We start from the raw sequence: 56,893 nt of genomic DNA on the forward strand, positions 1-56,893 counted from the left end.
AGACGGGCCGCGAACGGGTTGCTCGTAAGACTCGCTTCGTCGTGGTTGCGTCGGCGAGGGGAGCTCGCGTCTGCGGCGCATGCGCTTCGACGGCTCGGACGCGAGACACCAGGGGGCCGCGAACACGCAGCGCCGAAGGCGCTGCCATTAAACACAGTTCCAGCGGGCGAGGGTTTCGGTCTTGTACTCATCGAAATAGCCGCCCTCGATGCTCTCGCGAATCCGGTCGACGAGCCGAATCGTGAAGCGCTCGTTGTGAATTGTGCACAGCGTGGAGGCGAGCATCTCCTTGGCCTTGAACAGGTGGTGGATATAGGCCCGGGTGTAGTTCGCGCAGGTGTAGCAGTCGCAGGTGTCGTCGATCGGGGTGAAGTCGCGACGGAATCGGGCGGTATTGATATTGAATCTGCCCTCGGCGACATAGATCGCCGCATTGCGCGCGACCCGGGATGGGTTCACACAGTCGAAGGTGTCCGCGCCGTTCTCCACCGCGACGAAGATGTCCTCCGGTTCGCTGATGCCGAGCATATGCCGCGGCTTGTCCTCGGGCAGTTCATCGCAGCACCAGCCGACAATGGTGCCGAGATTGTGCTTCTCCAGCGCACCGCCGATGCCGTAGCCGTCGAAACCCGTTCCGGCACTGCCGCGCAGCGATTCCAGTTCCCGGCAGGCCTTGCGGCGCAGGTCTTCGTATTGCGCGCCCTGGATCACCGCGAACAGCGCCTGATATGGGCGATGTGTGCGCGCGGCGGTCAGTCGTTCGTGCTCGTCGATGCAGCGCTGCGCCCATTCGTGTGTTCGCTGCAGCGACTTCTCCTGGTAGGCACGGGTATTCAGCAGGGTGGTCAGCTCGTCGAAGGCGAACATGATGTCCGCGCCGAGCTGATGCTGGATGCCCATCGAAACCTCGGGTGTGAAGCGGTGTTTCGAACCGTCGAGGTGTGAGCGGAAGGTGACGCCGTCATCGTCGACGGTGGCCAGGCGCTCCTTGCCCGCGGCGATCACGTCATCGCTTCGGACGTCGACCGCCTCCATGGCCAGTACCTTCTTGAAGCCGACACCCAGTGACATCACTTGGAACCCGCCGCTATCGGTGAAGGTCGGGCCGGGCCAGTTCATGAATTTGTGCAGCCCACCCGCCTCGTCCACGATGTCCGGTCCGGGCTGCAGGTACAGGTGGTAGGCATTCGCCAGCAGCGCCTGCGCACCGAGTTCCCGCATGGTCTCCGGCAGCACCGCCTTCACTGTCGCCTTGGTGCCGACCGGAATGAATGCGGGCGTCGCGATATCACCGTGCGGTGTACTGATCACGCCCGATCGTCCGTGCCGCCCAGCCAAGCGGGCGCCGACGGTGAACGAGAAGGATTCGGGCTCAGACACCCCGCCATCTTCCCAGCCCGACATCCGCGGCAACGTCGGCCCCCGGTTTGACCAAGCCGCACTGACGGCAGTCGAATGGTTGCTCGGAAGCAGTTCGGGAGCGACCTTTCGACTACCCTCGGCGGCCTTACTTGCCTAGGCGTCGGCGGCCGCGGCGGCGAACTGGGCGTTGTAGAGGCGGTAGTAGGCGCCACGTTCTTCTAGGAGACGCTCGTGGGTGCCGTGTTCGACGATGCGGCCCGCTTCCATGACGACGATCAGGTCGGCGTCGCGGATGGTGGACAGGCGATGGGCGATGACGAAGCTGGTGCGGTCGCGGCGCAGGGCCGCGGTCGCGTGCTGGACCAGCGCCTCGGTGCGGGTGTCGACCGAACTGGTCGCCTCGTCCAGGACCAGGATGGACGGTTTGGCCAGGAAGGCACGGGCAATGGTGATCAGCTGCTTCTCACCGGCGCTGACGCCCGCACCCTCCTCATCGATGACCGTGTCGTAACCGTGCGGCAGCGCGTGTACGAAGCGGTCGACATAGGCTGCGCGGGCGGCCTCGAGGATATCCGTCTCGCTCGCATTCGGATTGCCGTAGGCGATGTTCTCCCGAATGGTGCCCTTGAACAGCCATGTGTCCTGCAGCACCATGCCGATCCTGGAGCGCAGGTGATCGCGGGTGATCTCGGTGATATCGACGCCGTCGATGGTGATGGTGCCCGCATCGAGTTCGTAGAACCGCAGCAGCAGATTCACCAGGGTGGTCTTGCCCGCACCGGTCGGGCCGACGATGGCGACTACATGTCCCGGCTCGGCTACCAGCGACAGCCGTTCGATGACCGGCGTCTCGGGTTCGTAGCGGAACGACACCGCCTCGAACTCGACCCGGCCGCGATCGACCGGCCGGGTGTTCTCCATGACCGGATCCGGCGACTGCTCCTCGGCATCGAGGATTTCGAAGATCCGCTCGGCCGATGCGACACCGGATTGCAGCAGGTTGGCCATCGCACCGATCTGGGTCAGCGGCTGGCTGAACTGCCGGGAGTACTGGATGAAGGCCTGCACCTCACCGAGCGACAGATTGCCGGTCGCTACCCGCAGGCCGCCGACCAGCGCCACCAATACGAAGTTCACATTCCCGAGGAACATGATCGAGGGCATGATCAGCCCGGAGATGAACTGCGCCTTGAAACTCGACTCGTAGAGATCGTTATTGCGCTTATCGAATTCCTGTCCGACTTCGCGGCTGCGCCCGAATGCGGTGACCACCTCATGCCCGGTGAAGGCCTCCTCGACCTGGGCGTTCACCATGCCGGTGTACTTCCACTGATTCACGAAGTGCGGTTTGGAGCGTTTGGCGATCTGCGTGGTGACCACGATCGCGGCGGGCACGGTGAGCAGGGCGATCAACGCGAGCAGCGGCGAAATCCAGAACATCATGATCAGGATGCCGATCACCGAGAACAGCGAAAGGATCAACTGGCTCATGGTTTGCTGCAGGGTCTGCGACACATTGTCGACGTCATTGGTGACCCGGCTGAGCAGGTCGCCGCGCGGTGTGGAATCGAAGTAGCGCAATGGAAGTCGATGGATCTTGTCCTCGACATCGCTGCGCAGCCGTTTCACCGTGCGGTTGATGACGATATTGAGCAGGTAGGACTGCAGCCAGCTGAAGACCGCGGCGCCGATGTAGAGCAGCAGCACCAGCATCAGCACCCGGCCGACCGCGCCGAAATCCACACCGACGCCCGGGGTGACATCCATCGCGCCGAGCATGTCGGCGAGGGTGTTGTTGCCCGAGGCCCGCAGGCGCTGGATCGCCTCTTCTTTGGTGATGCCACTGGGCAATTGGCGACCGACCACACCGTCGAAGACCACATTGGTGGCCTTGCCGAGGATGTAGGGGCCCAGCGTATTCAGCACTACCGAGATGATCGCGAGCGCGACGATCGCGCCGACATAGACGCGCTCGGGCACCAGCCTGCGCAACAGCCGCTGCAGCGATGGACCGAACGATTTCGCCTTCGCATCCGGCGCACCGGGATTCACCGCTCCGGGTCTCATCGGATCTCCTCTCGCCGGGTCCGATGCCCGTCACCGGTGGGATCGGGCGGCGCTCCGTTGCGTTTGGCGAGCACGACGGTCTCATCGGCGCCGAGCTGCGAGGCGACGATCTCCTGGTATTCCGCGCAATCACGCATCAACTGCTCATGGGTGCCGATCCCGGCCATGACGCCGTCCTCGAGCACCACGATCTGATCGGCATCGCGGATGGTGGTAACCCGTTGCGCCACAATGATTACCGAGGCGTCTCTGGTCTCCGGCCGCAATGCTTCGCGCAGTCGGGCATCGGTGGCGACATCCAGTGCGGAGAACGAATCGTCGAACAGGTAGACCCGCGGCTTCTTCACCAGCGCCCGCGCGATCGCCAACCGCTGACGCTGCCCACCCGAGACGGTGGTGCCGCCCTGCGCGACCGGCGTCGCCAAACCCTGCGGCATATCGCGCACGAAGTCGGCGGCCTGCGCGATCTCCAGACATCGCCACAGTTCCTCGTCGGTGGCGTCCGGATTGCCGTAGCGCAGATTGCTTGCGATGGTGCCGGAGAATAGATATGCCTTCTGCGGCACCAGTCCGATCTGTTCGCGCAGCACTTCGAGGTCGATATGACGGACATCGGTGCCGCCGATGTAGACCGCGCCATCGGTCACATCGATGAGCCTGGGAATCAGATTGAGCAGTGTCGTCTTGCCCGCACCGGTGGAGCCGACGATGGCCGTTGTCGTTCCCGGCTCGACCTGGAACCGGATCGCCGAGAGCACCGGTTTCTCCGCGCCGGGAAAGGCGAATTCGGCGAATTGCAGATCTACCTGCGCCGGGTCACCTTTGAACGGCTGCGGCAGCCGCGGCGGCAGCACCGAGGTCTCGGTCTCGAGCACCTCCCCGATCCGGTCGGCCGAGACGGCCGCGCGCGGCGCCATCATGGCCAGGAAGGAGGCCATCATGACGGCCATCAGGATCTGCATGATGTAGGACAGCATCGCGGTGAGCGAGCCGATCTGCATTTTGTCTTCGTTGATCAGATGTCCGCCGAACCAGATCACCGCGACGGCGGTGATATTGCTGATCAGCATCACCAGCGGAAACATCAGCGCCATCAGCCGTCCGACCCGCAGCGAGGATTCGGTGAGTTCGGTATTGGCCACCCCGAAGCGCCAGGTCTCCTGCCGTTCGCGCACGAACGCGCGCACCACGCGGATACCGGTGATCTGCTCGCGCAGTACCCGATTGACCTCGTCGATGCGGTGCTGCATATCACGGAAGCCGGGCACCATCTTCGCCACGATGACGCCCATCGAAATGGCAAGTGCGGGCACCGCGATGAGCAACAGCCAGGACAGCCCGAGATCCTCGCGCAGCGCCATGAAGATGCCGCCGATGCACATGATCGGCGCCATCACCAGAATGGTCGCCGACATCACGATCAGCAGCTGAACCTGCTGAATATCGTTGGTATTGCGGGTGATAAGCGAGGGCGCGCCGAAGATGCCGACCTCGCGCGCGGAGAAGGTGCCGACCCGATGCAGCACCGCGCCGCGCAGATCCCGCCCCGCACCCATCGCGGCCTGCGCACCGAGATAGACCGAGCAGGCCGATGCGATGATCTGGACACCGGTGACCGCGAGCATCCACAGACCGGTGGTCCAGATGTAGCCGATATCACCCTTGGTGACACCGTTATCGATCAGGTCGGCGTTCAAGGTCGGCAGGTACAGCATCGCGATGACCGAGATGAGTTGTAGGCCGACGACGCCCGCCAATTGGGCCCGGTAGGGGGCCAGATGAGTGCGAAGCAGTCTGATCAGCATGATGAAAAGGAGGCTACCGTCATTCCGTGTGGTCCGTCGCGAACATTCCTGACCAGCAGCGATGTTCGCGCGCGAGGCTTTCGGCCCGCATGATTCGATCCGAATTATCGCCGCGCCCAGGCAACGGGATCCTCGGTGAGCGTGCCGATGAATCCGGGCAGCCGATCCTGCGCGATGTCGTCGATGGAGACGTTCTCCAGTACCGCACGGATATTCACCCGCAGCGCGATCCATACCCGCTGCAACGGTTCGGCCGCACCCGGATAGCGCACATCCTCGGGACGCTCACCGCGCACCGAGGCCAGCGGGCCCTCGATCGCGCGGATCACATCGGCAATGGAGATCTGCGCGGCCGGGCGGGCCAGCCAATAGCCGCCGTCCGGGCCGCGCCTACTGGTCACCAGATCAGCTCTGCGCAATTCAGCGAGCACCGTCTCGAGCACCTTGGGCGGGATATGCTGCGCGGTCGAAATCGCCTCGGCCTTCACCACCGGCGCGACCTGCACGGCGACCCGATCCGAAGCACGGTGGGTCTGCGGTGCGCGGGCGATCTCCAATAGGGTCCGCACCGCGTAATCGACCCTCGCGGTGATGTGCACGGCGGCTACTCCCTGGCCTCTTCGGTGTTCGAACGAATCTACGCGGTATGGCAGCCGGTAAGAACACAAGTGGCCGCGTCCAGCAATGTGCGTTCCACCACGGAATCCTCCACGCCGGGCACGAGTTCGGTGGACAGCAGCGCAACCCCGAGCACTTCCAGTGCCGCACTGGCCCGCAGTTTGGTCACATCGTCGGCACCGGGTCCGGCAAGCCAGTCACGCAGCACCCGAGTCGAATCCATCATGTCCGGATACCGGTCGGCCATGACATTGATGATGGCGACGGTATCGCGCACACACAGCGCACCCGCGTCGCGATGGCGGATCATGCCGCGCAAATAGGCGCGCAAAACGGCTCGCACGCCCTCCTCGTCGTGCGGGACCGCATCGATATCCTCGATCACCGAGCGCATGTGATCCACGATCGGATCGACGATCGCCAGTAACAGATCTAACTTCGAGGCGTAGTGATAGTAGAGCGAAGCCTTTGTGATTCCTACCGCATCCGCGACCTCGCGCAGGCTCGTCTGCTCGAATCCCTTGGCTCCGAACAGCTTTACCGCGGCGTCGCGAATTGCCATTTTTGTGCCGCCACCTGCGACAACAGCGTCGCGTGCGTCACGAACGGTCATGGGATGATCCTCTCATCACTTATGCGCTGAGCTAACGTTGCCACCAGAATTGAGGTTGTACCTCCGCTTAGCCCCTGGGTAGTCTACCTACCGCACGGTAGGCAGAAAGCGTCAATTGGAGGCGGGGGTCGGCAGGGCAATCCCCGCGAGTGCTGTCTACGCGCCACGAACCAGCACGTAACCAGCCATCGCCATCGCTAGGAGAACCCTTCGTGTCCGTTTATCTGTATAGATGGGGAAAGTTCGCTTTCCGCAGGAAATGGATAGTGCTTCCGGTCTGGATCGTCCTGTTCCTACTGCTCGGCGGCCTCGGCGCGCAGCTCAAGGAGCCGATGACCAATGACTTCAGCATGCCGGCGCTGCCGTCCGCCCGTGCCAACGACATTCTCGACAAGCACTTTCCCGGCGCCTCCGACGCCTTCAAATTCGACGCCGTCACCGGCACCTATGTCATTGCCGCACCCGACGGTCAGAAGCTGACCGATCCGGCGAACCGGGCGGCGCTGGAGGCCTTCATCGCCAAACTCGGCACGCTCGACATCGTCGACCACAGCAAGCCGGTGATGAATCCGGTCGAGGCCGCCGAGAAGTCGGGCTGCATCACCGACCCGGATCCGTCCAAGTGCAGTGGCACACCACTGAACGTGCTCAGCAAGACCGATCCCGATTCGGTCGCCTTCTTCAGCGTCCCGTTCACCATCAAGAAGTTCACCGACGTCACCGACGCGCAGCGCGAGGCCGCCTACAACGTCGCCAGCGATGCCCGCAATGCCGGGCTGCAGGTGGAGATGAGCGGCTCGATCGCGCAGAAGAACGAGGGCCCCAGCGGTAAGTCCGAGCAGATCGGCATGGGCATCGCGCTGGTCGTCATGATCATCGCCTTCGGCGCCATCGTCGCCGCCTTCGTGCCGATCATCACCGCGATCGTCGGTCTCGGCGCGGCCACCTCGCTGATCTTCCTCGGTACCTCGATCATCGAGGTGCCCAGCTTCACCACGTTCCTCGCGTCCATGATCGGCATCGCCCTGTCGATCGACTACGCGCTATTCATTGTGTCGCGCTACAAACACGAACTGGCAGTGCAGGATTCACCGGAGGAAGCGGCCGGTACCGCACTCGGTACGGCGGGTTCGGCGGTGGTGTTCGCCGGTCTGACCGTCATCATCGCGCTCGGCGGACTCAGCATCGTCGGCGTGCAGTTCATGACGTTCATGGGTCTGGGTGGTGCGATCGCCGCGGCGTTCGCGGTGCTAACAGCCATCACGCTGATGCCAGCGCTGCTCGGTGCGTTCGGCCGGTTCCTGTTCAAGCCGAAGCTGCCGATCGTGGCCCAGCATGATCCCGAGGACGACAAGTCGGTCACCAATGGCATGCGTGTCGGCCGTCTGATCGGCAAGGCGCCCGCGGTCGCACTGCTGCTCAGCGTGGTCGTGCTCGGCTTGCTCGCCGCACCCGCCGCCGGTCTGAACCTCGGCTTGCCCGGCGATGACAGCCAGCCCAAGACCTCCACCATCCGCAAGGCCTACGAACTGCGCACCGAGGGCTTCGGTGAGGGCAGCAACGGCGTGCTGAATGTCGCGGTCGACCTCACCAATGTGCCCGCCGACCGGCGCGAGGCCGCGGTAACCGCCCTGCGATCCAAGCTCGCGTCCTACTCGGGCATGGATTACGTGACCGAGCCCAAGTGGAGTGGTGAGGACAAGGCGGGCGCGCTGCTCGACGGCGTGCCGAAGTCGGGTCCGAACAACCAGGCCACCAAGGATCTGGTCAGTGATGCCCGCGATGCCGAGGCGCAGATGCAGTCCGAGTACGGCATCGAATACGGCATCACCGGCACCACGGCGATCTTCGCCGATGTCGACCATGTGCTGCTGAGCAAGATCGTGCCGTATCTGGCGATCGTGGCCGGTGCCGCATTCCTGCTGCTGATCCTGGTATTCCGCTCGATCCTGGTACCGCTGACCGCGGCGCTCGGCTTCCTGCTCTCCATGGCGGCCACTTTCGGTGCGACGGTGCTGGTCTTCCAGGAGGGCAAGCTCGGGCTGATCGAGGATCCGCATCCGCTGGTCAGCTTCCTGCCGATCATGCTGATCGGCCTGGTGTTCGGCCTGGCCATGGATTACCAGGTGTTCCTGGTGACCCGGATGCGCGAGGAGTTCGTCAACGGCAAGTCGCCGAAGGACGCGATGGTCGCCGGTTATCACCACGGCGCCCGGGTCGTCACCTCGGCCGCGATCATCATGATCGCCGTATTCGGTTCCTTCTTGCTGGAAACCGATATCACCGCGAAATCCATGGGCTTCGCGCTGGCGGCGGGCGTATTGATCGACGCGTTCATCGTCCGGATGGTCGTGATCCCATCGCTGCTGGTGCTGATGGGCAAGTGGTCCTGGTGGATTCCGAAGTGGCTGGATCGGATCCTGCCGGATATCGACGTCGAGGGCGCGAAGCTGCGTGAGCTGCAGCAGCGGTCCGCGGAGACGGTCAAGGTGCCGGTCGGCGTGAGCTGATCGGAGCTGCTGGCTCGGCCCCGCACCCGAATTCGGATTCGGGTGCGGGGCCGAGTGCGTTTCGGGGGGCAACTGCGTTTTCGTGACGGTCGCGTGCCGAAGGCCGGGCCGAACGATCAGTCGACCCGAGCATCTGGTCCGTGACGCGCGCAATGCCGAGGCGCAGTTTGAATTCCGCATACGGGATGGGATACGGAATCACTGGCACCGCAGCGATTTCGAATTCGGAATGCTCCCACTGAATTTCGCCGATTATCGCTCGAATTCCACTGGGAGACAGGGGATTATAGACTGGGCTGCGGGAGGTTACATTCCTCGACTTTCGGGTTCACACCCATGTAGTTGAGCGGACCGGCCAGCGCCGTCACGGCAATGGTGCCGAACCCAGCACAGTTGATCGGGGCGCTGTCGAAGTAGTGGCGCTGACCCGCGGCGAGAATGCCGACGGCCAGCCAGATCAGCAGAAGCATGCCTAACAGTCGCGCACCAGCGGAAGGCGCTGGTCTGGGGTGGGTCACACGCTCGCGCATCGTCATCGCTTCCTTTCGCACTCGCGTACCAACTCGGATACCCGCACGCGAGACGATCACTCTCCGGCCGGATGAGCACTTGTGTCGACCACCACAGATCGGGCATCGATCGGCGAGGTAAGCACCGTTTTCGAGAAACCGACCGGTCCATTGTCTTTGCTTAGGGCACCTAGCTTCGGGCTGTGCAGGTTCAGCCACGTACGGCTCGCGCGGTGCCCCCGCCCACCCTTATCCTCGCCGCTATGGTCAGCAATCCAACTGGTTGCGGGCCAGGCCGAGTACCTGTTCGAGATCATCGGCGCCAGCACGAAGCCCGGCACTGTTCGATCCCCTGGTGCTCGCGGCGCTCGCCGGTGCTCTAGTCGCTGGTGCCGCACGCCAGCGAGCTCGAAGCGGCCGCCAGATTTCAGCGGCCACCTTCGGTGTGTGATGAGTCTGGAACCGGCGGCCGCAGGGGACTGCTTTTGCTCGGCGAAGATCTCGCGCTCGTTCAGTGCGTCGGTATCGGCCTCGTCATCATCGCCTCAGTGGGCGCGTCCGGCAGCGGCTCGACGAAAGCTACTGAACCACAGCGGGTTCTGGAGCCGGTGCCGATCTAAGGACTCGGTTGCGGGACATTGCAGTCGGCGATCTTCGGGTTCACGCCCATATAGTTGAGCGGGCCCGCGAGGACGGTCAGGGCGATCGTGCCGAAGCCCGCACAGTTGATCGGACCGCTGTCGAAATAGTGCCGCTGCCCCGACGCGACAACGCCGATAACCAGCCAGATCACGATCAGCACACTGCCAAGTTTCATTTCGCCCATATTCTCTCCCGCGAATCGCGCGCACGGGTTTCAGCGAATTATCGCATCGTGCCGCGGGCGGGCGGGCGCGCCCGACCGCACGGCATGTCGCCGCCCGGCAGAGCACGCCCTGAACCCCGAGGGTGGCCGAACCCTCGAAGCCCAGCCCTCAGGCGTTACTGACTGGGTTGGGGCACATTGCAATCGGCGACCTTCGGATTCACGCCCATGTAGTTGAGCGGACCGGCGATCACCGTCACCGCAATCGTGCCGAATCCGGCGCAATTGACCGGACCACTGTCGAAATAGTGCCGCTGCCCCGCGGCGACGACGCCGATCACCAACCAGATCAGCACCAGCACACTGCCGAATCGAAAATAGGGCTCTCTCATCAAACTCTCGCGAATCATTCATGCGCGGCTGGACTGCACCGCATCGTCGCAGCGCACCCTCCCCACGCTTACCTAATCGCCGTATACCCGCCCGCCGCCCACTTACCCAGGAACTCCGCAACCGGTGGATTCGTTGGTGCGACATGGCGGATTTGCTGGGCTGGTCCATCCCCGGGTGGGTCCTACTCCTGCTGGCCGTAGCCCTCTACGAAGCCCTGACCCGTAAACGCCGCAAACGCCGCACCCCCGTCTCCGGCACCTTCACCGACGAGTTCACCGCCATGTTCTACGCAACCAAGCGCATGGAACTGGACCACCGGGATTCGGTGTCAATGCTGCGCGACGAAGAAGCGCAAGGCGCACCGCCTGGGTTCGGCGTCGACCTGGATCGACAGACCGCCTTCCTGCGGCGGCAGGATCCACCCGCATCGTGAATCGGTGCGGACCGAAATCGGTTGCGCGATCAGTGAGTATCTCTCTGGAGGCAGGCGGATTACCATCGAAGTATGGGTGGTATGAGGATCCAAATTGCCGTCCGACGTCCAGAAGTGGTCACGTTCATCGATGCGCACAGCGACAATCGGACCGCGAGCGTCGTTGAGGCGCTCGAGCGCGCACAACGCCGCCGATTGCCCGAAGCCGAAGCGATCACCATCGGTGTGCGCCAGGCTTTCCCGGGCGCGGACTAGAAGCAACCGATCCACGGGACCCGGCCGAAAGCTGCGCCGGGCCCACGCGAAAACTTGTGCGCCACCGCTGCTGTCACCAAGGCCATCGCAAGATCTGTCACGAACAGCCCCCTTTCGTAGTCGCCGTCGCCACAGGCGAACTCGACACATCGAAGAGATAGCTGCGCGACTGGCGAAGCCCGGTAGTCACCGGCATGACGACGGGCGAGCCGGACCCGGTCATTGCCGGGTAGCCGGGAATTGAACCCGCGACTTTCGGCTTCCAGATCGAAAGCCGCCGAAATGCCTCCAGAATCGGCGAGCCGTACACCCCCGCCAATAGAAAAGGGCCTCGACCTGAGGAATCAGGTCGAGGCCCGCAGCGGTGGCGGAGGGATTTGAACCCTCGGAGGGGGGTTACCCCTCACACGCTTTCGAGGCGTGCTCCTTAGGCCGCTCGGACACGCCACCGCCGACAACCATACCGGACGGGGGTCGGATCGCTAAATCGGCTGTGGAGGAGGTGGGAGGGGTCAACGTTGGGGGCGGAAGAAAGCGTCGAGGAGGGCTGCGCATTCGGCTTCGAGGATGCCACCGCGGACTTGTGGGCGGTGATTGAGACGGCGGTCACGGACTACGTCCCAAAGGGAGCCGACGGCACCGGTTTTCGGTTCCCAGGCGCCGAAGACCAGGCGACCGACCCGAGCGAGCACCAGGGCGCCCGCGCACATGGTGCACGGCTCCAGGGTTACCGCGAGTGTGCAGTGTTCCAGCCGCCAACCGTCGCGGAGGACCGCGGCCGCGCGGCGCAGGGCGAGGATCTCGGCGTGCGCGGTCGGGTCGCCGAGGGCCTCCCTGGCATTGGCCGCGCGCGCGAGTTCACGCCCGTCGGCATCGAAGACGACGGCACCGACCGGCACGTCGCGATCGCCCGCATCGGCTGCGGCGGCGATCGCGGCCCGGACCATATCGGTGTCGTCGGTGAGCAAGCCCACGTCAGCGGGGCAGCTTGTCCAGCACCGCCGTGAGTTCGTTGGCGAAGCCGAGCCGCTGGGCGATCATGCCGAGCTGTTCATCCGGATAGAGATCGGTCTCGGCGAGGATCACGCTGAGCACAGGTTCCGGCAGGCCGAGGTCGGCGAGAACGCCGAGGTCGCCCTCCTCCCATGGCTCGATATCGTCGAGTTCGTCCGGATCAATGTCCGGAATTTCGATATTGAGGGCCTCGAGGACGTCGGCGGCGATGTCGTAGTCGATCGCGGCCGTCGCATCCGAAACCAGCATCCGGGTGCCGCTCGGCGCGGGCCGGAGCACGATGAAGAACTCGTCATCGATATCCAGCAATCCGAATACCGCGCCGGAACTGCGCAATGCCTTGAGTTCTGTTTCCGCTGCGGACAAATCGGTGAGCGCCGCCTGACTCAGCGGACTGCACCGCCATTTTCCTTCTTCGCGGACAACCGCCACTGCGAACCCTTCCACGTCGTCGTAATCATCCGACGCAGCCTTGTTCGTGCCCGAGCGCTGTGCTGCCATGGGCGCAACGGTAGTCGGCTCGAGCCGAAATGTTGAAGTCGTATGCGAATCTGTTCCAATGACTCCTGACCAGAAAGCACCGGTGTGTGTCCTCGGGGCAGGCTTGATCGGCGGTTCGCTGCTACGCGCCGCCGTCGGCGCGGGGTATGACGCGTGGGGTTACAACAGGTCAGAGCCGGGTGCGCAGGCCGCGCGGGCGGATGGATTCGATGTCACGGGGGATCTGCTCGGTGTGCTGACCCGGGCCGCCGATAGCGATGCGCTGATCGTGGTCGCGGTGCCGATGCCCGCGGTGGACCACATCCTCGCCGAAGTAGCGACCTTCGCGCCGCGCTGCTCGCTCACCGATGTGGTGAGCGTCAAGGCACCGGTGGCCGAGGCGGTACGGCGGCACGGACTCGCGGCTCGCTATGTCGGCGGGCATCCGATGGCCGGTACCTCCGAATCCGGTTGGGCGGCCACCGATCCCGGCCTATTCCGTGATGCGGTGTGGGCGGTCGGCGTCGATGAGGGCACCCGTCCCGAACCCTGGCTTCGGGTGGTGCGGCTGGCGCTGGCCTGCGGTGCGGTGGTCACCCCGGTGATCGCGGACGAGCACGACCGGGCGGTGGCCCGGATCTCCCATCTGCCGCATGTCTTGGCCGAGGCGCTGGCGGTGGCCGGTGCGGCGGGCGGCGACCTGGCGCTCGGCCTGGCCGCGGGTTCGTTCCGCGACGGCACCCGAGTCGCCGCCACCGCCCCCGACCTGGTCCGTGCCATCTGCGAACCGAACACGATGGCCCTGCTGGACGTACTCGAGGAGACGCTCACCGTGCTGAGCGCCGCCCGCGATAGTCTCCGCGACGAAGGCACCCTGGTCGACCTCGTCGAAGCCGGGCACGACGGCCGCGAACGCTACGAAACCACGCAGCGCTGGGAGATCACCGATATCCGCCCCGGCGACCACAACTGGCTCGAGGCACTGCGCGAGGCTGGCCAGCGCGGTGGGGTGATCACCAAGCTGGGCTGATCGCAGCGCGAGGGGCCGAACACCGATGAGACAGCCTCATCGCCGCGCTCGCGAGCGCGGCGCTGGGAATCGCTGCCTGCCCCCGACCAGAGCGTTTGCGGCAGGCAAGCCGACGGCGCCAGGTGCCGACGAAGCTGGGGTGACCCGCGCGCACCACAGCCCGGTGAATTCATGTGCAGCGCGTGGAAATGTGCGCGGCGCCACATGGCAATCCGCCTGGTGAATCCATGCGCGGGCACGTGAAGGTGCACGGCGCGGTCAAATGCGCTCGGCGAGACCCGAGGAGGAAGCCGTCGCCGTCCACGGTGACGCTGTGCGCGGCACCACAGCCGCAATTTCGCCTGGCGAATCCACGCGCGGGCACGGTGCGCGGCGCGGTCAGATGCGCTCGGCGAGACCTGGGTAGTCGAGGAGGAAACCGTCGCCGTCGACGGTGACGGTGGCGCTGGAGACCGGGGACAGCACGCTGATGCCGGTGGCGCCGCTGCTGTAGGTGAGGCTGGCTTCCTGGACCAGGAGGTCGGGGATGCGGACGTAGACGACCGGGACCTGGATGTTCTCGACGGCGTTCTGCAAGCCGAAGCGGCGGATGGGCAGGGTGTTGAAGAACGGGCTGAGCACGACGTCGACATCCAGGGCACCCGCGAAGGTGGAGCGGACGTGCCCGCCACCGGCGTCGACGAGCCAGTAGTTCTCCTCGTCCCTGGCGATCGAGGCCTGGCGTTCCCCGGCGGCGGTGGTGCTGCGCAGGGATAGCCGCTTGGTGACCCCGTTCTCGTCGGTGACCAAGTCATAGGACGCACTGAACGCGGGATGGTCCGCGCATGCGCCGCCGATCATGCGACCGGCGGCGCGGATGCGGTTGCCGTTGAGCGTCACGCGGACGGACTCCATCCGCGACGCGTTGTGCGCGCGCCACGTGAGGATCGCCGGCCACCGCGATGTCGCCGGTTGGCTGTCGGGGCCGAGGTCTGGATTCGTCACGTATCTACCGTAAGCGACGCACGCACCGGCATCACACCAGCGACTCACGCCAGGCCGCGTGCAGGCTGGCGAACCGGCCGGTGCCGGCGATGAGCTCGCTCGGCGTGCCATCCTCGACGATCCGGCCCGATTCCAGCACCAGCACGCGGTCTGCGATGGCGACCGTGGAGAGCCGATGCGCGATGATCACGGCCGTGCGATCGCGCAGCACCGTTTCCAGCGCCCGCTGGATCAGCCGTTCGCTCGGAATGTCCAGGCTCGAGGTGGCCTCGTCCAGCACGATCACCGCGGGCTCCGCGAGGAACACCCGAGCGAACGCGACCAGCTGACGCTGCCCCGCCGACAATCGCCCACCGCGTTTGCGCACGTCGGTGTCGAAGCCATCCGGCAGTTGGGTCACGAAGTCGTACAGCCCGACCGCACGCGCCGCCGCGAACACCTCCGCATCACTGGCCTGCGGCCGACCGAGCCGAATATTGTCGGCCACCGATCCGGAGAACAGATACGACTCCTGGGTGACCATCACGACATTGCGCCGCAGATCCGCATCCGACAACCGCCGCAGGTCGATACCGTCCAAGGTCACCGTGCCGCCCGACGGGTCATAGAACCGCGTCAGCAACTTGGCCAACGTCGACTTGCCCGCACCCGTCGCACCGACGAGCGCGATCACCTGCCCGGCCGGAATCTCCAATGAGAACTCCGGTAACACCGGACGCGCTCGCCCGCGCTGCTCGGTTGGCGGCGTAAGCGCAGTGTCCGACGACTCGGAAGGCGCCGGGGCTGGAGATCCATAGCCGAACCACACTCGGTCCATTCGCACCGCACCGGTCGCCTTCGCCAACGCAATCGGCTCCTGCGGCTCGCGCACCGAGGGCTCCTCCTCGAGCACACCGGAGATCTTCTCCAGAGCCGCCGCGGCGGACTGGTAGGCGTTGAATACCTGGGCGAGTTCATCGAGGGGACCGTAGAACTCGTTGAGGTACAACAGGTATGCCGCGAGAACACCTACGGCGAGGTTGCCTTCGATCACCTGCCGGGCGCCGACCACGATGACGATCACGGTGGTCAGATTGCCGAGCAGCTTGGTGAGACCGGCGTAGTCGCCCATACCGCGCATCGCGGCGGTGGTCGCCTGCAGATATTCGGCGTCCTCGGCGGCCAGCACCGCTTCGTTGCGCGCCTCGCGACGGAACGTCTGCACCGCGCGTATACCACCCATCGACTCCACGAACTGCACGACAACTTTCGCGATGGCACTGCGGGTGCGCCGGTAACCCGTCCGCTGCCTGCGCTGCGCCCAGCGAGTGACCAGCGCCAATGGCACGAATCCGAGCAACACGATCGCGGCGAGGGTCTGATCGAGGTAGATCAGCAGGACCGCGATCGTCAGCACCGAAAGGATCGCGCTCAACGCTTGATTCAGGGCACTCTCCAGCAACTGCTGCAGCGTCTCGATATCACCGGTCAGTCGCGCGACGACCTTGCCGGAGGTGTACTGCTCGTGGAAGGCCACGCTGAGCCGCTGCATATGCGCGAACAGCCGGACCCGCAGATCGAAAAGCACACTCTGGCTGAGCCTTCCCGAGATCCGCAGGAAGACGAAGGTGGTGCAGACACCGACCCCGACGGCACCCAGGTAACCCGCGACGGTGCGCGCCAAGGGCGCCCAATTCCCCGCGACGCCCTCGGCAATACCAGTGTCGAGTCCGTGCGCGACGAACAGCGGCGCCGACACCATCGCGGCGTTGTCGAGCACGATCAGCAGCAGGGCGAAGACCGCGAGCTTGCGATAGGGCCGTGCCAGGCTCAGCAGCAAGCGCCGAGATCGACCGGCCAGCACCAGATTTCCGGTCTCGGTTACCGTCTTGTCCTCATTGGCGATGCCACGCCAGTCTGCGACCTCGTCGCGGTCGGTCGAATCGTCTGCGGAGACGGTAGTTTTGGTTGCGGTCATGATTCACCTCCCATCAGTTCGCGATAGCGACCGCTGGTTTTGAGTAGTTGATCGTGCGCGCCCTCCGCGACGATCCGGCCATCGGCAAGCAGGGCCACCCGGTCGGCCATTGCTGCGGTCGAAGGTCGGTGCGCCACAAGCAGTGTGGTCGCACCGGCGAGTACAGTGCGTAGCCGTTCCTGTACGCGCTCCTCGGTCTCCACATCGAGTGCGGACAGCGGATCGTCGAGCACCATGATTCGAGTCCGCTCCCCTGCACTCGCGCGCGCGAGCACCGCGCGGGCCAAGGCGAGCCGCTGGCGCTGACCACCGGACAGGCTCAGCCCCTGCTCGCCGATTCGGGTATCGAGTCCCCACGGCAGATCGTTCACGAAATCGGTGGCCTGCGCGACATCCAGCGCGCGCCGCACATCGTCATCGGTGGCCTCGGGATCGCCGAGCGCGACGTTCTCCCGCACACTCGCCGAGAACAGCACCGGTTCCTCGAACGACACCGAGACCAGCGAACGCAGATCGGACACCCGCATCGATGCGATATCGATGCCGTCGATGGTGATGGCGCCGTCGGTCACGTCGTAGAGCCGCGGAATCAGGTTGAGCAGTGCCGTCTTTCCACTGCCGGTCGCACCGACCAACGCGACCGTCTCACCGGGACGCACCTTCAGCGAAATATCGTGCAGTACTTCGTCATTCGCGTCCGGAAAGGCGAAACGCACACCGTGCATCGTCAGTTCGCCGACGATCCGCTCCGGCAGTGCCACCGGATTCGCGGGATCGGTGATTTCGACCGGGGTGTCGATGATCTCCCAGAATCGGTCCGCCGCCGTACGCGCATCGTTCCACTCGGCGAGCAGGAACCCGGTCCAGATGATCGGCCACTGCAGGAAGGTCGCCAATGTGATGCTCGCGACCAAGGTGCCGAGCGTCATCATCTCGTGTGCGACGGCGTAACCGCCGTAGCCGAGCGCGAAGGCAATGGCCAGCTGCGGCAGACACACCATCGCCGACCAGAGTGTGGCGTCCAACCGCACCTTGAGCAGTTCGGTCTGCTGCAATTCCCGCGCCTGCGCGGTGAACCGCCCGCCGAAGAACGCACCGCGACCAAATGCCTTCAGCACCCGGATGCCCTGTGCGGACTCCTCGGCGGTGGTGGCCAGATCACCGGCCTGATCTTGCGAGCGCCGCGAGGCAACGCCGTAGCGCCGCTCGAACCGCAGGCACACATAGGACAGCGGGATCGCGATGACCGCGAAGGTCAGCCCGATCTGCCAGCTCAGCGCGAACAGCACCACCAGACCGATCGGGATCACGATGAAGTGGATGATCAGGAACGGCCCCGCGAATGCGACGAACCGCTTCATGGTGCCCATATCGTCGACCGCGCGCGAGAGCAACTGACCGGACTCCCAGGCATCGTGCCGTCCGATCGAGAGCGTCTGCAGCTTGCGGAAGATCTTGGCGCGCATATCGATCTCGAACTGGGCGGCGGGCTTCGCGATCAGCCACCGCCGCCCCCATACGCCGCACGCCTCCAGCAGACCGAGCGCCAGCACCAGCAGCACCGGAAGTACGACGCCGCCGAAATCGCGCCGCTGGATCGGGCCGTCGATTATTCGCGCGATGACCAGCGGAAGCACGATGGCCGTCAGGGTGGCGAGCACCGCAAGCGTGGTGGCGCCGAGCAGCGTGAACCGATGCGGCCGCAGATACGGCCAGAATCGACGTAACGAATACAGGCGGCCCGGCACCGCAGCGGCGGGCCGCTCCGGTCTGTCGACCTCCGTGTCGGCCAATGGCGAATCGAGCGTGACGGACAAAGCTCCCCCTCGTGATCGTCTTGGATTGGCTGTGTCGCGAACGGAACCCCGGTGATGTTCGCATCGGGGTCCGACATTTCAGCGTGGCATCAGTCCAGGGATCGGCCAACCGATTTTCCGCCACGTCCACAGCCAACAACCTCGAGTCACCTCGAGGTCAAGAACCCCCGCACTACCCCCGAACGCACCGCACACGACATCGGCGCCCACATGCACGGGCGCCGATGGCCGTTACTTCGATTGTACCGTCGAATAATCCGAGCTCAGACGGTCGAATCCTGCTGGTCCACCGGCACGTCCGGGAAGTCGTGCTGCTGATAACCGCCGCGCAATGTGCCCTCCAAATACGCCGCGCGACAGGCCCGTCGGGCGATCTTGCCGCTGGACGTGCGCGGAATCGAACCGGCCGGAACCAGCAGCAGATCACGCACCGTGACCCCGTGACGCTGTGCGATCGCGCCGCGCACGGTATCGGCGATCGGCCCCGGATCAAGCTTCGCCGCACCGTTGCCGCGCTCGGCCACGATGACCAACTGCTCGGAGGTGTCATCGGCATCGAAGGCGAGTCCGGAATGGCTGCCCTGTTCGAATACCAGTGCGGGTAATTGATTCGCGGGCACCGAGAATGCCGCGATGAATCCGGGCCGCAGTGCGGTGCTGGATTCCTGCGCCGAGAATTCCAGATCCTGCGGATAGTGGTTTCGTCCGTCGACGATCACCAGATCCTTCACCCGACCGGTGATATACAATTCGCCGTCCAGGTAGACACCGAAATCGCCGGTGCGCATCCACTTCGCGTCCGGATCGGTGCCCTGTGCGTGGCTGCCCTCCGGTAGTCGCCGCGCCAAGGTGTTGTGGAAGGTCGCGGCGGTTTCATCCGGCCGACCCCAGTACCCGATGCCCATATTGTCGCCGTGTAGCCAGATTTCGCCGACCTCACCGTTACCGCGTTCGATGCCGGTTTCCGGATCGACGATCACCGCCCACTGCGATAGCGCCACATAGCCGCAGGACACCTGCGCGATCGAATTCGGCGTGCCCTTCGGCACTTCCACCATCCGACCCGCATTGAGCTCATTGCGATCGACGTAGACGACCTTCGCCTCGTCCTCGGCCCTGGTCGCGGAAACGAACAGCGTCGCCTCGGCCATGCCGTAGCAGGGCTTGAGTGCGGTCTTGGGCAGACCGTACGGCGCGAACGCTTCATTGAATTTCTGCATCGACGACACCGAAACCGGCTCGCTGCCGTTGATCAACCCGATTACTTTCGAAAGATCCAGTTCCTCAGCGGCTTTCGGCTTACCGCGCGCGGCCGCATGTTCGTATGCGAAATTCGGTGCGGCCGCGAAGGTTCCGGCGCCGTCGGAGGCTGCCGCCAGTTCCTTGATCCAGCGATACGGCCGCCGCACGAAAGCGCTCGGCGACATGATCGTGATGAATCCGCCGCCGATGGTCGGCAGGATCACAGACAGCAGACCCATATCGTGGAATAGCGGCAGCCAGGTTACGCCGCGCGAATTCTCCTGCACCCCAATGGCATCGATCATCTGCAGCAGATTGGTGCCGACCGCCCGGTGGGTGATCTCGACACCGGCCGGGGTTCTGGTGGAACCCGAGGTGTACTGCAGATAGGCAACGCTGTCGATATTGATTTCCGGTCGCACCCAGGTCGAGCCGACACTGTCCGGAATCGCGTCCACCGCGATAATGCGCGGACGCTGCGCTGCCGGGAGGTGCCGGAAAAAGTTCCGCACACCCGCCGCGGCCGAGCCGACGGTGAGAATCGCCGATGGTTTGCAGTCATTGAGCACCGCGTGCAGGCGATCGGTGTGGCCCTGCTCTTCCGGATCGAACAGCGGCACCGCGATACTGCCCGCGTAAACCGCCGCGAAGATCGAGACGACATAGTCCAAACCCTGTGGGGCCAGGATCGCCACCCGATCACCCGGCTGAGTCACCTGCTGCAGCCGGGCCGCGACGGCGCGCAGCCGTACGCCGAATTCGCGCCAGGTCAATTCGATGTACTCGCCGTCGCGCTCGCGCGAGTAGTCGATGTAGCGGTAGGCGAGCTCGTCGCCGTTCTCCGCGCTGTGCTTGTCGACGAAGTCGATCAGGGTCTTATTCTCACGGATTTTGATATTGCCCTGGTCGTCCAAATAGTCGTCGAATGTCTCGTCGATCATCGCCTTATCCTTTTGCCAACGCAGGCACTCAGGCCGTGCGATTACACCGAACACAGGTCGATAACGAAGCGTCGGGAAGGCTAGCAGGTGCGCCTTCCCGACTTACTCAGTACCGCCCGAAGGCGATCGCGACGTTGTGCCCGCCGAAACCGAACGAGTTGTTCACGGCGTAGTCGATTCGTCCGGGACGGGCCTGTCCCTTGACCACATCGAGCTCGATTTCCGGATCCTGATTGTCCAGATTCAACGTCGGCGGAACGATTTCGTCACGCACCGAGAGCACCGTCAGCACCGATTCGAGCGCGCCGACCGCGCCGATCGAATGGCCAAGTGCGGATTTCGGCGCATAAACCGAAACATGGTTGCCCACAGCGGCATTGATGGCCTGCGCCTCGGCGGTATCGCCGATCGGGGTCGCGGTCGCGTGCGCATTGACGTGGCCTACATCGTTTTTGGTGATACCGGCCTTCTGCATCGCCCTGGTCATCGCGCGCGCGGCGCCCTTGCCATCGAGATCGGGTGCGACCAAATGGAAGGCGTCGGAAGTGATCCCGGCACCCATCAGCCGCGCGTGAATCGTCGCGCCGCGCGCCTTGGCGTGCTCCTCGGTTTCGATGACCATCATCGCGCCCGCCTCACCGAAGACGAATCCGTCGCGATCCTTGTCGAACGGTCGCGAGGCAGCCCTCGGGTCCTCGTTGCGGGTACTCATGGCGCGCATCATGGTGAATGCCGCGATCGGCACGGCCTGGATGGACCCCTCGACACCGCCGGCGACCACCATGTCGGCATCGCCCATCACGATCATCTGCCAGGCGTTCGCGATCGCTTCCGAACCCGACGAACAGGCCGAGACCGGCGTCACCACACCCGCTTTCGCGCCCAGTTCCAGGCCGACGCAGGCGGCCGAGCCATTGGGCATGATGCGCTGCACGGTCAGCGGCGACACCTTGCGGTAGCCGCCGTTCTGCAGCCGGTCGCGGGCGGCCGTGATGTATTCGCCGCCGCCGAGACCGGTGCCGATGGCGACGGCGAGGCGGTTCTTGTCCACCTCCGGACTGCCCGCATTGCGCCACACCTCACGGGCCAACACCACGGCCATCTGCTCCACATACGACAGGTGTCGGGTCTCCTGCCTGGTGAGGCAATCCGACGGCTTGACCTTCAGATGTCCGCCGATGCGCACGGGTAGCTCGAACTGCTCTACGAAACTGTCCTCCAGGACATCGATGCCGCTCTCACCGTTGAGCAGGCCCTTCCAGGTCGAGTCGATATCACCGGCGATCGAAGTGGTCGCCGCCAGACTGGTCACGACAACGTTGGGATAGTTCCCGTTCTTGGTGGACGGAATCTGCATTTCGCTCACTTTCCTGGCATCACTCTTGGGGTAAACCGGGAACTGCGCGTGGAAGGTCATCGAACGACCGAGCAAACCGTGATTCGACCGTGAGCATTGTCGCGCATCCGGCCGGATCAGGTGCTCGACACACTACCGTGGCCGTCGCTGGTCGTCGCATCTACTGCTCGAGTAACCTGCTGAGCGGATACGCAGTGCTGGTGAGGTCCGAGCGATCCGCGAGCAACCGCGAGAAGGGATGACTGTGACGGGCGGGCGGATGGTCGGGCTGTTCGCCGGTATCGGCGGGCTGGAGCTCGGCCTTGGCGACCACGGCTGGCACACCGAGCTGCTGTGCGAGATCGATCCCGGTGCGCAGGCGGTGCTCGCCGCGCGCTTTCCCGGAGTTCCGTTGCAGGCCGACATCACTCGGCTGCGTGCCCTACCCGCCGGTACCGAGCTGGTCGCCGCCGGATTTCCCTGCCAGGACCTGTCGCAGGCCGGACGCACCGCGGGCATCACCGGTAAGCGCTCAGGTCTTGTGGACGAGGTGTTCCGGCTGGTGCGCCGTCAGCGTGGGCCGCGCTGGCTGCTGATCGAGAATGTGCCGTTCATGCTGCAGCTGGGCCGCGGGGCGGCCATGCGACACATCACGAACGCGCTGGAGGAGCTCGGCTACACCTGGGCATACCGGGTGGTGGATGCGCGCGCGTTCGGGCTGCCACAACGCCGTCAGCGGGTGCTGATGCTGGCCTCGCGCACCGAGGATCCGCGCCGGGTGCTGTTCGCCGACGATGCCGGACAGCTCGATCTCGGTGACCCGGAACAGGATCCGTGCGGCTTCTACTGGACCGAGGGTGTGCGGGGGCTCGGCTGGGCGGTGAATGCGATCCCGACGCTCAAAGGCGGTTCGGCGCTGGGCATCGCGAGTCCGCCCGCGGTTCGGTTGCCATCGGGCGAGATCGTGACGCCGGGCATCATCGACGGTGAGCGGCTGCAGGGCTTCGACGCCGACTGGACCGAACCGGCGACCACGGTGCCCGGAATTCGGCACGGGCACCGGTGGAAGCTGATCGGGAATGCGGTGAGTGTGCGGATGGCCTCCTGGGTCGGCGCCCGGCTGGCCGAACCGCTGGACCCGATTCCGGGTGATGAGCCGTTGCCGGCGGGACGGCCGTGGCCGGTTGCCGCGTGGGGTCGCGCGGGCAGCGCCTATCGGGTGCCGGTTTCGACTTGGCCGGTGCACGAGCCATACGAGGACTTGCACCATTTCCTCACCGATTCGCGGCTGCTCTCGGCGCGGGCGACTGCCGGGTTCCTACGCCGCACCGGAATGGGCAATCTACGGTTCCCGCCCGGATTTCTGGCCGATGTGGAGAGTCATCTCGACCGGATGGGCGGCTGGGCGGCATGAGGTTACCGACGTCATGAACCCGGCTCGGCGTCCGCTCACCGATGCCGCAACCAGTGCGCGGATGGCCCGCCAGCGGCGCAGCGGTACCCGGCCCGAACTCGCGCTGCGCCGGGAATTACATCGGCGCGGATTGCGCTATTTCGTCGATCGTGCGCCCGTACGCGGGCAGCGTCGGCGGGCGGATCTGGTGTTTCCCCGGCTGCGCGTTGCGGTGTATGTGGACGGATGTTTCTGGCACCGGTGCCCGCAGCACGCGACCGATCCGAAGAACAACGCACAGTGGTGGGCAGACAAATTGACTGGAAATGTGGCCCGTGACCGGGCCACCGATGCGGCGATGGCGGCCGCGGGCTGGCTGGTGATCCGAGTGTGGGAACACGAGGACGCCACTGTGGCGGCCGACCGGATCCAGGCCGTATTGGCCGCGCGGCGCTAGCTGACCCTTTCGAGCGACCTGCAAGCAGTCGCTAGCGGCGCTCTCGCACCCGAACCAGCGTGCGAGGCGCGTGTGCGGCCAGATAGCCCGACACCGCCATTACCGTCAGCACCAGCATTCCGGCGATGGCCGTTGTGATTCCGATCATGGGGACCTCCTCAGTTCTACCAACCATCGCCGACGGACCTGACAGAAGCCTGTGTTCGAGTTGGTAATGAGGTGTGTGGAAGACCTGTCGGTGCGGACACCCGCACCTACTGTTGAACACCGGACCAACCAGGAGGCGGAGAATGATCCAGTGACTGATAGCCGGACGCTCGCCGAACGCCACGTCCGGGTGGCCTGCGGGCTCATCGCGGTCGCGATCGCGATCGCCGGACTCTGCTATTCGTCGTGGTTGCTGGAGTTCGTACTGAAGATCGACGTCGATCCGGTCAACTCGTTCCTCAGTGAGCTCGATGCCGAGGGCAAACCACATCGCGAGTTGTTCGCGACCGCCGACAAGATCGTCGGAGTATTGCTGATGCCCGCCGCGATCGCCGGGCTGCTGTTATTTCCGCGTCGCAGATTCACCACCATCGGCTGGATCGCGCTGTTCTGCTTCGGCGCCGCGACCATCGGCGATGTGCTGCTCCCACTGCATGATTGCACCCCGCAGGACAAAGCCGAATGCGGCGGCGGTGGCAGCGAACTGTTCCCGCAATTGCATCAGCCGCACGCGCTGACCAGCACCATCGCGGTCACCGCTATCGCCGTCGCGACCTTCGCGTTCAGCGTGGCCGCCTTCCGGTATCACCGCTGGCGGATTCTGCGCGAGGCCGGTGTGGTGGTGCTGGTGATCGGGTCGGCGGCGACCGTGTGGATGTTGGTCGCCGACAACCTGACCGGCAATTACGCGCTCGGCATCGCCCAGCGGATCCAGGTCGGATCGATGTCGCTGTGGCTGATCACATTGGCGGCCGCGGTGATTCTGGAAGGCCGCGAATGGGTCGAGAGCGATTCGGGTTAGTCGACTTCGATCTCGACCGTGTGGGTGTCGAGTTTCGCGGGCAGTTCGGTGGTGTCGATCTCGAGGATTTCGCCGGTGTCCGGCAGACCGTTGGGCAGCGTCTTGGGCTTCAGGCCGAAGGGTGGCTGGTCGCCCTTGCCGGCGGCGAGGCCGAAATCGCTGTCATTGGCGATGTAGAGGGTTTTGCCGCCGTCGAGCGTGGCGACGCCCTCGATCTTATCGTGACCGAAAAACTTGCCGTCGGCGTTCAAGCTGGTGACCAGGGCGGCGAAATCCAGGTTCGCGGTCTTGGCGGCCGGGGTGATGCCCACCTTCTTCAGTGCCGCGGTTGCGTCATTCGTCGAAACGGGGCCGACCAGGGTTTCCAGCGGCTTGCCCTCGACCTGGAGGCCGCCACGTTCCGGATCGTATTGTGCGCCGGGGACCTTCGAATCCGGACCGACGTCGGTGGCAGCGGAGATATCGATTGTCCACAGTTTCTTGTCGGCCTTCGGGGGCAACTCGCCGTCGCGTTCGTCGACCAGGAAGGTGGTGGCGCTCAGCGCGGTGATCTCGGAGTCTGCGACCTTGGTGCGCTTGGGATCCTGCAGCGGGAGTATGAATTCCTTGACCGCCTTGGTCTTCAGGTCGACGGCGACGATGCGGGTCATCGGCACGTCCTTGGCCGAACCGTCGAGACCGGGGGTTTTCAGGGCGCTCTGTACGACGCCGACGAGGGTGCCACCGTCGGGTGTGATGGTCAGGCCCTCCATACCCTGGTTCGGGGTGCGCAGCGAAAGTTCTTTGGGCAGAACTGATCCCGGCGCGAATCGCTCGATTTCGGAACCCTTGGCGTCGAAATGCACCAGGAATGGGCCGTATTCGTCGCTGACCCAGAAGCTGCCGTCCGGCAGGGCGACCAGTCCCTCGGGGTCGAGGCCATGGTCGGTGGGCGGCCGGATATTTCCGGCGAGGTCCCTGATGGTTTCGCCGGTGCTCGCGGCGATGTCGACCTGGCCGTTGAACGGGGTGCCGCTGGCGGTGTGCAGATCGATCGTCGATTGCAGGACCGCGCGATTGCCGATCAGCTTGAATCGACCGATCCTGGGTACGAAACCCGGTGTCGGGGTCAGCTTCTCGTTCTTACCGGGACCGTCCACGTTGGGGCCGCGGTCGGTGAGTCCGTAGAACTCGCCCGGTGTGCCCGGTACCGGCGTCCATGCGGAGCCGTAACCGCTGGCCTGCACGGTAGTGCCACCGAATTCGCCGAGCGATGGAATGTCGGTGGTGTAAAGGCGAACCGCGTCGGTGGTGGTGACCTTCAGCTCGTCGGTGCCGCTATAACCCGGCTTCGGCTGGTAGACCAGCGCGCCGTCGAGGCGGCGGGTCAGTGTGCCGTGTTCCGGATCGGCGATCGTCACGGCGGCGGTGCCACCGGTGGCGGCCAGCAGGTCGTCCAGGGAGATCACCAGCGGCTGGTCCTTGGCCACGGTGAAGTCGGCCTTGGTGTCCGAGGACGAGCAGCCTGCGGCCAGCACGCCCACACAGAGGACGGCGACCGCGGTGATACGAGGGTGCGCTTTCACGATGTCTGCCTACCGCACATCTCCGACAAAAGCCCTACGTCCAAATGACCAGTTGATGTCATGCTTTCGCCATGGGTGATCGGATGAATATCGCGTCGGGATCGGAGTTCGAGGATATCGTCGGCTACTCGCGGGCGGTTCGGGTCGGCAATACGGTCGCCGTCAGCGGCACCACGGCCTCGCTGCCCGGCGGGAACGCCGTCGGCGGTGACGATATCGGTGAGCAGGCCCGAGAAGCATTGCGCCGCATCGGCACTGCGCTCACCGAGGCGGGTGCGAGCTTTGCCGATGTTGTTCGGACGCGGATCTTCGTCACCGATATCGCGCGCTGGCCCGAGGTCGCGAAGGCGCACGCCGAGGTATTCGGCGATATCCGCCCGGCCGCGTCGATGTACGAGATCAAGGCGCTGATCACCCCCGCACTGCTGGTGGAGATCGAGGCCGACGCAATTTGTGCGACGGTTCCGGGCTCGGATCGCTAATGTCGATCGGGTGACCAGCGACGCGCCGGAGACCACCGTTCAGCTCGAAACTGTCGCCGCGGCGACGAAACGTCTGCTCGACACCATCCGTGGGCTGGACGATGACGTGACAGTGCCGTCGCTGCTGCCCGGGTGGACGCGGGGACATCTGCTCGCACACCTTGCGCGCAACGCCGACAGCCTGGTCAATTTGTTGCTCTGGGCGCGGACCGGGATCGAAACACCGCAGTACGCGAGCATGTTCATCCGGGATGCCGATATCGAGGCGGGTGCGCCGCGGCCGCTTGCCGAGCAGTTGGCCGATAACGAAGCGGCGGCTGATCGCTGGCTGGCGCTCGCCGAGGCAATTCCCGAGGATGCGTGGACCGCGACAGTTCGGACCAGGCAGGGGCGGCCTATTCCGGCGACCGAGGTCATTTGGATGCGGCTACAAGAGGTGGAGATCCACCATGTCGATTTGGCGGCTGGCTACCAACCTGGTGACTGGCCAGCTGATTTCGTTGCTCGGTTACTTCCGCGCGCCGTTGCGGATCTGACGAAAGGGATTGCTGCTGAGGCTGATCCTGCGGCTGCTTTCGAGGTCCGAACCACTGATACGGGCTTCACGGCGACTGTTGGGGGTGGGTCTGCTGACCACGCCGTCAGCGGGCCCGCTTCCGCCGTGCTCGCGTGGCTGCTCGGCCGTTCCGAAGGTGCGGAGCTGAGCGGCGCGCTGCCTACTCTTCCCTCGTGGAAATAGCATCGCGAGGTGCGCAGCTCCGCACTGCAGTCTTCTCGCGTGCTGCGACGGGACCGGCAGTGCACGCGGTTCGGTGAAGCTGTCGCCCAAGCAGATGTCGCTGTTGCATGGAGCCTGTAGAGAAGCCCCCGGCTACGATGCGCCTCCACGCCTGATCTTCGCCTGTTGCAGGCCTGGTTTCTGGTTGGGCGCATGCCCTCGACCGGATCGGTTCGACACGGCGTGTGCGATGAAGACCAGCAACCAAACGAGGATCAAGGCGGCTACCAGTCCGAGGGTGTAGTTGCGGTCGAGGACCGTCGGGTTACTCGGCATGGCGTTGCGACGATCCAGGACCGGGAGGGCGATCAGCACCAGGGCGACCGAGCAGATCGCACCGCAGGCGGTGACGGCCCACCACGTGCGCGGTAGGAGATGGCGTGCCGTAAGTCCGATTGCGGCGCAGATCGGGGCGAATACCGCATCGTGGAGCAGGATTCCGCCCGCGAACCAGATCACGGCAGAAGTGAGATCTGTTGGGGGCAGGTGGAATAACGCGCTGATGCCAAACCAGCCGAGCCAGATGCCGACGAGCAGCAGCACAATGCGGGCCGCGATCATGGCAGCACCTCGATTTCGGACAGCCATTTCGTTTGCAGGACGCCGGGCCGGTTGGCGGCGATTAGACGGCAGGGGTAGCCATGGTCGAGATCGAGGGTTTCACCATTGATGGTCAGGGCGACCAGCGTGCTGTCGTCGACCGCATGACGTTGCGGGAGAATCGAACTGCCGTAGATGCCGGTCTGCTCCAGCGAGCGGAATCGGATATCGCCACCGGAATAGCCCCCGGCCGCCGTGAGCAGATCCAACAGGCGCACGCCGGACCAGTCTGCTCCGGCACTCCATCCTTCGACGCACGCAATCGGCAGACTGGCCCGAGTTTGCGGCAGGGAAAGCAGTTCGTTTCTGGTGAACTGGCGCTTCCGATCACCTATCGTCACCGTCAACCGGTATCCGGGGTCGCTCGCCCGCTCACCGATCCCCGCGGCCGCAGCGGATCGATTGACCGGAACCCCCTGCGGCCCACGCCCACTGCGCGGTGCGAGCACGGCGGCCCAGCGCAGGAATGGGATCGTCTGCCCGGCAACGGCCAAACCCGCTGCGACAGCGGCAATGCCCGTGCCGGTCAACACCGCGCGCCGTGAAATATGCGGCCGGGAATCGGTTTCGTCGGCCCTACCGCTCCCGACCTTCGTCTCGGACACCGCAACCGCTCCGGTCCGCAGCCCAGTGCGCGGTCTGGTGGGAGACCCGACCTCGGATTCCGTCAGCGGACGTTGCAGCGCGTCACGAATGACAGGCAGTTTGACGGCCAAATGCACCGCTAGCGCACCGGCGGCAAGGTAGGCCATAGCGTAGTGCGCGGTGGGGAAGAAGAACTTCCACGGGTAGTACTGGGCGATATTGAGGAGGCCGGTCGACAGTTGGAAGATGACAGCGCCGACCAGGATCGCGATGGAACCACGTTCGAGGATCCGCAACGGTGAACCGATGATCGGACGCTGAAACAGTCTGGGGTACACCGCCCAGAGCTTCACCAGCAGCAGCGGGATCGCTACGACACCCGAGATCACATGGGTGCCTTGGGTGACCCGATACATCCACGCGGGATGGGCAGGCCACCAGAACCAGCTCGGCGGATGCTGAATCCAGTGACTCAGCAAACCGGTGATGAAACAGAGCAGTATCGCGCTGCCCAGAGCCAGCCCTATTCGACTCGCGACTTCGGGTCCGCGCGCGGTCGTCATGACGCCCACCTACTACTTCCCGATCTCAACCAGGCAATATGCCGACCGGACACCTCCATTGCCGCCACCATGCGGAACCCGGCCGCCGCAGCCAATTCCTCGGCCCGATCTATCCCCACGCGCGCCCACGGAAACCATTCCCCCACTCGGTTTCTCGTCTCCAGCCGAATCGGATTCGTCACTACACCGACACCGGGACGAGCGAATTCGACCACCGCGATGCCATCGCGGGCAAGGAGCTCGCCCGCTCGGGTCAGCAGGCGGACCGGGTCACCACCGATCCCGATATTGCCGTCCGCGAGAATCGCGTAAGACCAACGGCCAGAGCCGGGCAATGGCCCGAACAGGTCCCGCTGCAATGCCGGCGCACCGCGAAATCTGGTGGTAGCCACGGCCATCGGCGAGATATCGACCCCCAATGCGATGATCCCGCGGCGCAGCAATGCTGCCACCAACCGCCCCGGACCACACCCAAGATCCAGCGTCGGTCCATCACAGCAGCAGGTCAGCGCTACATCGGCCGGACGGTCGGCATCGTCGAAGCCCAGCCAGCGCCGGGTGCGCAGCGGATGACGCCGTCCGTCCGCATCGCGCACCCAGCAGTCCTCACCCGCCAGCGCGAGATCGAAGATATCGCTCATCGGTGTGCCAGCAGGGCGTGGTGCAGCTGCTGAATCAGGCGCGCGAACCGCCCGTCGGATTCGCGTGCCACCTGGAGTGCGTCGGCGAAGGTGTCGACATCGTTGTAGCGCGGCAGCGAGCGCACGCGAAGCTCGCAGTGCCGCACGGCATCTCGGGTTAGCTCGCCGGTTCGATCAGTCGACATGGGAACGTCGACGAGTGCGCGCGCGGCCTGTGGTGTCGGCAGCCCGAGCGCCCACCAGCCGCCATCGTCGGCGGGGCCGAGCAGTGCGTCGCCGCGCAACACCAGCTCGCGGGCGGCCCAGCTCAGCACCTCCGGACCGATCTGCGGTGTGTCCATGCCGATCTGCAAAACCGGCAGCCCGTACCGCGCGGCATCGGCGTGTGCATTGGCCAGGCGCTCACCAAAAGATGCGCCGCGCTGCGGGATCACCTCGAAACCAGTTAGTGCCCTTGCTACTTCATCCGCACACTCGGCATCCGCGAGTTCACCGGTGAACGCGACGATGTGGTGTGCGACCGGACTCCGCGACATCGATTCCAAGGTATCCAGCAGCGATGCCGCAGCGACTCGGGCGGCGTCACGGGGCGAAAGCGGCGGTGTCAGACGAGTTTTGGCGAGCCCAGCAATCGGAGCCTTGGCAAGCACGAGCAGTGTCGCGGCGACGGGCGAGGGTCGAAAGTAGTTCATCGCAGCACCGCCAAGAAGTCGCGGGTCGCGCGCAGGGTGCCGAGCCACGATCCCGATACCTTCGAAACACCGCCCGCCCGTGGCCGATAAGCGATATCACGCTCGACCACGCGCCACCCCGCGCCTGCCGCGCCGATCAACAATTGCAGCGGATAGCCGGAGCGCGTGTGCAGCGGTCCGAGGGAAAGCAAAGCGGTGCGGCGGGCCACGCGCATGGCACCGATATCGTGCACGGGCAGTCCGTATCGGCGACGCAACCGCCCGGCGATAACCAGATTGCCGAGCCGCGCATGCCACGGCCATACCCCCCGACGCACCGGCTTACGCCGTCCGACCGCCAAATCGGCACCCGCACGCACCAATTCGACCAGCGGCGGCAACTCGCTCGGGTCCATCGATCCGTCACCATCGAGAAAGGCGACCAAATCCGTTCTGGTCGAGGCAATCCCGGCTTGCACGGCAGCCCCGTACCCGGGCCGCACCTCGGATACGACAGCGGCGCCGCATCGGCGGGCCACTTCGGCCGTCGCGTCGGTCGAGCCATTGTCCACGACCAGCACATGGAACCCTGCCGGGATGGCCGCGAGCACATCTGGCAACGCCTCAGCTTCGTCTCGGCACGGGATGACAACGGTCACGCCGTCCGGGTTGTGGAGGGTCTCGGTCACCTTTCCGACGCTATGTCAGCCCGGCCGAATCGAGGCCGAAAAACTGGTGACGAAACAGTGACATCCATGTTCAGAACCGCTCGAGCACAGGTTTTCCGCGTGATGCGGCCTTATCGTGAGGTTCGTGCATGACGTGACGGAGGCCCCGACATCCCCACGCGGCCGGATACGTGGCGAGTATCTGGGAGCAGGTATTGCCGCAGTGCTCACTCTGGCAGCATTCCTGGTCCCGCGAATTGCCAGCGAACAGTGGCGGAGCAAACTTTACGCGGGATCAGCCCCCATCTTCGGCAACTGGTTGCCGCACGTCGGCTGGGGTTCGGTACCGGCCATCGCGATCGCGATACTGGTTATCCGATTCGGTCCAGCCATGGCGCAGTCGCTGCCTTGGCGGCGACTGCTCACGGTGTCTTGGGTGGCCGCTATGGCATGGGCTTTCGCCTTGGCCATGATCGACGGCTGGCAGCGCGGATTCGCCGCAAGACTCACCGACGGCCACGAATATCTGTACGAGGTCCCCGCCGTCCGCGATATTCCGGCCATGCTGCGCGGGTTCTCCGACCGCATTCTGGATTTCCAACCGGATTCCTGGACAACCCACGTCTCCGGGCATCCACCCGGCGCGCTGCTGTTCTTCATCCTGCTCGATCGCATCGGCCTGCGCGGCGGCGCATGGGCGGGACTGGCTTGTCTACTGATCGGATCCAGTGCGATCGTCGCGGTCGCGGTCACCCTGCGCGCGCTCGGTGCCGAGGATCGAGCACGACAGGCATTGCCGTTCTTGACGATAGCGCCCGCTGCGGTGTGGATCGCGGTTTCGGCGGACGCCATGTTCGCGGGTGTCACAGCATGGGCGGTGGCACTGCTGGCTATCGCGGTCCGACGGCCGTTGGTCGCCGTTGGCTCTGGTGTGCTGTTCGGGCTCGGCAGCTATCTCAGCTACGGCCTCGTGATCATGGTCGTTCCCGCCCTCGCGGTCCTGATCGCGGGCCGAACCCTCCGGCCGCTGCTGCCTGCCGCGCTCGGCGCGCTGATCGTCGTGTCAGCCTTCACGTTGGCCGGCTTCTGGTGGCTGGATGGCTATCACCTGGTGGTCGAGCGGTACTACCAGGGCATCGCCGCCGAGCGTCCGTACGCGTACTGGGTCTGGGCGAATCTCGCCGCCACCGTCTGCGCGGTCGGCCTGGCCACCGCCGCCGGTCTACCGAGCGCGCTGCGCAGACCATTCGATGCGACCGCGCTCTTGGTGGTGGCGGCATTGTGCGCGATATTGGTGGCAGACCTCAGTGGCCTGAGCAAGGCGGAGACCGAGCGCATCTGGCTGCCGTTCGACCTCTGGCTACTCGCCGCGACCGCGTTTCTGCCACGGTCCAGCACCCGCGTCTGGCTATTTCTGCAAGCGCTGGGCACCCTCGTACTCGCCCACACGATCCTGACGAATTGGTAATCCATGTGCATTCTGATCGCCGACGACGACCCGCTGGTTCGTGATGTGGTGCGACGCTACCTCGAACGCGACGGGCTCACCGTCGTGGAAACCTCGGATGGCATCTCGACCCTGGCACAACTCACCGAACCCACCAGCGACCCCATCGAGCTGGCCGTCCTGGACGTGATGATGCCCGCCCCCGACGGCATCGAAATCTGCCGCGCGGTGCGTTCCGGCCCACGCCCGGACACCCCGATCATCCTGCTCACCGCGCTCGGCGACGAGGACGATCGTGTGCTCGGGCTGGAGGCGGGCGCCGACGATTACGTCACCAAGCCGTTCAGCGCCCGCGAGCTCGCGCTGCGGGTCGCCTCGGTGCTGCGGCGTTCGCAGGCGCCGCGGCAGCCGAGTACGGAGGTCCTGCGCGACGGTGCGGTCGAGGTGCGACCGGGTTCGCAGTCGGTGCTGGTGGACGGCAGGCCGGTCGACCTGACCGCGCGCGAATACGATCTGCTCGTCTTCCTGCTGCGTCATCCGCACCAGGTGTTCAGCAGGGAGGAACTGCTGGCCAAGGTGTGGGGCTGGGATTTCGGTGACCTGTCCACCGTCACCGTGCATATCAAGCGTCTGCGGGCGAAACTCGGTGCCCGGCACCGAATCGAGACAGTCTGGGGCCGCGGCTATATCTGGGGCCGGAATGGAGAATCCAGTGCCTGAGAACACCCTCCAGTTGATCGGCTACGCGCTGGCGTGTTCGCTTCCGATCGTCGCCATCGGCGCGACGATCCTGCGCACCACCAGCAATCGCTCCATGACCGCGAGCATGGCGGTGCTGGTGCTGATCCCGACGCTGTCCACGCTGGCAGGCATTATCGGGGTCAGCGGATTGATGTTCACCGATGAACTCGAGCGCACGGCGGTCGTGCTCGCGGTCGTCGCGGCGGTCACCGTGCCCGCCGCACTGCTACTCGGCCGAGAGCAGGCCCGAAAGACGGTCTGGGAGAAGCAGATCCGCGAACAGGAGCGGATGGCGGAACACTCACGCCGCGAACTCGTCGCTTGGGTGAGCCACGACCTGCGGACCCCGCTGGCCGGTATCCGCGCGATGGCCGAGGGCCTCTCCGACGGCGTAGTCACCGGCACCGACGACGTGGCACGTTACGCGGAACAGATTGTGCGCGAAACGGATCGGCTGTCGGTCATGGTCGATGACCTGTTCGAAATGTCGAAGATCAATGCGGGTGCGTTGCGTTTGGAGCTGGAGCCGGTCGATCTGCGCGAGTTGATCGATGAGGTACTGGCCGCCAACCGACCGAATGCCGAACGTGCCGAAGTCCTCCTGCATGCCGAACAACCCGACTCCGAAATCGTTGTCGCGGCGAGTGATCGCGCCCTCGGCCGTGTGCTGACCAACCTCGTCTCCAACGCGATCGCCCACACCCCACCCGGTGGCCAGGTCGCGATATCCGCAGGTACCTCCAACGGTCAGGCTTGGGCACGCGTCGACGACACCGGCCCCGGCATCTCCGAGGCCGATCTGCCACGAATATTCGAAGTCGCCTACCGCGGTACCGCCGCTCGCTCCCCTGTCGCCTCCGACGGTGTGTCCTCCGGGAGCGGTATGGGGCTCGCGATCGCAGCGGGACTGGTCGAAGCCCACCACGGTGATATCAGCGCCGAGAACCGAGAGCAGGGCTGCCGCTTCGAAGTTCGACTACCGCTCAGCGGAAACTGAATTACGCCACCGGCGCGCCCGCCCCCGCAACCGCGCGCAGCGGTGCGAACGCGAACTCGGCAAGGCCGTCGAGTGGATCCACCTGCGCGGTGAATCCCAGAATGCGTTGTGCCTGTTCGGGGCTCGCGACGATATGCCGCACATCGCCGGGGCGATAGCGTCCGGTGATCACCGGTTCAGGACCACCGCGCGTCGCGGCCAAGGCGCCCGCGACCGCGCCGATAGTGATCGGACGTCCCGAGGCGATATTGAGCGGAACGAACCCGGTATGCGCATATTCGACCGCCGCGAGATTCGCCGCCGCGATATCGCTGACGTGTACGAAATCCCTCGCCTGCCTGCCATCTTCGAAAACCTGCGGCGGCTCGCCCGCTTCCAGCGCGGATCGGAAGATCGCGGCGACTCCGGAATACGGTGTATCCCTTGGCATATCGGGGCCATAAACATTGTGATAACGCAACGCGGTGACCCCGGATTCGGTTACCGCCGCCCACGCGGACGCGTAGTGCTCCTGCGCCACTTTCGCCGCCGCATAGAGGCTCCGCGGCCGCAACGGCGCATGCTCCGGCACCGGCACCCAATTCAAAGCCTCATCCGAATCCGGATCCCGATGTTCGAACATCCCGTCCTCGAGATCCCCGCGTCGGCGCACCCCGACCTCGACGGCCCGAGCCCCGCGATACCGCCCCTCCCCATAAACCACCATCGACGAAGCCAACACCAGCCGCCGACACCCAGCCCGATCCATCGCCGCCAATAAAACCGCGGTCCCCAGGTCGTTATGGCTCGCGTAAGCGGGCGCATCCTGCGCGCTCACCCCTGCACCCACGACCGCCGCCTGATGACAAACCACATCAATCCCCCGCAACACCGAATCCAGCGCAGCCGCATCCCGCACATCGACCAACCGCACGTCCTCCGGAACAACCGCGCCAACCCCGTGCGCCGCAGGCAACATCAAATCAGCCGCCACCACCTCGTGCCCCGCCCGCACCAGCTCCCGATGCACCCGGGCCCCGATAAACCCCGCAGCCCCCGTCAGTAGCACACGCATGTCACCACCACCCCAGATCGCAGTGCCCGACCCGCCCGCTACCCACTCCGTCGTTTAGTGAGGTCATGCCGCTGATTCTGCTGCCAACACCTCGATATTCGCCGCAACCCGCCCACGCCGTCAGACTTTCGTCACGATCCCGGACTGCGCTGCGGGTCCATTCAGCGCGCCGCCCACACACGCACCAGCAGCGAGTCAGTTGCCCCCGCTACTCGATAACACCCTCGATTGACGGTGGCCAGCCGCGTGGGATCGGGCGCTACGGCACAGCGTTCGGCATTCGGCCGACCAAGCGTCAACGGGCGAGGCGGTGCGTGCGCTGATCACCGCAGCGTCGGCGCGAGCCGAAGTGCCGAAGCTACCTCAGGGCCGCAGGCCCAACCCGGCACATCTCCCGAGTGCCGGTCAAGCATGCTCGAAGCCGCTTGGTTCTCGAGCGCCGCGGGAAAGGTAGCGCACCGGGGGTGGGGTTCGGTAGCCGAAGGCCTTGATGAAGCGGGCGCCGACTCGGGCTTGGCCGGCTTCGAGCGCTTCGGCCCCTACGGTATTCATAACTCGGTTGATGACGTTGAAAAGGGTTGTTACCCAGACGGCTTCGTCGAAAGCTTCGGCGGTGACTCCGGCCTCGCGGACTTTATCGGCGTCGCCGGAGGTGAGTCCGTCGGGGTCGCGGACCATTTTTCCGACGAATTCGAGCATGGCGTGGGCTTCGGGGCGCAGGGGTGAGTTGTCGCCGGCTGCCAGTGCTTCATCGACCAGGTTTTCGGCGATGTAAGCGCCCGCGATGCCGCGGTGGGCGGACTGGCAGAAGGGGCATTCATTGGACTGCGATGCCCTGGTCGCGAAGATTTCGCGTTCGGCGACGGTCCAGCAGGACGGTCCGCGCATGGCGGCCTGGATGAGGTCGGATAGCGGGGTGCCGAAGTAGCGGTGGCGATAGCAGATGACCTTCATGACCGCGGGAACCTCGGTACGGCCCAACCGCTGCATGGTCGCGAACATGATTCGGGCCGGGAGTTCTTGGCCGGATTCGACTGCGTCGAGCCACATTTCTACCGACCTTCCCACGAACGGCGGGCGGCACGCAGCCGTCGATCGGCGGCGCCGTAGGCCGCGACCACGGCCGCCTCGAAGATCTCGTCGTCGCTACGACCCGCCTCGGCCAGCATCGTGATGTTCTTTTCGGTGAGCCGATACGAGCGTTCGGCGACCAGCTCGACGAAGTCGGCGAGATCATCGGGGACCCCGGCCGCCCCATCTTCCCCCGATGCCCGGGCCCGAATCGACCGCCGCACCTCGACCGGCAGCCGCCCCGGCGCACCTTCCAGATGCGCGCCGAATTCTTCCCATTGCGAGCCCATGGAACGCCGTGCCATGGCCTCATTCTTGTCCATCAACCGCACCACCGCTGCCGAACGAAGATCAGATTTCGCCTTCCCCGCCGAAGTCCCGCCGCACGAAATTCGGGCGCAGCTCCGGCTCGGGTTCGTCGTAGTAGCGGTGGAAGGTCGGGGTCACACCCGATGAAATCGGCGGATTGATCCAGCTCCAATCGGTCGGACATTTGCGACCCGCGGCCTGCTCGCGACTGACATGGTCGCAGAACTGCTTGGCGACCGTGTGATGGTCGACGATATACACTCCGGCCTTCCGAAAGCTGTGCAGCACAGCGCGATTCAATTCGACCAGCGCCTGATCGCGCCACAGTGAACGCTCGTGTCGGGTATCCAGGCACATCATTTCGGCGATGAGCGGCAGCATGTTGTAGCGGGTCGTGTCACTGAGATTGCGTGCGCCGATTTCGGCTCCCATGTACCAGCCGTTGAACGGTGCGAACGGATAGGTGATACCGCCGACTTCCAGGTTCATATTCGAAACAGCTGGCAGCGCATGCCATTTCAGATCGAGACCGGCGAACCAGTCGAATTCGGGATGCTCGAGTTCGACCTCGCGGGCCAGTTCGGGCGGGACGTCGAACCAGCGGATCGGCTCGTCCGGTGTGCTGATGAGCACCGGCAGGATGTCGAAGGGCGTGCCCGCGCCGCGCCAGCCGAGCTTCATGGCGAATTCGGTGATCGCGATATTGGCCGGATCGCCGGTTACCGTGCCGTCGCCGTTGCGATAGCCGGCGTAGCGGATGAGTTGTGGGCTGACGATGCGGAATTCGCGGCCGTCGGCCTGGCGCGGTGGTCCGACGGTGATCATCGATTGGATGGCGCCGCCGTTGGTCGCCATATGCAGGTGCTGCCAGCACACCTCGGCCAAGTCGCGGGCCGAACGCACTCGCCGTGCGTCGAGCAATTTCAGTGATCGCCAGTGTTTTCGCCCGACGCAGCGGGCGTGGTTGCGCCATGCGAGCTTGGCGCCGATGAGGATTTCCTCGGCGGTCTGCACGTAGCTGCCGGTTTGTTGGAGTTGCTCCAATGCGGCGCGGCGGCGCTGCGCGGATAGATGCGCGAGTTCGGGCAGTCGGAAGAACTCATCGCACTCCCGCATCCGCCTTTTCAGATCGAGTCCGAAAGGTTTTGTGTCAGCGGTGCTTTCGAGCGGCATGACAGGTAACGCTTGATTCACGGTGTTCTCCGGTCGGGCACGAGGTACTGCGGCTAAACAGACAGGCATTGATCGAGCAGAGAATTTCGCGCACAGGGCGCAGCTGACACCGGGCTACGCCGGAGGTCCGCGCGGTAGCCTCCGCGTTGCGGAGAACCCGCATGCGACAGACGGTTCAGGAAGCGGGGTCGCGCAGGCTGTCGGTTTGCCGAGCACGCGCACAGCAGCATGACCTGAGTGCTGCCGTTTGCTGTGCACGATCATGCTCGTCCCAATCGACGCCTGAAAACGCCCGCACAGCAGCCTAAGACCGGTGTGCTGGCCGTGTGCCTGAATTCGCCGTAATGCCTGTTCGGAATCCGCCAGGCACCAGTGCCTCCTCCTGGCGCGCCCACTTTCGCATTTCTGGCAGGATGGGCGGCATGCTGTCTCGGCGCGAGGTGCGGCGTTGGGTATCCAGCGCCATAGTTAGCGTCGCACTGATTGCCGGTGCGGCGATGTTCGGCCCACCCCAGGTGCTAGCAGCGCCGGGCGATCAGCCCCGCCCGAATACCGGTTCGGCGGATGGTCCCTCCCCCGCGGAGCCCATCGTCCCCGGCGTGACGCACGCTTCGATCGATCGGATCGTGCCCGTCAACGACCGGTGGCTGCGGGTGTGGGTGAACTCACCCGCGATGAGTCGCGCCGTCGAGGTGCAGGTGTTGCTGCCACGTGAGCAGAACCATCCGCGCCCGACCGTCTACATGCTCGACGGGCGCAGCGCCGAGGCGGAGAGCAACAACTGGACCGAGCTCGGACACGCGGACAAATTCTTCGAAGACAAAGACGTGAACGTGGTGCTGACGGTCGGCGGACCAGCCAGCTTCTACACCGACTGGCAGCGCCCGGACCCGGTGCTCGGCACCAATATGTGGGAAACCTTCCTGACGAAGGAACTGCCGCCGCTTATCGACGCGAAATTCAACGGCAACGGGCGCAATGCCGTCATGGGCGTCTCCATGGGCGCCGAGGCCGCGATGATGCTGGCCTTCCGGCAGCCGAAGCTGTACACGGCGATAGCGGCGCACAGCGGGTGTTTCTCCATGGGAACCGATCTCGGGCAGGCACAGGCTCGCGCGGTGATCGCGACCTATCGTGGCGGGCCGGACAATATGTTCGGCGATCAGCACGATCCCGCCTGGCTGGACCATGATGTACTGCTGCACGCGGAAGCGTTGCGCGGCAAGGCGATCTATCTGTCGGTCGGCAGCGGACTGCCCGGTAAATATGACACCCCGAACAACCCGGATGTGGTCAGCACCATCGGATTCGGCGGTCCGCTGGAGGCCGCGACAAATGCCTGCACCCGCAGGCTGGCCGATCGGCTCACCGCGCTCGCGATTCCGGTGACCGCGAACTTCCGGGCGACCGGGACGCATTCGTGGCCGTACTGGGCCGATGAGTTGGGTTTGTCGTGGCCGACGATATCGCGGGCGTTGGGTCTTTAGCCGATTCCGAAGCGCGCCAACACATCCGGATCGGTCGCGAACCGCAGGAACTGCTCGTTCTCGTGCGGCTCACCGGCGGTCACCCGTACGCCATCGGTGCCGTACGGCCGCAACAGCACCCCTGCCTCCGCGCTCACCTCGCCGTATTCAGCGCTGCGCTCGCCCAGCGGCAGCCACAGGAAGTTCGACTCACTCGGCGGCACCTCGTAGCCCGCGGCGAGCAGTGCGTCGCGGATCCGATCGCGTTCGACGACGAGACCGTCGGTGCGGTCGAGCAGTTCGTGCCGCGCCTCCAGCGAGGCGATCGCGGCGGCCTGCACGACCCGGTTAACGCTGAACGGGATGTGTACCTTCATCAGCGCGGTGATCACCGCCGGATCGCTGACCGCATAACCCGCGCGCAGCCCCGCCAGACCGTACGCCTTGGAGAAGGTCCGCAGCACAACGACATTCGGCCGATTCCGGCCCAACTCGACACCATTCGGGCGCTGCTCCGGGGTGAGCCGCATATATTCGAAGTAGGCCTCGTCCAACACGATCAGCACGTGCCGCGGGACCGCGTCCAGGAAGCGGACCAGCTCGGCCTCGCCGACCGCGGTGCCGGTCGGGTTGTTCGGGTTGCAGACGAAGATCAGCTTGGTGCGCTCGGTGACCGCGGCGACCATCGCATCCAGATCGTGCACATGCTCCGGGGTGAGCGGCACCCGCACGGAGGTCGCATTTCCGACCTGGGTGACGATCGGATACGCCTCGAAGGAGCGCCAAGCGAACAGCACCTCGTCGGTCGGTGCGTCACAGGTGATCTGCACCAGTTCCTGACACAGCGCGACGCTGCCGCACCCGACCGCGACGTTCGCCGAGGAGACGCCGAGGAAGTCCGCGAGGGCCGCGCGCAGCTCGGTGACCTGATTATCCGGATAGCGGTTCGCCAGTTCCGCGGCCTCGGCAATGGCCTTCGCGGCGGACGGGAGCGGACCGAAGGTGGTCTCGTTGCTGGCGAGCTTGACCGCGCCGGGATGGTTGCGGCCGGGGACGTACGCCGGGATCGAATCGAGGTCCGGCCGGATGTGCGCTGTCACCGTTCAACCATATGCCGGGTACCGGAAAATCTGCGCGTCAGGGCCGCTCACGTGCAATTTCTCGCGAAGATCAGCAGATCCACCTACCCTTGTTTCATGTCGGGCATTTACGACGATATTGCGCCGCTACGTAGTCGCGACGAGATCATTTCCGGTTCGCACCCACAACAATCGACCGACGATCGGCCTCGGACCGCCAGCGCACAGGTACCCATCACGGTCGCCGAGCCGGAAGGCAATGCGCGCGGCGGCATCGTGATGCTGCACGAAGCCCGGGAGTTCACCGGGCCATTGCTGGAACTCATGAAAGCCCTGGCGACCGAGGGTTGGACGGTAGTCGCGCCCGATCTGTTCCATCGCATCGACGGCGAGCCGGCGAACGAGGTTTTCGGCGACGAGCTCTTCGACGATTTCGACGCCTGCTTCGACTGGCTCACCCGCCGCGGCGTCTTCCCGGACTGCATCGGCGTGCTCGGCTTCGACCATGCGGGCACCGCGGCCTTCCTGGTGGCGACCAATCGCCCCGTCGGTGCCGCGGTCAGCGTTGCCGCAGCCGGCATCGTCGAACCGCTCACCGACGAGGCCGATGCCCTCATCCGCGCGGCCCCCGATCTGCAGGCGCCATGGCTCGGGCTCTTCGGCTCCGACGACCCGGACACCCCACCCAGCCAAGTTGATCAACTCCGCGACGCCACCGCCCGCGCCGCAGTCGCCAGCCTCGTCGTGACCTATCCGGGCCTGCACCACCGCGCCGACCGACCCGGCGGCGACGACGACTTCGATCTCATCGATTCCCAGACCCGGATTTTCGACTGGTTCGACAGCAATCTTCGGTGATTACCTGGCGTTTTGCGATCTGGACGTCGGCTACTGTAACCTTCCTGTTCGGCGGTTCGAAAGGACCGGTGCCCTCGAAGAGAAGGCTCCAGGAGGCGTGCCAGAGCGGCCGAATGGGACTCACTGCTAATGAGTTGTCCCTTCACGGGGACCGGAGGTTCAAATCCTCTCGCCTCCGCCACACCCCGGTTCGCCGGGCTATATAACTGAACACAAGCATGCGCCCGTAGCTCAACGGATAGAGCATCTGACTACGGATCAGAAGGTTAGGGGTTCGAATCCCTTCGGGCGCACCATATTTACCAGGTCGGGACCTTTTTCGAGGTCAGGTCAGTCCGTAATATCGGACCACCACCAAAGAAACACCAAGAATTCGGCACCAAAAATTCGTCACCTGGCCGTTCCTAGTCCCAGCTCCAGCACGGCCGATGAGTCCGGTGCCTGCTCCGGCGAGACGATGTAATGCCGCTCCGTGACGCCCTCACGAGAATGCCCCAACTGGTTCGCGGCCATTTCGGTGCCTGCCGAGTTGTTTTCACCAATCCGCGGCAATGGGGACCGCCGCCGCCCGAGTTCGATTGGGCCGAAGATGGTGATAGGAAGCCCTCGCACGTAGAGCCAACAGATTGGCCAGTCCGAGGCAGCGCCGGTCCGCAAGTAGCTGTAAACGATTTCGCGGTCGCGATGGCGCCGGCTCCTGCTCCGGCCGACGTCGCTTCCCGGACGATTCACCGGACGGGTCTTGCGGGATGCGTGCATCGCCGGGCCGCGGTGGTCTGTGGCGTTCCCGTTTGTGATTCCTTACGAACTGTCCATAACGCTGGACATCAGACGCGATCGGTGTGCGACGATGCGCTGGTGTCGGTCGCTGATCATCAGACGTTGCGGATGCTGGAGGGTCGATACGTGCTGGAGCGCGCGGTATCGGACGTCGAGGTCGCCCATGATGGCGAGGTGCTCGCGGTCGTGCGCGGCCCTGACGGCGGAGCTTGCATGCGACGCCAGGACGCGGCCGACGACGCTTGGGTGGCGCTGTGGAATGGCGACGAGGCGCACCCGCCGGACGCGACCGGCATGTTGGCTGCGATCGTGGCGCCGCTCGCAGCCGGCAATGTGCCTGTCTGGGTCGCGGCCAGCTTCGACGGCGACATCGTGCTGATCCCCGTTGATCGGGTGGACGAGGCGTCTGAGCTGCTGCGCAGGGCCGGGCACCGGGTGATCGGCTGAAGACTCCGAATGCGGTGCCCGCTGCTGTCTAGTGCAGGAGTTCTCGGCGGTAGCGTCAGCGGCCTCCGGCGTGCTGCTCGCTCGAAAGCCGATGACCGGCTATGACGTCACGCGACGCATGAACGTGCCGATCGGGTACATGTGGTCGACCAGCCACTCGCAGGTCTACGGCGAACTCGCGGCACTCGAGTCTGCAGGCGGTTGCGAGACACCGTCGTGCCGGGACGGTGCCCGCGCGACACCAAGCGATACCGCATCACGGCCGCGGGCAAGCGCGCGCTCGAAGATTGGGGCGACTCGCCGTTGCGCAGCCAATCCCCGGACTCGGTGCAGGCCGAGAACTCCGGCGTATGGTTCGCCGCGCCCTCGTCCGTGAGGTAGCGCAACCTCGGCGGTTGAGCCAGCACCTCGGTCAGTTCTCCAGCGATGCCCAGCATCAATAGGAGCCGAGCCTCTGCCAGCGACTCGTATTCGTGGTGACGGCCGGTACTGATCAGGAACTGCAATAACGGCGCACGGCTCGACGGCACCGCGACAGCCCTGTCGTTCACCGAGTATCGAAACCACCTGGAGGCGGCGGGATTTGGTGATGTCGAGATCATCCCGACCCATTCGGTGGCCGACGGTATGCACTCGGCGATCGTGAAAGCCGTCAAACCCCGCTGCGTAGAGCGTGTGCTCAGTCCATTACTCCTTCAGGCTGTCGTCATCGTTCTCGGTTGGCGTGTCGGGACACACCACCACGTCATCCCGTTACCGTGCGGGGTCGACCACAAGGGACTGCCCGGCGGCCAGCGGATAAGAGTTCCCTTGGCAGCCGGTACTGGCGTAGACCGATTGAGAGGATCTCAACCTTGAGCGATCTTTCTCGCCGTGACCTGCTCAGGACGTCGGCGGCCGCTGGCGTCGGAGCAGTCGTTGTCTCGGGCCTTACGGCCGCGGACACGCCGAATATTGCGGACGCGAGCGCCCCTGGAAGTGTGGCCGCGACGCTGACCGGCCACATCGTCCGCCCGGGTGACGCGTCGTATACGGATGCGCGACTCGGCTGGGACCAGCTCTTTTCTCACTATCCGCTGGTCATCGCCTTCGCACAGGAAACCCAGGACGTGGTGAACGCCCTGACGTGGGCGCGGCAGCACAACATCGCGCTGCGGGTGCGCAGCGGCCGCCACGCCCTCGAAGGCTGGTCGAACCTCGACAACGGCATCGTGATCGACGTCAGCCAGCTGAAGTCGGTCCAGATCGACCCTGGCGCTCGTATCGCGACGGTCGGTGCGGGGCTGAACCAATTGGAAGCGGTGACGACGCTCGCGAAGCAGAACTTTGCGGTCACAACCGGGAGCGAGGGCAGCGTGAGCTTGTGTGGTGCGACGCTCGGCGGTGGCCTCGGGCCCCTCAACCGCTGGCTTGGCATGGCCTGCGACAGCCTGATGGCGGCCGAGGTCGTCGTCCCGTCGGGTCACGACTGCGCCGAGGTGATCAACGCGGACTTGCAGCACCACTCGGACCTGCTCTGGGCGCTTCGCGGGGCCGGAAACGGCAACTTCGGGATCGTCACACAACTCACCTATAAGGTGTATCCGCTCGAGCATCTCGCCTATGTGCAGGCGACATGGGATGGACTCGGGGACCTGTACGGGGTCTTCGAAGCGTGGCAGCGTACGGTACCGTCCGCCGACAGCCGTCTGGGATCGGAGCTCGAGATCCACAAGTCCCAGATCCTGCTGTCCGCGTGGCTTGTGGACGGGGCAGCGGCACAGGCCACAGAGATGCTGGCTCCGATCCTGTCGGTCGGCAGACCCGATGTCACGGTGCAGGTCGGTAACTGGGGCGACTTCTTTGCGGGAGCCCAGGTCCCGCTCGCGCAAGAGCCCGCGAACTGGAAGTTCTTCTCGGAGTTCGTCAAAGAGCGGTTCCCGAAGAAGGCGATCGACATCATCGGCGACTTCATGCGAAACGCTCCCACAGAGGAGAGCAACTACTTCGTCGATGCCTTCGGCGGGGCGATCAAGAGGGAGCCCCCCGGCGGCACGGCGTTCGCGCATCGCGACGCGCTTTTCTACGGCGAGATCGGCGCGGCCTGGGGGACTCGGTCAACACAACCAGGCGTCGGCGACCCGCTGACCTCGCAGGCCCAGGCATGGACCGCTGAGTTCAGCCAGGCGCTTCGGCCCTACGCGGACGGCGCCTACGTCAACGTGCCGAACATCGGAATGCAAGAGTGGCAGACCGCCTACTGGGGGAGCCAGCGCTTCGAGCGGCTGCGCAGGATCAAGGCGAAGTACGACCCCCACAACGTCTTCCAGTACGAGCAGAGCATCCCGCCCGCGTCACACTGATCGACAGTTCGTCGCTGCTCCGCAACCCCCGGGCGGCCGTCGGCGGCCCAGCAGGTTCCGGCACGTCATCACCAGCCTCTGGCCCCTTGCTGACCACGCCACCCCCACCCCGTTCCGCCGTCAACGCGAGCTCAGTCATCGGTCAATTCTGGCCTGACACAGCCCAATTCGTGAGCACTTCCACAGGCGGACCCGACCCGCTCAATGGTCACGGCTCTGCTGTGCGGGCCAAACGCGATTGTCGGCAGGACGTCTGGAGTGACGGCTGGCCGCACCCAACATCGAGTTCCCAGTAGCGGGAGGGCGATCGGGGCAGGTCGAGCATCGACGTCAATTCGGTGAATTTGCCTGTGAGAAAGGTGATTTCGTGCAGTATCCGATTCGGATCGATGCCGCGTAGTGAGAGTCGGGCGGAGGTCTTGGGCGCTATAGTCCCCGCACATCCGTACGGAGAGGACACTCGATGGCTCTTTCACTTCCCGTGACATACCTGGTCGGAAGCGCCAACGCGCCGACACGACAGATCGCGATGGAGAAATTCGGCACGATGTGGGAGTACCTGCCATCGTTTCCGGAGGGTGACACGGCCTTTCCCGGTTGGATCATGCCGAGGCTGCGCAGTACCTTCGCGCTTCCTGGAATGCGGAAGGTGAAGGACGGAAACATCGAGTTGGCCTATCCGGGGATGCCTGGTTACGAGTACACCGGCGAGCGCGAGCTCGAGATTCCGCCAGTGTTGCTCGGGTATTTCGACCAAGCCGAGGCGGCCAAGCCGATTCTGGAGCGCATGATCGCCGAACGCGGCAGCAGCAAGAGCTATCAGGCGTGCATTGTCGATCCGTACGATCATGCGTACTTCGCCCTGGGTGAGGCCGGACTCGAGCAGCATTACGAGTCGTTCCGGAAACCGGCGCTGGAGGAGATCTTCGCTATTCATCGGCTGTTCGACGGTGACGTGGTGTTCCAACTCGAGAGCCCCGGGCGCATGTTGACGATCGAAGTGATCGAGTCGGCGCAAGAGCGGGCCGCGAAAGCTGTTGAGCTGGCGTCGGATCTGGCCGCATTCGTGCGCCGCATGCCCGACGGCGCCCGTGTCACGATCCATCTGTGTCGGGGCGACTGGGAGCACAGCACGTGGCTGAAGCAGATCAACGGATTCGAGCCGGTTGTGCTTTTGGTCAATGCCATTGTGGCGGCATGGCCCGAGGGCCGGACGCTGCAGGGTATTCATATTCCGCTGGCGGCGGCCGACGTACTGCCGTTCGCCGACGTGGACAATCCCGATATCTATCAGCCGTTGGAGCAGCTCACCACCGACGCGACCATCTACGCCGGCATCGTGCACGAGCAGGCGAGTGCGGACCATATCCGCTCGGCCTTGACGCAGGCGCGGAAGTATTACCCTCGTCCATTCGGCGGGCTGAGCACATCGTGCGGTATGGCTCGGATGACCGAAGCGGAGATGGACCACGCACTGCGATTGCTGACCGAATTGATGGTCACGGCGACCGGTTGATCGCGAGGGACGGTTCGGCGAAAAGTGTTGCGGAGACGGAGGGATTTGAACCCCCGGTCGCTCTCGCGACGCTCGCTTTCAAGGCGAGTGCATTCGGCCGCTCTGCCACGTCTCCAGGCCCACGAGAGTACCCGTCGCCGTACGTCGTCCGCCGAGGGGTCAGTCGGAGTTGCCTACCTCGTTGTCGACGCGGGCGAAGACCTCGCCGACGACGTCGAGTTGTTCGGGACCCAGTAGGTCGATGAAGTTGCGTCGGACCGCCTCCACGTGACCGGGTGCGGCGGCCTCCAGCCGACGCATACCTTCATCGGTGAGTTCGGCGAGTACACCGCGGCCGTCCTCGACGCAGGTGTTGCGGCGGACCATCCGCTGGGTTTCCAAGCGGCGGATCTGATGGGTGAGTCGACTGCGTGAGGACAGCACGCCGTCGGCCAGCTCGCTCATGCGCAACGAACGGTCAGGGGCCTCTGAGAGCAGGACCAGGATCCGGTATTCGGCGAGGGTGAGATCGGAGTCGCGTTGCAGTTGACGGTTGAGTGCCGTCGCCAAGCGCTGATTACCGTCCATATAGGCCCGCCAGGCACGCTGCTGCGACGGCGAGAGCCACCTCGGCTCGGCGGGCGCGTAGCTGCTCGGTTCTGGTTGCACATGCTCCATTCTAAGCGCGCCTGAACTGCGCAAACGCATAACCCAGCGGTCCGGCGAAAGACCTGGACACACGACTAATCATGCCCTGAACCAGGGCATGTGGGTCGGGCGGTTCAGCGGATTGCCGCGATCATCGAACGGTCGAGCTCGGCCGGGTTCGCGCATCCGGACAGGCCCATGACGGAGTCGAAGTCGGCGAGCAGAACGCGCAGCGCGTGGCGCACCCCCGCTCGGCCTGCGATGCCGAGACCGTATGCCCATGGGCGACCGTAGAGCACCGCCTTCGCGCCGAGTGCCAGCGCAGTGAGTATGTCCGAGCCGGTGCGGATCCCGGAGTCGAACAGGACGTCCGCGCGGTCGCCGATGCTGGCGACCACGGAGGGGAGGGCATCGAGTGCGGCGATGGCACCATCTACCTGGCGGCCGCCGTGGTTGCTGACGACCACCGCGTCCGCACCAGCGTCGACGACTTGGCGGGCGTCGTCAGGATGCAGGACGCCCTTGACCGCGATCGGCAGATCGGTCCACTCCCGCAGGTGCGCGAGGTCGGCGGGGCGCAGGGCGTGGTTGCCGAATAGGCCACTCCAGGTGAGGATCGCGGCTCGCATCGCATCCTCGCTCTGTTCCGGTGGCGCGGAAAGCTTCGCGCGGAAGACCGGATCCGATAGATAGTTGGCGATGCCCTTGCCGTGCAGGAACGGCAGATGTGCGAGCTCGAGATCGCGGGGTCGCCAACCGAGACCCGGGGTGTCGACGGTTACGAGGATCGCCGACGCACCCGCCCGCTCCGCGCGCTCGACGAGGGATCTGGCCAGCTCGTTATCGGCGGGCCAGTACAGCTGATACCACCAGCTACCGGCCGCCGCGCCGACATCCTCGATGGTGGAGGAGGCCGCCGTCGAGAGCACGGTCCCGACACCGAGTTCCTTCGTAACCTCCGCGACGATCACCTCACCACCCTCGTGCAGCAACTCCAGCACCCCGACGGGCGCGGTCAGCACCGGCGCGGCCAGTCGCGTCCCGAGCACCTCCACCGACAGATCGCGCGCCCCCGGTCCCGAGGTGCCGCGCAGCATCCGCGGCACAATCCGGTACCGGTCGAATGCGGACCGATTGGCCGCCGCCGTCCGCTCGCTCGACGCACTCCCAGCCACATAAGCGAAGGCTTCCTTGCTCAGCACTTCGCGCGCCCGCTCTTCCAAACCCGCAGCCGTCAACGGCAATTCGGGCACCACGCCCCCCAGTCCACCCGCGTAGATCTCATTCTGGAAGTCGACAAAGCTGCTCACGCCGGGAACGCTAGTCCCACGCCCTCATGCCCGCAGGCAGCTCACGATATTTCCCCGCCCGAGGACGTGGACGCCGCACTCCATGTGTGAGCCGCATCCAGTACCGAGCCGTGACGTCGCTGCTGGGACCAAATCACCTACCAGCGGAGCATGATCACGTGGCAGCAGTCCATCCAGGCAGGTGACCTGTGGCACGACCGAAATCCGCGCTGATTCGGCAACAGGCTCTACCCCGGGTGTGCAGGGGTGAGCAGCGGGCCGGTCGGGGGTGGGGCACGATGGGGTGATGCGCGCTATCAAGCTGAACGGGTTCGGGGGGCCCGAGGTGATGGAGTGGGGCGAGGCGGCGGATCCGGTGCCTGGGCATGGGGAGGTGCTGATCGAGGTTGCCGCGGCCGGGGTGAATCGCGCGGATCTGTTGCAGCGGCGCGGGTTCTATCCACCGCCGCCCGGGGCCAGTGAGGTCATGGGGTTGGAGTGTTCGGGGGTCATCGCCGAAGTCGGTGATGGGGTGCGGGACTGGCACGTCGGCGATCGGGTGTGCGCGCTGCTGTCCGGTGGCGGGTATGCGGAGAAGGTTGTGGTTGCCGCGACGCAGGTGCTGCCGGTGCCCGACGGGCTCGACCTGGGTGCGGCGGCCGCACTGCCCGAGGCGGCTGCGACGGTGTGGTCGAATCTCGCGATGACCGCCGGGCTGGACGCGGGGCAGTTGGTGTTGATTCACGGCGGCGGCAGCGGAATCGGTACGCACGCCATCCAAGTCGCGGTCAGCCGCGGCGCGCGGGTAGCGGTGACCGCGGGCTCGGCCGAGAAACTGAAGCGGTGCCGCGAGTTGGGCGCGAACCTGCTGATCAACTACCGCGAGGACGATTTCGTTGCCGCGATCCGCGCCGAGGCTCCCGGCGCCGACATCATCCTCGACATCATGGGCGCCGCCTACCTCTCACGAAACGTCGAGGCGCTGGCACCACACGGCCGCCTCGTGGTGATCGGCATGCAGGGCGGCGTCACCGCCGAACTGAATCTCGGTGCGCTGCTGTCGAAATGGGGAACCATCCACGCCAACAACGTCCGCAACCGCCCCGCCACCGGCCCCAACAGCAAAGCCACCGTCATCGCCGAACTTCGCCATCACGTCTGGCCGCTGATCGCCGACGGCACCATCGCCCCGGTAATCCACGCCGAACTCCCCATCACCGAAGCCGCCGAGGCTCACCGCCTCTTGGACTCGTCCGAAACCTTCGGCAAGGTAGTCCTGAGCGTTCGGGACGCCTGACGCGAGCTACTGGCTCACTGCACCCAAAGGGATTCGAACCTCTAACCTTCTGATCCTTACTCAGATGCAAGGCTCCGAACCAGCGGGGCCTCCGGGGGTTTTCCACCGTTGGCGGGCGCGGAGATGTCGGCGGCGGCGCCAGGTTATTGCGTGACGCATCATCGATGTCATACTCGAATGTATGTTCGATAATCGACATCGAGACGTCTGGCGGCCATATTCACCGCTCCTGCCGATCTACGTCGACATCGATCGTGTGCTTCCGCCGGATGGATCGCCGACACGCGAGGTATCGGCGCGGGTGAAGAAGTACGGTCTGGTCTTGTCCGGGCGGATGGCGGCCAGGCAGCGGGCGTGGCATCGACTCGTGGACGGGCGTTGGGTGGCCAGTATCGAGGTGCCGGTCGAGACCAATGGGCAGTGGATCTATCTGGACTTCATCGCGTCGGCCGACGCGGTCGCGCCACGCGAGGGCGGCGACACGATGCCGGAGCGACCGAGCAATCAGTGGGGGCAGCCGAAGCGATATTGACCAGCGGTACCGTCCGCGCTCACTCCAGCGCGGCCAGCGCCCGACCCAACTGATCGATCTCGAATTTGGTTGTGTACGGGGCCAAGCCGACCGTGACGGCGCCGCCTTCGTCGTTGACGCCGAGGGCGTCCAACAGCCGGCTGCCGCCGTGGACGCCGCTGAGGGTGCCGATGCGGGCGTCGGCGAGTTTCGCGGCTACCTTTTCGGCTTGCATACCCGCCATGGTGAAGCTGACGGTGGGGATGCGGGTGGAGGCGCGGCCTATGACGGTGAGGTTGGAGATTTTGTCGAGCACGTCCATCAGGTGCTCGAAGAGCTGGTCGTGGTAGTCCTGCAGCGAGGTGATCGAGATTTCCAGGCGCTCGCGGCGGGTGCCGCGGGCACGCTCGTCGAGACCCGCGAGGAAGTCGATGGAGGTCGTCAATCCAGCGAGCAGTGCGTATTGGTGGCCGCCGACCTCGAGACGTTCGGCGCCTTTGGCATAGGGGTTCAACGACATCGACGGAATACGATCCAGGAAGGCCGGATCGCGGAAGACCAGCGCGCCGATCTGCGGACCACCCCAGGCGGGGGCGCTCAACGCGACCACATCGGCATTGAGTTCGTCGATATCGATGAGGGCATAGGGCGCGGCGCCGAAGCAATCGGCGACGAGCAGACCGCCCACCTCGTGTACCCGATCCGCCGCGATGCGCACTCCGGGGGCCGAACCGACGATCGGCGATGCGGCGGTCAGCGCGACCAGCCGGGCGGTCGGGCCGATCAATTCCTCGAACTGCCACGACGGCATTTCACAGGTCTCGATCTCGACCTCGGCCCAGCGCACATGCGCACCGTAGCGATTCGCGATCCGCAACCACGGCGCGACATTCGCCTCATCATCCAATCGCGAAAGCACTATCCCGGTGCCGAGGCCGAGTCGCGAACTCAGCGACTCCGCCAACCAGGCCAACAAAACCGCACGGTCCGGTCCGAGCACGACGCCCGCCGGATCACCGCCGACGAGATCCGCGACGGCCTCGCGCGCCGCATCCAGAATCGCGGCACTGCGAACGGCGGCACCGTTGCGGCCGATATGGGAAAACGAAGAGGTTCGGAAACCTGTTGATACGGCACGAGATACCGAATCCGGGACCAGCATTCCGCCCTGCGGGTCGAGATGGATCCAACCGTCGCCCAGGGACGGTATCAGGCCCCGAACCCTCGCGACGTCGTAAGTCATGTTGGCCACTCTAAAGGCAGCGGGCGAGCCTGGGTAACCGCGTTCCCCCTCACCGGCGGGCGGGGGTGCAGTGAACTGGGACTCAGCATGGCAACCGACTTTCAACAAATCCGAACCACACGACCCGAACAGAATAGACGCCACCTCCGCGCCGCTGCACCGACCCGGTGACCTGATCGAAGGCGACCGACTTAGCGCGTTCGCGGCGGACGCGACATGATGGGGACCATGACGCAATCGGATGGAGCACCCGAATCCATTGTCGTGATCGGACCCGACGGCAGGCCGCTGGCTATACCCGTGGAGTCCGGTTCGGACACGCCCTTCACCGCGCAGGTCGTTACCGACGGCGATGAGAAATCCGACAATGCGGACAATAAGGTCGACGCCGAAGAATCGCTCGCCGATATGGTCGAGCAGCCAGCGAAGGTCATGCGCATCGGGACCATGATCAAACAATTGCTGGAGGAGGTCCGCGCGGCTCCGCTGGACGACGCCAGCCGGACCCGGCTGCGCGAAATCCACAAATCCTCGGTGCGCGAACTCGAACAGGGTCTGGCACCGGAATTGCGCGAGGAACTGGAGCGGCTGACGCTGCCGTTCACCGATGACGCAGTGCCCACCGATGCCGAACTCCGCATCGCTCAGGCCCAGCTCGTCGGCTGGTTGGAAGGCCTTTTCCACGGCATCCAGACGGCGCTGTTCGCCCAGCAGATGGCGGCGCGGGCGCAGCTGGAACAGATGCGTCAAGGTGCGCTGCCGCCGGGCATCCACGCGACCGACCCGCGCGGAGGCCAGTCGAACCCGCCGATCGGCGGCGCCGGACAATATCTCTGAGTAGATCCGAGACGAGTACCAGCCGGGTCGGCGGTGTCTGATTTGCGGCGATCGCGGGGCCCTACGTGGTTACGCTTCGCTACCGCCTCCGGGCCCTGCCGCTCACGCCGCAGGAAATTGCGAGGGTAGTGTCGAGCACCGTGCCGTCCGCTGCCGCCCGCCCCGACTCGGTCTCCGATGTGAATACGGCGCGTCCCGATGAGAGCTCGGATCGTCCTGAAGAGGGTTCAGTGCGTTCAGATACCAGCCAAGCGCGTACCGACGAGAGTTCCGATGAGACCTCCGTGCCTCCCGAAGAGAACACCGCGCCGGAGCATCCGGTGAGTGCCGACGCGGAAACGCCCCCGTCGGACGATGCGGTCACGACTGCGATCGTCTCGGACTCGCAGACCTTCGGTCGCGCGTTCAAGGACTTCCGCAGCGGCTTCGCGCAGCGTGAGCTGTGGCTGTCACTCGGCTGGCAGGACATCAAGCAGCGCTATCGACGCTCGGTGCTCGGCCCGTTCTGGATCACCATCGCGACCGGTGTACAGGCCGCCGCGATCGGCATTCTGTACTCCGCGCTGCTCGGCCAGTCGATCAAGTCGTATCTGCCGTATGTGGCCGTCGGCATCATCGTCTGGAACGTGATCCAGGCCAGCATCCTCGAGGGTTCGGATGTCTTCATCGCCAACGAGGGGCTGATCAAACAGCTGCCCTCGGCGCTGAGTGTGCACGTCTATCGGATGGTCTGGCGGCAGTTGCTGTTCTTCGCGCACAACATGCTGATTTATCTGGTGGTGCTCGCCGCATTCGGCGTCTGGGAGAAACTGCACTGGACGGCCATTTTCGCGATCCCCGCGCTCGGGCTGTTGTTCCTCAACTCGATGTGGGTCTCGATCGTGTTCGGCATCTTCAGCACCCGCTACCGCGATATCGCGCCGATCCTCGGCAGCCTCACGCTGATGCTGTTCGTGCTGACGCCGGTCATGTGGAATACCAAAAGCCTGGAAGAACAGGGCGGTCAGGTGAGCGAGCGCGCGAAGCTGGCCGAAATCGTGCCGACCTTCCATTACCTCGAAATCGTCCGCGCGCCGCTGCTCGGCGATGATCAGCATCTGTATCACTGGGTGATCGTCGGCGCCATCACCGTCGTCGGCTGGATCGTGGCGATCTTCGCCATGAAGCAGTACCGTTCGCGCGTGCCGTACTGGGTATAGGAGATCGGGCCCGATGACCGACCATGTGAGTATCGAAACCCGCCAGGCGTGGGTCGAGTTCCCGATCTTCGACGCCAAATCGCGGTCGCTGAAAAAGGCATTCCTCGGCAAGGCCGGTGGTTCTATCGGCCGCAATCAGTCCGATGTGGTGGTGGTCGAGGCGCTGCGCGACATCACCCTCTCGCTGAAAGAGGGCGACCGGGTCGGCCTGGTCGGACATAACGGCGCGGGCAAATCGACACTGCTGCGGCTGCTTTCGGGAATCTATGAGCCCTCGCGCGGCAGTGCACGCATCCGCGGCCGGGTGGCGCCGGTATTCGACCTCGGCGTCGGTATGGATCCGGAGATCTCCGGCTTCGAGAACATCATCATCCGTGGCCTTTTCCTCGGACAGACGCGCAAGCAGATGCTGTCGAAGATCGATGAGATCGCCGAATTCACCGAACTCGGCGAATATCTGTCGATGCCGCTGCGCACCTATTCCACCGGTATGCGGGTGCGCCTGGCGATGGGTGTGGTGACCTCCATCGATCCGGAGATCCTGCTGCTCGACGAGGGTATCGGCGCGGTGGATGCCGAATTCATGAAGAAGGCTCGGATCCGGTTGCAATCACTGGTGGCCCGCTCGGGCATCCTGGTGTTCGCCAGCCATTCCAACGAATTTCTCGCCCAGCTCTGCGATACCGCCATGTGGATCGACCACGGCCAGATCCGTTTACGCGGTGATATCGAAGAAGTGGTACGTGCCTATGAGGGCCCGGACGCGGGCAATCATGTCGCCACCGTGCTACGCGAAATGGAAGCGGAACGGAAAATGGGAACCGAGCGAGAATTGGAGCGGAATCAGGCATGAGTGAGCCGACCGGGCAGAACGCCCCGATCGACGCGGGGCGCGAGGACCCGATCGACTCCGTGCCGGATTCCGACGCACCGAACGAGAGCGTCCCGGCGAAGGACCCCGTGCCGCGCGACGCAGCGCCTCAGCCCACAGACGACACCCGAGACGACCTGGCCGACGATTCCGACGACCTTTCCCCAGCACAAATCGAAGCCGCCCGCACCCCAGCGGGCACCGGGCCCGACGCCAAAATCGTCGCCGTAGTCGTCACCCACAAACGCCGCGAACTGCTCGCCGAATCGCTGAAAATCCTTGTCTCCCAGACCCGCCCGGTGGACCACCTGATCGTGGTCGACAATGCCAATGAATCCGAGGTCGCGGAGCTGGTCGCCCAGCAGCCGATCGAGGCAACCTACCTCGGTTCGGCGCACAATCTCGGCGGCGCGGGCGGTTTCGCGCTCGGCATGCTGCACGCGCTGACCCTCGGCGCGGACTGGGTCTGGCTGGCCGATGACGACGGTCGCCCCGACGGCTCGGAAGTCCTTGCCACCCTGCTCGATTGCGCTGGCCGACACGGTCTGGTCGAGGTGTCGCCGGTGGTCTGCGATATCGACGAACCGGATCGCCTCGCCTTCCCGCTGCGCCGCGGCGTGGTCTGGCGGCGGCTACGTTCCGAGCTAGGCGATGAAGACTTCCTGCCCGGCATCGCCTCGCTGTTCAACGGCGCGCTGATCTCCGCCAAGGCGGTCGATCTGATCGGCGTTCCGGACCTACGGCTATTCGTGCGCGGCGATGAGGTCGAGGTGCATCGCAGGCTGGTCCGTTCCGGTCTGCCGTTCGGCACCTGCCTACAGACGGCCTACCTGCATCCCAACGGCGCCGCCGAATTCAAGCCGATCCTCGGCGGCCGCATGCACACCCAGTACCCGGACGACCCGGTCAAGCGCTACTTCACCTACCGCAACCGCGGCTATCTCATGTCCCAGCCCGGTATGCGCAAACTGCTGCCCCAGGAGTGGATCCGCTTCTCCTGGTTCTTCCTGGTCACCCGCCGTGATCCGGCCGGTCTGCGCGAATGGTTCCACCTGCGCAGCCTGGGCCGCAACGAGCAGTTCGGCAAGCCGACCCCGGACCAGAAGACCACCGACGAAAAATAGATTGCGCGGGTCTGCCCGCCATGCCAGAGTGGGCGAGCAACGTCGAGACGAGAGTGAGGAGGTGGAGATCGTGACACGAACCGTTCGGATTGTCGTGCCTGGAGCAGCTGTGCAAACGCACGCTGTCGCACGAATTTCCGCCTCAGATACCTCTCGCTGAGTCCGGTTCGGGCTCGGCGCCCGACGAAGGATTCCTTCCATCATGGTCGATTACGACCTCCTCGTCCCTTACGGCTGGACCGAAGCCGTTGCCAATGAATACGACTCGCTCATCGACGATGGGTGCGTCCCCGCGCGGGTGATCCGCATGGATCGCAGCGAATGCGATGTCGCGACTCCGACCGGACTCGCGCGCGCCCGTTGTCAGCGTTTGATTTGGCCCGAGCGGGGGCCGTCCGTGGTTACGCAAGCTGCCTCGTCCCGGCCTGACCCGCTCAGGCGGCGGGGTGCGGACTCCGAAATCAGCGGACTCTGCACCGGCGACTGGGTAAGCATTGATGCCGAACTCAATGTGCGCCAGCTGCTTCCGCGCCGCGGCGCGATCACGCGATCGGCCGCCGACCGACGCGCACAGGGTCAAGTGCTGGCCGCGAATGTCGATACCGTGCTGATCTGCAGCGCGGCCGACGGCGATATCGACCTCGGGCGCATCGAGCGCATGCTCGCACTTGCCTGGGAGAGCAGCGCACAGCCGATCGTGGTGCTCACCAAAGCGGATGCGGCGCTGGATATTCCGCTCGACGACGTACAGGCCGTCGCACCCGGTGCGGTCGCCCTCGCGGTCAGTGCGGATACCGGATCGGGACTCGATGTGCTCACCGCGATGCTCGACGGCACCGTCGCGCTGATCGGTCCGTCCGGTGTCGGAAAATCGACGCTCGCCAATGCCCTGATCGGCCAGGAAGTCTTCGCCACCAACGCCGTTCGCTCGGTGGACAAAAAGGGCAGGCACACTACGGTGCATCGGGAACTGCGGCCGCTGCCCGGCGGCGGCACGCTGATCGATACGCCCGGACTACGCGGCATCGGCCT

General features: G+C 65.0%; 52 protein-coding genes, 5 tRNA genes and 1 pseudogene (1 of these 58 cut by a window edge). 26 read left to right on the forward strand and 32 right to left on the reverse strand.

Going from position 1 to position 56,893, the window contains the following annotated elements; translation table 11 throughout:
• Positions 1-147: 147 nt before the first annotated feature.
• The 5 genes and pseudogenes from tgt to AB0J47_RS36095 all read right to left on the reverse strand — a co-directional run bounded on the left by tgt (position 148) and on the right by AB0J47_RS36095 (position 6,465).
• Positions 148-1,380, reverse strand: coding sequence for a tRNA guanosine(34) transglycosylase Tgt (tgt, locus tag AB0J47_RS36075; RefSeq protein ID WP_364356925.1), 1,233 nt, complete (start codon positions 1,378-1,380; stop codon positions 148-150).
• A 135-nt stretch (positions 1,381-1,515) separates the two neighbouring features.
• The gene (locus AB0J47_RS36080) at positions 1,516-3,429 is read right to left on the reverse strand and encodes an ABC transporter ATP-binding protein (protein ID WP_364356928.1); all 1,914 of its coding nucleotides are present in this window, start codon (positions 3,427-3,429) and stop codon (positions 1,516-1,518) included.
• Between the two features lie 92 nt (positions 3,430-3,521).
• Positions 3,522-5,234 (reverse strand): annotated as a pseudogene (locus tag AB0J47_RS36085) (ABC transporter ATP-binding protein); the annotation flags it as partial.
• A 104-nt stretch (positions 5,235-5,338) separates the two neighbouring features.
• Positions 5,339-5,833, reverse strand: coding sequence for an Rrf2 family transcriptional regulator (locus AB0J47_RS36090; RefSeq protein WP_364356931.1), 495 nt, complete (start codon positions 5,831-5,833; stop codon positions 5,339-5,341).
• A gap of 38 nt (positions 5,834-5,871) precedes the next feature.
• Positions 5,872-6,465 carry a TetR/AcrR family transcriptional regulator gene (locus AB0J47_RS36095; protein ID WP_364356934.1) on the reverse strand — a complete coding sequence of 198 codons (594 nt, stop codon included), beginning with the start codon at positions 6,463-6,465 and terminating at the stop codon, positions 5,872-5,874.
• Positions 6,466-6,677: 212 nt separating this feature from the next.
• Here AB0J47_RS36095 and AB0J47_RS36100 point away from each other — a divergent pair, with 212 nt between their 5' ends.
• Positions 6,678-8,975 carry an MMPL family transporter gene (locus AB0J47_RS36100; RefSeq protein WP_364356937.1) on the forward strand — a complete coding sequence of 766 codons (2,298 nt, stop codon included), beginning with the start codon at positions 6,678-6,680 and terminating at the stop codon, positions 8,973-8,975.
• Between the two features lie 284 nt (positions 8,976-9,259).
• Here the strand turns inward: AB0J47_RS36100 and AB0J47_RS36105 are convergent, their stop codons facing one another.
• From AB0J47_RS36105 to AB0J47_RS36115, 3 genes are all read right to left on the reverse strand, one after another.
• Positions 9,260-9,445, reverse strand: a complete 186-nt coding sequence (locus AB0J47_RS36105) for a hypothetical protein (protein WP_364356940.1) — start codon at positions 9,443-9,445, stop codon at positions 9,260-9,262.
• A gap of 655 nt (positions 9,446-10,100) precedes the next feature.
• On the reverse strand, positions 10,101-10,301 hold the full coding sequence (locus AB0J47_RS36110; protein ID WP_364356943.1) for a hypothetical protein: 201 nt from the start codon (positions 10,299-10,301) through the stop codon (positions 10,101-10,103).
• A 164-nt stretch (positions 10,302-10,465) separates the two neighbouring features.
• Positions 10,466-10,681 carry a hypothetical protein gene (locus tag AB0J47_RS36115; protein ID WP_364356946.1) on the reverse strand — a complete coding sequence of 72 codons (216 nt, stop codon included), beginning with the start codon at positions 10,679-10,681 and terminating at the stop codon, positions 10,466-10,468.
• A 143-nt stretch (positions 10,682-10,824) separates the two neighbouring features.
• On the opposite strand from AB0J47_RS36115, the gene AB0J47_RS36120 reads away from it, so the two are divergent.
• Together AB0J47_RS36120 and AB0J47_RS36125 are read left to right on the forward strand one after the other, a co-directional pair.
• Positions 10,825-11,115, forward strand: coding sequence for a DUF6191 domain-containing protein (locus AB0J47_RS36120; protein ID WP_364356949.1), 291 nt, complete (start codon positions 10,825-10,827; stop codon positions 11,113-11,115).
• Positions 11,116-11,196: 81 nt separating this feature from the next.
• Positions 11,197-11,370 carry a hypothetical protein gene (locus AB0J47_RS36125; protein ID WP_364356952.1) on the forward strand — a complete coding sequence of 58 codons (174 nt, stop codon included), beginning with the start codon at positions 11,197-11,199 and terminating at the stop codon, positions 11,368-11,370.
• Between the two features lie 223 nt (positions 11,371-11,593).
• Here AB0J47_RS36125 and AB0J47_RS36130 read toward each other — a convergent pair.
• The 4 genes from AB0J47_RS36130 to AB0J47_RS36145 all read right to left on the reverse strand — a co-directional run bounded on the left by AB0J47_RS36130 (position 11,594) and on the right by AB0J47_RS36145 (position 12,885).
• Positions 11,594-11,669, reverse strand: a tRNA-OTHER gene (locus AB0J47_RS36130).
• Positions 11,670-11,732: 63 nt separating this feature from the next.
• Positions 11,733-11,820, reverse strand: a tRNA-Ser gene (locus tag AB0J47_RS36135).
• 62 nt (positions 11,821-11,882) lie between these two features.
• Positions 11,883-12,317, reverse strand: a complete 435-nt coding sequence (locus tag AB0J47_RS36140; protein WP_364357102.1) for a nucleoside deaminase — start codon at positions 12,315-12,317, stop codon at positions 11,883-11,885.
• Between the two features lie 28 nt (positions 12,318-12,345).
• Positions 12,346-12,885 carry a tRNA adenosine deaminase-associated protein gene (locus AB0J47_RS36145; protein WP_364356955.1) on the reverse strand — a complete coding sequence of 180 codons (540 nt, stop codon included), beginning with the start codon at positions 12,883-12,885 and terminating at the stop codon, positions 12,346-12,348.
• A gap of 58 nt (positions 12,886-12,943) precedes the next feature.
• Here AB0J47_RS36145 and AB0J47_RS36150 point away from each other — a divergent pair, with 58 nt between their 5' ends.
• Positions 12,944-13,894: a prephenate dehydrogenase gene (locus AB0J47_RS36150; RefSeq protein ID WP_364356958.1), complete on the forward strand. Its 951-nt coding sequence runs from the start codon at positions 12,944-12,946 to the stop codon at positions 13,892-13,894.
• A 378-nt stretch (positions 13,895-14,272) separates the two neighbouring features.
• Here the strand turns inward: AB0J47_RS36150 and AB0J47_RS36155 are convergent, their stop codons facing one another.
• The 5 genes from AB0J47_RS36155 to AB0J47_RS36175 all read right to left on the reverse strand — a co-directional run bounded on the left by AB0J47_RS36155 (position 14,273) and on the right by AB0J47_RS36175 (position 22,192).
• Positions 14,273-14,878 carry a putative glycolipid-binding domain-containing protein gene (locus AB0J47_RS36155; protein WP_364356961.1) on the reverse strand — a complete coding sequence of 202 codons (606 nt, stop codon included), beginning with the start codon at positions 14,876-14,878 and terminating at the stop codon, positions 14,273-14,275.
• Positions 14,879-14,909: 31 nt separating this feature from the next.
• Complete coding sequence (locus AB0J47_RS36160) at positions 14,910-16,835, reverse strand: ABC transporter ATP-binding protein (protein WP_364356963.1); 1,926 nt, start codon at positions 16,833-16,835, stop codon at positions 14,910-14,912.
• A complete protein-coding gene (locus AB0J47_RS36165) occupies positions 16,832-18,652 on the reverse strand; it encodes an ABC transporter ATP-binding protein (RefSeq protein ID WP_364356966.1) in 1,821 nt (606 codons plus the stop codon). The genes AB0J47_RS36160 and AB0J47_RS36165 overlap by 4 nt, the downstream gene beginning before the upstream one ends.
• Before the next feature lie 263 nt (positions 18,653-18,915).
• Positions 18,916-20,832, reverse strand: coding sequence for a long-chain-fatty-acid--AMP ligase FadD32 (gene fadD32 / locus AB0J47_RS36170; RefSeq protein ID WP_364357105.1), 1,917 nt, complete (start codon positions 20,830-20,832; stop codon positions 18,916-18,918).
• Between the two features lie 109 nt (positions 20,833-20,941).
• Positions 20,942-22,192, reverse strand: a complete 1,251-nt coding sequence (locus AB0J47_RS36175) for a KasA/KasB family beta-ketoacyl-ACP synthase (protein WP_364356970.1) — start codon at positions 22,190-22,192, stop codon at positions 20,942-20,944.
• A 238-nt stretch (positions 22,193-22,430) separates the two neighbouring features.
• Between AB0J47_RS36175 and dcm the strand changes: the two genes are divergently transcribed.
• From dcm to AB0J47_RS36190, 3 genes are all read left to right on the forward strand, one after another.
• Positions 22,431-23,585, forward strand: a complete 1,155-nt coding sequence (gene dcm, locus AB0J47_RS36180) for a DNA (cytosine-5-)-methyltransferase (RefSeq protein WP_364356973.1) — start codon at positions 22,431-22,433, stop codon at positions 23,583-23,585.
• A gap of 13 nt (positions 23,586-23,598) precedes the next feature.
• The gene (locus AB0J47_RS36185) at positions 23,599-24,021 is read left to right on the forward strand and encodes a very short patch repair endonuclease (RefSeq protein ID WP_364356976.1); all 423 of its coding nucleotides are present in this window, start codon (positions 23,599-23,601) and stop codon (positions 24,019-24,021) included.
• A 298-nt stretch (positions 24,022-24,319) separates the two neighbouring features.
• Complete coding sequence (locus AB0J47_RS36190) at positions 24,320-25,030, forward strand: DUF998 domain-containing protein (protein WP_364356979.1); 711 nt, start codon at positions 24,320-24,322, stop codon at positions 25,028-25,030.
• Here AB0J47_RS36190 and AB0J47_RS36195 read toward each other — a convergent pair.
• Entirely contained in the window at positions 25,027-26,595 is a 1,569-nt protein-coding gene (locus AB0J47_RS36195; RefSeq protein ID WP_364356982.1) for an esterase-like activity of phytase family protein, read from the reverse strand. The genes AB0J47_RS36190 and AB0J47_RS36195 overlap by 4 nt on opposite strands.
• Positions 26,596-26,666: 71 nt before the next feature.
• On the opposite strand from AB0J47_RS36195, the gene AB0J47_RS36200 reads away from it, so the two are divergent.
• Together AB0J47_RS36200 and AB0J47_RS36205 are read left to right on the forward strand one after the other, a co-directional pair.
• A complete protein-coding gene (locus AB0J47_RS36200; protein WP_364356985.1) occupies positions 26,667-27,077 on the forward strand; it encodes a RidA family protein in 411 nt (136 codons plus the stop codon).
• Positions 27,078-27,087: 10 nt separating this feature from the next.
• On the forward strand, positions 27,088-27,816 hold the full coding sequence (locus AB0J47_RS36205) for a maleylpyruvate isomerase family mycothiol-dependent enzyme (RefSeq protein ID WP_364356988.1): 729 nt from the start codon (positions 27,088-27,090) through the stop codon (positions 27,814-27,816).
• Positions 27,817-27,948: 132 nt separating this feature from the next.
• Here AB0J47_RS36205 and AB0J47_RS36210 read toward each other — a convergent pair whose 3' ends face one another.
• The 5 genes from AB0J47_RS36210 to AB0J47_RS36230 are packed head-to-tail and all read right to left on the reverse strand — an operon-like array spanning position 27,949 to position 31,604.
• Positions 27,949-28,416: a hypothetical protein gene (locus tag AB0J47_RS36210; RefSeq protein WP_364356991.1), complete on the reverse strand. Its 468-nt coding sequence runs from the start codon at positions 28,414-28,416 to the stop codon at positions 27,949-27,951.
• Positions 28,413-29,603: a molybdopterin-dependent oxidoreductase gene (locus AB0J47_RS36215; RefSeq protein ID WP_364356994.1), complete on the reverse strand. Its 1,191-nt coding sequence runs from the start codon at positions 29,601-29,603 to the stop codon at positions 28,413-28,415. Before AB0J47_RS36215 ends, AB0J47_RS36210 begins: the two co-directional genes overlap by 4 nt.
• Positions 29,600-30,244: a class I SAM-dependent methyltransferase gene (locus tag AB0J47_RS36220; protein WP_364356997.1), complete on the reverse strand. Its 645-nt coding sequence runs from the start codon at positions 30,242-30,244 to the stop codon at positions 29,600-29,602. The genes AB0J47_RS36215 and AB0J47_RS36220 overlap by 4 nt, the downstream gene beginning before the upstream one ends.
• Positions 30,241-30,936, reverse strand: coding sequence for a DUF2064 domain-containing protein (locus tag AB0J47_RS36225; RefSeq protein WP_364357000.1), 696 nt, complete (start codon positions 30,934-30,936; stop codon positions 30,241-30,243). The genes AB0J47_RS36220 and AB0J47_RS36225 overlap by 4 nt, the downstream gene beginning before the upstream one ends.
• Entirely contained in the window at positions 30,933-31,604 is a 672-nt protein-coding gene (locus AB0J47_RS36230; protein ID WP_364357003.1) for a glycosyltransferase family 2 protein, read from the reverse strand. The genes AB0J47_RS36225 and AB0J47_RS36230 overlap by 4 nt, the downstream gene beginning before the upstream one ends.
• A gap of 133 nt (positions 31,605-31,737) precedes the next feature.
• On the opposite strand from AB0J47_RS36230, the gene AB0J47_RS36235 reads away from it, so the two are divergent.
• Genes AB0J47_RS36235 through AB0J47_RS36245 form a run of 3 tightly spaced genes read left to right on the forward strand, consistent with a single transcriptional unit; the run spans position 31,738 to position 34,768 of the window.
• A complete protein-coding gene (locus tag AB0J47_RS36235; protein WP_364357108.1) occupies positions 31,738-33,051 on the forward strand; it encodes a hypothetical protein in 1,314 nt (437 codons plus the stop codon).
• 3 nt (positions 33,052-33,054) lie between these two features.
• On the forward strand, positions 33,055-33,750 hold the full coding sequence (locus tag AB0J47_RS36240; protein ID WP_364357006.1) for a response regulator transcription factor: 696 nt from the start codon (positions 33,055-33,057) through the stop codon (positions 33,748-33,750).
• Positions 33,743-34,768, forward strand: a complete 1,026-nt coding sequence (locus AB0J47_RS36245) for a HAMP domain-containing sensor histidine kinase (RefSeq protein WP_364357009.1) — start codon at positions 33,743-33,745, stop codon at positions 34,766-34,768. Before AB0J47_RS36240 ends, AB0J47_RS36245 begins: the two co-directional genes overlap by 8 nt.
• A 1-nt stretch (position 34,769) precedes the next feature.
• Here the strand turns inward: AB0J47_RS36245 and AB0J47_RS36250 are convergent, their stop codons facing one another.
• The 4 genes from AB0J47_RS36250 to AB0J47_RS36265 all read right to left on the reverse strand — a co-directional run bounded on the left by AB0J47_RS36250 (position 34,770) and on the right by AB0J47_RS36265 (position 38,375).
• Positions 34,770-35,822, reverse strand: a complete 1,053-nt coding sequence (locus AB0J47_RS36250) for an NAD-dependent epimerase/dehydratase family protein (protein ID WP_364357012.1) — start codon at positions 35,820-35,822, stop codon at positions 34,770-34,772.
• A gap of 405 nt (positions 35,823-36,227) precedes the next feature.
• Entirely contained in the window at positions 36,228-36,872 is a 645-nt protein-coding gene (locus tag AB0J47_RS36255; protein ID WP_364357015.1) for a hypothetical protein, read from the reverse strand.
• A 2-nt stretch (positions 36,873-36,874) separates the two neighbouring features.
• Positions 36,875-37,216: a hypothetical protein gene (locus tag AB0J47_RS36260; RefSeq protein ID WP_364357018.1), complete on the reverse strand. Its 342-nt coding sequence runs from the start codon at positions 37,214-37,216 to the stop codon at positions 36,875-36,877.
• Between the two features lie 28 nt (positions 37,217-37,244).
• On the reverse strand, positions 37,245-38,375 hold the full coding sequence (locus tag AB0J47_RS36265) for a nitric oxide synthase oxygenase (RefSeq protein WP_364357021.1): 1,131 nt from the start codon (positions 38,373-38,375) through the stop codon (positions 37,245-37,247).
• Between the two features lie 422 nt (positions 38,376-38,797).
• Between AB0J47_RS36265 and AB0J47_RS36270 the strand changes: the two genes are divergently transcribed.
• Entirely contained in the window at positions 38,798-39,862 is a 1,065-nt protein-coding gene (locus AB0J47_RS36270; protein ID WP_364357024.1) for an alpha/beta hydrolase family protein, read from the forward strand.
• Here AB0J47_RS36270 and hisC read toward each other — a convergent pair.
• Complete coding sequence (gene hisC, locus AB0J47_RS36275; RefSeq protein WP_364357027.1) at positions 39,859-40,941, reverse strand: histidinol-phosphate transaminase; 1,083 nt, start codon at positions 40,939-40,941, stop codon at positions 39,859-39,861. The two genes, AB0J47_RS36270 and hisC, sit on opposite strands and share 4 nt — an antisense overlap.
• Before the next feature lie 96 nt (positions 40,942-41,037).
• Between hisC and AB0J47_RS36280 the strand changes: the two genes are divergently transcribed.
• The 6 genes from AB0J47_RS36280 to AB0J47_RS36305 all read left to right on the forward strand — a co-directional run bounded on the left by AB0J47_RS36280 (position 41,038) and on the right by AB0J47_RS36305 (position 46,863).
• Positions 41,038-41,778 (forward strand): dienelactone hydrolase family protein, encoded by a 741-nt coding sequence (locus tag AB0J47_RS36280; protein WP_364357030.1) that lies wholly within the window; start codon positions 41,038-41,040, stop codon positions 41,776-41,778.
• Positions 41,779-41,869: 91 nt separating this feature from the next.
• Positions 41,870-41,959, forward strand: a tRNA-Ser gene (locus tag AB0J47_RS36285).
• Between the two features lie 39 nt (positions 41,960-41,998).
• Positions 41,999-42,074, forward strand: a tRNA-Arg gene (locus tag AB0J47_RS36290).
• Between the two features lie 562 nt (positions 42,075-42,636).
• On the forward strand, positions 42,637-43,005 hold the full coding sequence (locus tag AB0J47_RS36295; RefSeq protein WP_364357033.1) for an ACT domain-containing protein: 369 nt from the start codon (positions 42,637-42,639) through the stop codon (positions 43,003-43,005).
• 854 nt (positions 43,006-43,859) lie between these two features.
• A complete protein-coding gene (locus AB0J47_RS36300; protein ID WP_364357036.1) occupies positions 43,860-45,347 on the forward strand; it encodes an FAD-binding oxidoreductase in 1,488 nt (495 codons plus the stop codon).
• Between the two features lie 463 nt (positions 45,348-45,810).
• Positions 45,811-46,863: a hypothetical protein gene (locus tag AB0J47_RS36305; RefSeq protein WP_364357039.1), complete on the forward strand. Its 1,053-nt coding sequence runs from the start codon at positions 45,811-45,813 to the stop codon at positions 46,861-46,863.
• Positions 46,864-46,893: 30 nt separating this feature from the next.
• Here the strand turns inward: AB0J47_RS36305 and AB0J47_RS36310 are convergent.
• From AB0J47_RS36310 to AB0J47_RS36320, 3 genes are all read right to left on the reverse strand, one after another.
• Positions 46,894-46,978 (reverse strand) — tRNA-Ser (locus AB0J47_RS36310).
• A 44-nt stretch (positions 46,979-47,022) separates the two neighbouring features.
• Positions 47,023-47,430 carry a MarR family transcriptional regulator gene (locus AB0J47_RS36315; RefSeq protein ID WP_364357111.1) on the reverse strand — a complete coding sequence of 136 codons (408 nt, stop codon included), beginning with the start codon at positions 47,428-47,430 and terminating at the stop codon, positions 47,023-47,025.
• Between the two features lie 194 nt (positions 47,431-47,624).
• Positions 47,625-48,800, reverse strand: coding sequence for a lactate 2-monooxygenase (locus tag AB0J47_RS36320; RefSeq protein ID WP_364357042.1), 1,176 nt, complete (start codon positions 48,798-48,800; stop codon positions 47,625-47,627).
• A 286-nt stretch (positions 48,801-49,086) separates the two neighbouring features.
• Here AB0J47_RS36320 and AB0J47_RS36325 point away from each other — a divergent pair, with 286 nt between their 5' ends.
• Positions 49,087-50,076 carry an NAD(P)H-quinone oxidoreductase gene (locus tag AB0J47_RS36325; RefSeq protein ID WP_364357045.1) on the forward strand — a complete coding sequence of 330 codons (990 nt, stop codon included), beginning with the start codon at positions 49,087-49,089 and terminating at the stop codon, positions 50,074-50,076.
• 181 nt (positions 50,077-50,257) lie between these two features.
• Positions 50,258-50,608, forward strand: coding sequence for a hypothetical protein (locus AB0J47_RS36330; protein WP_364357048.1), 351 nt, complete (start codon positions 50,258-50,260; stop codon positions 50,606-50,608).
• Between the two features lie 19 nt (positions 50,609-50,627).
• Here the strand turns inward: AB0J47_RS36330 and AB0J47_RS36335 are convergent, their stop codons facing one another.
• Positions 50,628-51,830, reverse strand: a complete 1,203-nt coding sequence (locus AB0J47_RS36335) for a cysteine desulfurase-like protein (RefSeq protein ID WP_364357051.1) — start codon at positions 51,828-51,830, stop codon at positions 50,628-50,630.
• A gap of 228 nt (positions 51,831-52,058) precedes the next feature.
• Between AB0J47_RS36335 and AB0J47_RS36340 the strand changes: the two genes are divergently transcribed.
• The 5 genes from AB0J47_RS36340 to rsgA all read left to right on the forward strand — a co-directional run.
• Positions 52,059-52,667, forward strand: coding sequence for a bacterial proteasome activator family protein (locus AB0J47_RS36340; protein WP_364357054.1), 609 nt, complete (start codon positions 52,059-52,061; stop codon positions 52,665-52,667).
• A 320-nt stretch (positions 52,668-52,987) separates the two neighbouring features.
• A complete protein-coding gene (locus tag AB0J47_RS36345) occupies positions 52,988-53,866 on the forward strand; it encodes an ABC transporter permease (RefSeq protein ID WP_364357114.1) in 879 nt (292 codons plus the stop codon).
• A 13-nt stretch (positions 53,867-53,879) separates the two neighbouring features.
• The gene (locus tag AB0J47_RS36350; protein ID WP_364357057.1) at positions 53,880-54,719 is read left to right on the forward strand and encodes an ABC transporter ATP-binding protein; all 840 of its coding nucleotides are present in this window, start codon (positions 53,880-53,882) and stop codon (positions 54,717-54,719) included.
• A gap of 191 nt (positions 54,720-54,910) precedes the next feature.
• On the forward strand, positions 54,911-55,861 hold the full coding sequence (locus tag AB0J47_RS36355; RefSeq protein ID WP_364357117.1) for a glycosyltransferase family 2 protein: 951 nt from the start codon (positions 54,911-54,913) through the stop codon (positions 55,859-55,861).
• A gap of 202 nt (positions 55,862-56,063) precedes the next feature.
• Positions 56,064-56,893: the 5' portion of a ribosome small subunit-dependent GTPase A gene (gene rsgA, locus AB0J47_RS36360; RefSeq protein ID WP_364357060.1), read on the forward strand. 295 nt of this gene lie beyond the right edge of the window; only the first 830 of its 1,125 coding nucleotides appear in the window; it begins with the start codon at positions 56,064-56,066; its stop codon lies beyond the right edge, outside the window.

The sequence above is a fragment of the Nocardia sp. NPDC049737 genome (genome assembly GCF_040674755.1).
Lineage (GTDB): Bacteria > Actinomycetota > Actinomycetes > Mycobacteriales > Mycobacteriaceae > Nocardia.

What these genes read in the sequence shown, in the direction of transcription:
- AB0J47_RS36335 (WP_364357051.1), bottom strand. Translation starts at nt 51,830, where the DNA reads ATGACTTACGACGTCGCGAGGGTTCGGGGCCTGATACCGTCCCTGGGC.
- AB0J47_RS36225 (WP_364357000.1), bottom strand. Translation starts at nt 30,936, where the DNA reads ATGAACTACTTTCGACCCTCGCCCGTCGCCGCGACACTGCTCGTGCTT.
- AB0J47_RS36160 (WP_364356963.1), bottom strand. Translation starts at nt 16,835, where the DNA reads ATGACCGCAACCAAAACTACCGTCTCCGCAGACGATTCGACCGACCGC.
- AB0J47_RS36210 (WP_364356991.1), bottom strand. Translation starts at nt 28,416, where the DNA reads ATGATCGCGGCCCGCATTGTGCTGCTGCTCGTCGGCATCTGGCTCGGC.
- AB0J47_RS36145 (WP_364356955.1), bottom strand. Translation starts at nt 12,885, where the DNA reads ATGGCAGCACAGCGCTCGGGCACGAACAAGGCTGCGTCGGATGATTAC.
- AB0J47_RS36215 (WP_364356994.1), bottom strand. Translation starts at nt 29,603, where the DNA reads ATGACGACCGCGCGCGGACCCGAAGTCGCGAGTCGAATAGGGCTGGCT.
- AB0J47_RS36305 (WP_364357039.1), top strand. Translation starts at nt 45,811, where the DNA reads ATGGCTCTTTCACTTCCCGTGACATACCTGGTCGGAAGCGCCAACGCG.
- AB0J47_RS36125 (WP_364356952.1), top strand. Translation starts at nt 11,197, where the DNA reads ATGAGGATCCAAATTGCCGTCCGACGTCCAGAAGTGGTCACGTTCATC.
- AB0J47_RS36270 (WP_364357024.1), top strand. Translation starts at nt 38,798, where the DNA reads ATGCTGTCTCGGCGCGAGGTGCGGCGTTGGGTATCCAGCGCCATAGTT.
- AB0J47_RS36220 (WP_364356997.1), bottom strand. Translation starts at nt 30,244, where the DNA reads ATGAGCGATATCTTCGATCTCGCGCTGGCGGGTGAGGACTGCTGGGTG.
- AB0J47_RS36315 (WP_364357111.1), bottom strand. Translation starts at nt 47,430, where the DNA reads ATGGACGGTAATCAGCGCTTGGCGACGGCACTCAACCGTCAACTGCAA.
- dcm (WP_364356973.1), top strand. Translation starts at nt 22,431, where the DNA reads ATGACTGTGACGGGCGGGCGGATGGTCGGGCTGTTCGCCGGTATCGGC.
- AB0J47_RS36265 (WP_364357021.1), bottom strand. Translation starts at nt 38,375, where the DNA reads ATGCCGCTCGAAAGCACCGCTGACACAAAACCTTTCGGACTCGATCTG.
- AB0J47_RS36255 (WP_364357015.1), bottom strand. Translation starts at nt 36,872, where the DNA reads ATGTGGCTCGACGCAGTCGAATCCGGCCAAGAACTCCCGGCCCGAATC.
- AB0J47_RS36280 (WP_364357030.1), top strand. Translation starts at nt 41,038, where the DNA reads ATGTCGGGCATTTACGACGATATTGCGCCGCTACGTAGTCGCGACGAG.
- AB0J47_RS36080 (WP_364356928.1), bottom strand. Translation starts at nt 3,429, where the DNA reads ATGAGACCCGGAGCGGTGAATCCCGGTGCGCCGGATGCGAAGGCGAAA.
- AB0J47_RS36115 (WP_364356946.1), bottom strand. Translation starts at nt 10,681, where the DNA reads ATGAGAGAGCCCTATTTTCGATTCGGCAGTGTGCTGGTGCTGATCTGG.
- AB0J47_RS36150 (WP_364356958.1), top strand. Translation starts at nt 12,944, where the DNA reads ATGACTCCTGACCAGAAAGCACCGGTGTGTGTCCTCGGGGCAGGCTTG.
- AB0J47_RS36120 (WP_364356949.1), top strand. Translation starts at nt 10,825, where the DNA reads ATGGCGGATTTGCTGGGCTGGTCCATCCCCGGGTGGGTCCTACTCCTG.
- AB0J47_RS36095 (WP_364356934.1), bottom strand. Translation starts at nt 6,465, where the DNA reads ATGACCGTTCGTGACGCACGCGACGCTGTTGTCGCAGGTGGCGGCACA.
- AB0J47_RS36340 (WP_364357054.1), top strand. Translation starts at nt 52,059, where the DNA reads ATGACGCAATCGGATGGAGCACCCGAATCCATTGTCGTGATCGGACCC.
- AB0J47_RS36330 (WP_364357048.1), top strand. Translation starts at nt 50,258, where the DNA reads ATGTTCGATAATCGACATCGAGACGTCTGGCGGCCATATTCACCGCTC.
- AB0J47_RS36240 (WP_364357006.1), top strand. Translation starts at nt 33,055, where the DNA reads ATGTGCATTCTGATCGCCGACGACGACCCGCTGGTTCGTGATGTGGTG.
- AB0J47_RS36350 (WP_364357057.1), top strand. Translation starts at nt 53,880, where the DNA reads ATGACCGACCATGTGAGTATCGAAACCCGCCAGGCGTGGGTCGAGTTC.
- AB0J47_RS36175 (WP_364356970.1), bottom strand. Translation starts at nt 22,192, where the DNA reads ATGCAGATTCCGTCCACCAAGAACGGGAACTATCCCAACGTTGTCGTG.
- AB0J47_RS36105 (WP_364356940.1), bottom strand. Translation starts at nt 9,445, where the DNA reads ATGCTTCTGCTGATCTGGCTGGCCGTCGGCATTCTCGCCGCGGGTCAG.
- AB0J47_RS36140 (WP_364357102.1), bottom strand. Translation starts at nt 12,317, where the DNA reads ATGGTCCGGGCCGCGATCGCCGCCGCAGCCGATGCGGGCGATCGCGAC.
- AB0J47_RS36110 (WP_364356943.1), bottom strand. Translation starts at nt 10,301, where the DNA reads ATGAAACTTGGCAGTGTGCTGATCGTGATCTGGCTGGTTATCGGCGTT.
- AB0J47_RS36325 (WP_364357045.1), top strand. Translation starts at nt 49,087, where the DNA reads ATGCGCGCTATCAAGCTGAACGGGTTCGGGGGGCCCGAGGTGATGGAG.
- AB0J47_RS36260 (WP_364357018.1), bottom strand. Translation starts at nt 37,216, where the DNA reads ATGGACAAGAATGAGGCCATGGCACGGCGTTCCATGGGCTCGCAATGG.
- AB0J47_RS36200 (WP_364356985.1), top strand. Translation starts at nt 26,667, where the DNA reads ATGGGTGATCGGATGAATATCGCGTCGGGATCGGAGTTCGAGGATATC.
- AB0J47_RS36250 (WP_364357012.1), bottom strand. Translation starts at nt 35,822, where the DNA reads ATGCGTGTGCTACTGACGGGGGCTGCGGGGTTTATCGGGGCCCGGGTG.
- AB0J47_RS36185 (WP_364356976.1), top strand. Translation starts at nt 23,599, where the DNA reads ATGAACCCGGCTCGGCGTCCGCTCACCGATGCCGCAACCAGTGCGCGG.